The sequence below is a fragment of the Aminobacter sp. MET-1 genome (assembly GCF_026521175.1).
In the GTDB taxonomy this organism is placed as follows: domain Bacteria; phylum Pseudomonadota; class Alphaproteobacteria; order Rhizobiales; family Rhizobiaceae; genus Aminobacter.
This window is the reverse complement of sequence record NZ_JAMSHL010000190.1, coordinates 55,391-110,236: the sequence shown is the minus strand read 5'-3', so window position 1 is coordinate 110,236 and position 54,846 is coordinate 55,391. Positions and strand designations below refer to the sequence as shown.

Sequence of the window (54,846 nt, the reverse complement as noted above, 5' to 3'; positions counted from 1 at the left end):
TGACCCGCAACCGGTTCGCGGCCAGCCCATGCGAGCCAATGAGGCTTTCCGGCGCTCCGGGACCGGCTCGGCGAGGCGCGCCTACTGCACTGCAGCTTGCTCGAGCAGATAGGCGATCGCCATGTTGCGTTCATCCTCGTGGAGTATGTCCATGTCGAAGAGCTTCATGCTGCGCAGCCCTTCGATGACGAGGAAAGCCACGAGCAGCTTGGCCGTATCGGGATTTTCGGCCTTGAGGCGGTCGAGCAGATGGCGTTTGAAGTCCCTGACCGGATTGAGGAAATCGGGGTCTTCGGCGAGGGCGGCAAGGACGCCGGCCGCAGAGTGCTGCTTTTGACTGCACTCCTGGGCCGACAGCTCGACATAGGCAGCCAGGCTGCTATTGGCTTCGTCGTCGGACGATTTGGCGCTGAGCGCTTCCTCGAAGGTCTTGAGGTAATCCTGGACCAGGGCCTGCATCAGCTTGGCTTTGGTGGGGAAATTATAGAGCAGCCCGCCCTTCGACACCCCGGCGCGCTGGGCCACCGCATCGAGCGACAGGTTGCCCGGGCCGACAATGTCGGCAAGTTCGGCGGCGGCAGCGAGAATTTTGTCGCGTGAACTAGGTCTGTGGCCCGACATGATGGCGTCTCCGTGAAACTTCACATTATCGTCGATTGACATTACCGTCCAGACGGTACAGTAAGCGCCCCGCACTTGGGTTTTCATATAAACAGGTTCAATGTGCATCGCGGCCCGCCCGGATGCCGATTGGGGATCTCCTTTGATCAAGCGTCTCATCATCGCTCTCGTATTGCTCGTTCTCGTCTGCGGCGGCATCGTTGGATTCAACGTCTTCCGCGACAACGCGATCCAGCAATTCTTCGCCAACATGCCGGTCGCCTCGGTGACCGTGGCGACCGCCAAGGTCGAGCCCGCACCGTGGACGCCCGGCATCGAAACCATCGGCACGGTCAACGCCTCCCAGGGCGTCGATCTGACGGTCGAACAGGCCGGCATCATCAAGGACATCAAGTTCGCGGCCAACCAGCGCGTCAACCAGGGCGACGTGCTGATCCAGCTCGACGATACAGTTCAGCAGGCGGACCTGGCGGCCGCCAAGACCCAGGCGGCGCTCGACCAGCAGTCGCTCGACCGCGCCATCGAGCTGCAGCGTCGCGGCGTCGGCTCCGAAGTCGCTCTCGATGCTGCAAGGGCAGCCGCCTCGACATCGGCATCACAGGTGCAGAAGCTGCAGGCCGTGGTCGACCAGAAGCAGCTGCGTGCGCCGTTCTCCGGCACCATCGGCATTCCGAAGGTGGATGACGGCCAGTATCTGGCGCCGGGCACGATCGTCGCCACGCTCCAGGATCTCGAAACGATGCGCGCCGATTTTTCCGTTCCCGAGCAGCAGCTTGGCCTGTTGAAGATCGGCCAGCCGGTAGGCTTCGGCATTGCCGCCGACGACATGCCGTTCAAGGGCTCGGTGGTTGGTATCGACCCCAAGGTCGATCCGCAGAGCCGCCTGGTCTCGGTCCGCGCCGAAATCACCAATCCGGAAGGCAATCTGAGCCCCGGCCAGTTCGTGCGCGTCCGCGTCGAGCTGCCCGAGGAAGACGGCGTGCTGGCCGTGCCGCAGACCGCGCTGACCACCAGCCTCTATGGCGACTACGTCTATGTCGTTCGTCCGGCCGAGGCCAAGGCGGCCGCAGGCACTGCAGCTTCCGCCGCCGCATCTGCCGCACCCGCCCAGCCGGCGGCGGCTGAGCCGGCTCTTGCCGTCAGGCAGGTGTTCGTCAAGGTCGGCCGCCGCTCCGAAGGCCGCGTCGAGATCACCGAAGGCGTGTCGGCGGGCGACGAACTGGTCATTGCCGGACAGAACAGGCTGACCAACGGCACGCCGGTGAAGATCGACAACACCGTTTCGCCGACAGCCTCGGCCAATGCGAAGGCAACCGCGAAATGAGTTTTTCCGACATCTTCATTCGCCGCCCCGTCCTGTCGACGGTGGTCGCCTTCATGATCCTGCTCCTGGGCTTCCAGGGACTGTTCAACCTGTCGGTTCGGCAGTACCCCGAGGTCGAGGAGACGGTCATTACCATCTCCACCGTCTATCCCGGCGCCAGTGCCGACCTGATCCAGGGCTTCATCACCGCGCCGATCGCCGCCGCGGTGGCGACGACGGAGAACATCGACTACGTCACCTCGCAGAGCCGCCCGTCGTCGAGCACGGTGACCGTGCAGATGGAACTCGGTTCAAACCCTGATACCGCGCTGACCGAGGTCATGTCCAAGGTCCAGCAGGTGCGCGGTCAGCTGCCGAGCGACGCCAAGGACCCGACCATCGTCAAGGGCACGGGTATGCAGTTCGCCATCATGTATCTGGCGATGCAGAACCCGAACATGAGCTCGGAAGAGCTGACCGAATACATCGAGCGCGTCATCCGTCCGCGCATGTCGACCATCGAAGGCGTTGCCGAAGTCCAGGTCCTGGGCGCTGCCAACTATTCGATGCGCGTCTGGATCGACCCCGTGAAGCTCGCCGCGCGCGGCCTCACCGCCGCCGAAGTGCTGCAGGCCATCAACGCCTCCAACTTCCTGTCGGCGCCGGGCAAGACCAAGAACGAATACGTCGCTTACTCGATCACCATGAAGTCGACGCTGCAGACACCGGAGTCTTTCGCCGAACTGCCGCTCAAGTCCGCGAACGGCAACGTCGTCCGGCTGCGCGATGTCGCGCATGTCGAGTTGGCCGCCGAAAGCACCGACACCGTCGTCAATTTCAACGGCGAGCCGGGCACCTTCATCGGCATCTTCCCGACACCTTCGGCCAACCCGCTGAACACGGCAGCAGCCGTCATCGCCGAGCTGCCGGCCATCAGCGCCAGCCTGCCCGAAGGCATGACCATCACCATGGTCTATGATTCGACCGAGACCATCAGCGCCTCGATCGAAGAGGTGTTCAAGACCATCGCCGAAGCCGTCGCCATCGTCATCGTCGTCATCCTGTTGTTCCTCGGCTCGTTCCGTTCGGTGCTGATGCCGGTGGTGACCATTCCGCTGTCGCTGATCGGTGTCTGCTTCATCCTTCTGATGATGGGATATTCGATCAACCTCTTGTCCCTGCTGGCCATGGTGCTGGCGATCGGACTGGTCGTCGACGACGCCATCGTGGTGGTCGAAAATATCCACCGCCACATGGAAGAGGGCATGACGCCGATGCAGGCGGCGTTCAAGGGCATGCGCGAGATCTTCGCGCCGGTGGTCGCCATGACCATCACGCTCGCCGCCGTCTTCGCCCCGCTCGCCTTCACCGGCGGTCTCACCGGTTCGCTGTTCCGCGAATTCGCGGTGACGCTGGCAGGTGCCGTCGTCATCTCCGGCTTTATCGCGGTGACCATCACCCCGATGATGTCGGCGCGTCTGCTGAAGGCCGGCAACCACAGCCGTTTCGCGCAGTTCGTCGACCGCACCTTCGAACGGGTCGCCAACCGTTATGAGCGGTTGGTGGCCGGCTCGCTCAAGTACCGGCCGGTGACGCTGCTGATCGTCATCGCACTGGTTTCGGTGACGGGCTTCATGTTCTTCAAGACGTCGAGCGAACTGGCGCCTGAAGAAGATTCGGGCGCGCTGTTCTCGCTGATCACCGCACCCCGCTATGCGACGACGGAGTACACCAGCCTCTACGCCGACCAGATCCGCGACCTGACCAAGGACCTGCCGGAGCTCAAGGCCAACTTCTCCATCGTTGGCATGGGCGGCGAGACCAATTCGGGCTTCTCGGTCTGGGCGTTCAAGGACTGGGCCGATCGCGACCGGTCGCAGGCCGAGTTGCAGGCCGATATCCAGGGTCGGCTGTCAAAGGTCAGCGGCGTGCAGGCGCTGGTCTTCGCACCACCGTCGCTTCCGGGCGCCGGCGGCGGCTTGCCGATCTCGATGGTCATCCAGTCGACCGGCGATCCGAGCCAGGTCTATGAGGTGGCCGAGCAGATCAAGGAAAAGGCGCAGGCCTCGGGACGCTTCATCGTCGTGCAGAACTCGCTGTCCTTTGACGCGCCGCAGGTCACCGTGACCATCGACCGCGATCGTGCCGCAGCGCTCAACCTGTCCGTCAGCGATGTCGGATCGACGCTGAGCCTCCTGGTCGGCGGCGGCGCGATCGCCGAGTTCGACCGCGATTCCAACAGCTACGACATCATCATGCAGGTGCCGGAGGAGTACCGGAACAATCCGGAGAAGCTCGGCGAGTTCTTCGTTCGCAGCGTCAACGGGCAAATGGTGCCGCTGTCGGCCGTCGTGACGATCAAGACCAACTCGTCGCCGGCTTCTATCGAGCAGTTCAACCAGCTCAATTCGGCGACGATCTCGGCACTGCCGGTGCCCGGTGTGACCACCGGCGACGGCCTGAAGACGATCGAGGACATAGCGCGGCCGTTGCTGCCGGGTGGCTTCTTCGTCGACTACTCCGGCCAGTCGCGCCTGGAAAGCGAGCAGGGCAGCACGATCCTGATCGCCTTCGCACTTGCCATCGTCGTGATCTACCTGGTGCTGGCGGCACAGTTCGAAAGCTTCCGCGACCCGTTCATCATCATGATGTCGGTGCCGCTTTCGATCTTCGGCGCCATCGTACCGCTCAACCTCGGCCTCGGTACGCTCAACATCTACACCCAGGTCGGCCTGATCACGCTGATAGGACTGATCACCAAGCACGGCATCCTGCTGGTCGAATTCGCCAACCAGCAGCGCGAGGAGCATGGCTTGTCGCGCAGCGAGGCGATCATCGCCTCGGCCAAGGTTCGCCTGCGGCCGATCCTGATGACCACGGCCGCGATGGCGCTCGGCGTCGTGCCGCTGATCGTTGCCTCGGGTGCGGGTGCTGCCGCACGCTACTCGATGGGCCTGGTGATCTTCTCGGGCGTGATCGTCGGCACGGTGTTCACGCTGTTCGTGGTGCCGATGTTCTACACCTTCATCTCGCGCAAGGACCTGGCAGCACATGCCGAGTTGCCTGATGCCAAGCAGATGGCCGAAACGGCTCATCACTGAACTGGTGGATGAGACATGCGAAAGGCCCCGGAGCGATCCGGGGCCTTTTCTTATGAGCCCTACGCCGTAGCCGACTTCGTCGAGCAGCAGCGCACGAGCGATGGCTCCGAGACCTTCACCGACTGGGAGCTTCGTATCATCGGTCCCGACGGCGGGTCATGATGGACAAGCAGCGGACGGGCAGTTGGGCCGGTTTCTCGGCACCATGTTGGATCGTCGCGTCGAAGAACAGGCTATCCCCTGGAGACATTCGATAAATACTGGCCCCGTGACGGTACGAGATCTCGCCTTGCAGCAGGTAGAGGAAGACGGTGCCTTGATGGCCGGCCGCCGGAAAGACGTCTGTCTCACAGGTGAGGGAGATCAGATGGGGCTCGACGAGCAGTCCATTGGCGTTGACGTCTGTATGGCCGAGGGGCTTGCACTGCTGTCTGGCAGCCTTGCTGTTCGGAACAGCGTCGCTACCGGCTTTGACGAAGACGGCGGTACATTCAGTTTCGAATCGGCTCACCAGCCAGGTAATGGGCACAGCCAAGCCGCGCGATATCGCCTGCAACGTCGTCAGTGAGGGCGAAATGCCCCCGTTCTCGATCTTGGAGAGCATTCCCACCGACAGGTTCGTGGCCGCCGCCAGGTCGCTCACCTTCATACCGTGCCTGGTTCGGAAGGCGCGAACCTCACGACCGATTGCCGTATGCAACAGTGGTTCCCTGGCTCGCTTCACTTTGGGATCTGGATCGATGGTGCTGGGGATTGCGTGAGGCGGGTGATCCGTCATGTGAACGGACCACCCGAGGCCCGGGATCAATATCCTCCGCGCCGTGCCGGCATCACTATCGTCTTGGTTAGAACGTAGTGAAGGATCGCTGCCACCAGACAGGCAGGAACGGACGCACTGATCCAGACGAATGGACCATGCGCGGCAAGCGACTGGGGATCGAACAACGCGTAGTAGACGAGGCCTCCGCCCACCAGAGCCAGGAACGAAGCCGGATTGATGCCGCGCCAGAAGGCGTAGTCGGAATCGGCACCGTCGTTGAAGACGTCGCACTGCTTGATCCGGCCTCGCCGCAGGACCAGATAGTCCATCGCCGTCACGCCGGAGAGTGGCGCAAAGCCAAGGGCTGTCCAGGCGAGGAAAATGAAAAAGTTGTCGTAGAACTCGCCCGGGAAGAAGGTGATGACGATCGCCGGCACAAACAGCGCACCGGTCAGCAGTCCCCATGGCAGGGCTTCGAAATAGCGTCCGCCAGCCTGCCGCATGGCGAGGCACATGCCGTAGAAGATGCTGGCGATGGCGGTGATGTTTGCCAGTCCGACGAACAGCAGCGCGGTCACTCCGACAAAGGCTCCGCCGAGCGGGATCATCCAGGCGGTCGGGTCAGATGACCCGAGGCTGAGCGCGGCAAACAACCCGACAGTTTCGCCGAGAACAGTAGCAGCAAAGACGCCGATCAGATTGGGCCAAAGTGCTGCGCGGGGTGTACGCGTGAAGCGCGTGATGTTGCCCAGAACCGGCCACCAGCCAAAACCGGCAGCCAGATTGAACTCGACCGCGATCATGAAGTTGAGCCTGTGGTCGTCAAACGGTGCAAGAGGAGCGGCACTGCTGATGTCGCTCCAGCTCTTGTGGCTGAAGATGAGAAACAGGATGCCGAAGCACAAGATGAGCTTGCCAGGGCCGACAAAGCGGTTGAGCCATTTGACGGCAGTCGGGCCTTTCCACAGCAATAGCCACGAGATTGCGATCGCGAGGATCGCGAACAGCGTGACCCCGAGGTCGTTTTCGCCGATATGCGTGCCGCCGACCTGGTTCATGGCGCCGCTGATCGCGCGCCCGAACATGATCGACAGGATTGCCGACCAGCCGACGCCGAATGCCAGGAAAAGCCCGACCGGGATCAGGATGCCGATAGGCCCGAAGACGCTGCGCATCAGTGTGAATTGTTCGATCCCGAACTTTCCGGTCGATATGCAGACGCTGACGGCCATGATCGACACGCCGATGACGTTGCCGATGATGATGGCGTAGATGCCGTCGCGGGCACCTACAAGCAGGGCTGTGGTGCCGCCAAACAAGAATGCCCAAGTGGCGATGGCGAGGCCGATACTGATCCAGGAATGATCGAGGAAGCCGATCTCGCGTTCTTCTTTCAGCACTGGTAGCGTGCCGAAGGCGGAGCTTGCGCCGGTGAAATTGGGTTGGGACGCCATCAGTTACCCCCGATCCACATGGCGATCGCGACGACGAGGATAAAGGAAGTGACGGCGAACCACATGCCGATTTCGCGGCCCGATATGTCGGTTCGCGCCGGATCCTCATAGTTCGGATCGGCAATGATGTTCAGTCGCCTGTTCAATTCCCGACGTATTTCATTGTCGGGGCTCGTTGCAGCTATAGTCATTTCATCCTCCTCCAAAGATTAAATGAACACCGATCGGGGCGTTGATTGTCCTTCAACGCCCCGGGGTTGGCATCGTCCTGTTTTCCTGGCAGTCCGGAATCATCGCGGCTTCCCCCGCGGGCAAAAGTTTCGCCCGACGCATTGGTTCTGTTGAGGACCGGGAAGCTCGCAAGGGGTTCTCCTGTCTGATCGACCCCAGGTTCCATCGGATTGTCGGATGTGCGGCGCGCTCGTTGTCTTGTCGCATAGGGTCGCTGCCCATCACGCCATAACGTTGCGGCAGTTTGAATTCCGTGTCAAACAATTTTCCTGACACAATTGTAAAAATAGTAGCGAGTTCGCACGTATCAAGACGAAAGGCATATGCCCTTGAACGCTCTAATGCGGGCAGGATACTTTAAAAAATCTGAAAATAAATACATATATAACAATTAGTTAAAGGAAGATTGTGCGTGTTTTCGCCGCTGCGGATGAGGCGATTGGCGGCCGCGTGTAGCAGGTGTGATTTTCGAACGGAGTTGCAAAGTGGTTGAAAACTGATGTTGACAGTGATATCAAAGCTACGTAGCGTCAAGCTCGAAAGTGCAGTCGAGTACCAGTGCCCTCGACACCTGAAGCGGCAGTCTGGCCTTACTTCAGGTGCTGAACCGACGCAGTCGCGTCGCGCTTCTCCGGCAGTGCTCAAGTCAGGAAATCATCCATGGAATCTGCCGCTCTCATCCATCTCAAAGATCGCGTGAAATCAGTCAAACGGGCCACGACCCGCCTCTACCGCAATCCAGGCGTCCGGGCAGAGTCGTTGCTGGAGGCGGCGCTGGAATGCTTCGCCGATGAAGATTACGGGAGAGTAACGATCCCGCTAATCGCTAAGAAGATGGGTGTTGCTCACTCGCTCATCTATTATTACTTCAAGAACAAGGAATCGCTGTACCAGTCTTCCGTGCTTCACGTGCTTCACGCGCTTGACCGAATGATGACCCGCTATAGCGAGCTCGTCGCGCAACATGAAAGTCCGGCCGAACGGCTGAGCGCCTGTCTGGACCTCAATGTCGAGATGTCGGAGACGCTGCGTAGCCTCGCGCGCATCATGTTCGTCAATGCCTGTGGCCCCAAGGACTCCGGTCCCAAGTTCATCGACAGCTTCGTCGAGGATTACTACGAGTCTGAGAAGAGGCTTTTCGCCGATTGCATCCACACAGGCGTCGAGGCGGGCATTTTTTCCTGCCCGGATCCTGATGAGATGGCGGCGTTCATTTCGCGCAACATCGACGGTATCTACTTCGGCTGCTTCATGCCGCATGGAACTCCGATCCCGGCTGCGATGCGTTACCTCAAGGGGGTGATCTGGGGGTTGCTTGATTATGCCGGCGACCCGTCCGCCAAAAGCCCCTCCACAAGCAAGAGCGGGAGATAGCCATGTGCCAGGTATGCGGCTGCGGGCCTGAGAACATTCGCATTGACGGCAAGAGCGGCGGGGGTGACCACGAGCACCTGCATGCCCATCACCATGATGATGACGATCATCATCATCACCATGATGGGCACCATCACCACGACCACGATGACGGACATCATCACCACCACCACGGCGACGCCCACGGTCACGTTCATGGCGACGGCGACATGCATGAGCACCGGCATTCCGTTGCTGGGGCGGGTCCTGGTGATCTGCATTTCGGCAAGGATGCCGCCAAGACCCATGTTCCGGGCATGAGCCAGAAGCGGCTGGTGCAGATCGAGCAGGATATCCTGGCCAAGAACGGCATGTTTGCCGACGACGTCCGCGACGAACTCAGCGCGCATGGCGTGCTTGCGCTCAACCTGATCGCCAGCCCCGGGGCGGGCAAGACCACTTTGCTGGTCGAGACCTTGCAGCGGTTGAAGGGCACCTTCCCGACCTGGGTGATCGAAGGCGATCAGGAGACGACCAATGATGCCGATCGCATTCGTGCGACGGACACCCAGGCGGTGCAGATCAATACCGGCAAGGGCTGCCACCTCGATGCCGACATGATCCAGCGTGCGCTCGCTTCGCTTTCGCTACGGCAGGGCGGCGTTCTGTTCATCGAAAATGTCGGTAATCTTGCCTGCCCGGCCGGCTTCGACCTTGGCGAAGCCCACAAGGTGGTCATTCTGTCTGTCACCGAAGGCGATGACAAACCGGTCAAATATCCCGAGGCGTTCGCCGCGGCCGACCTTCTGGTCATCTCGAAGTCGGACCTGGCACCCTACTGCGATTTCGACATCGAGGCCTGTGTTGCCCGTGCCCGCGAGGTGAACCCGGCGATCGAAAGCATCGTCGTTTCGGCGCGTGATGGCACCGGGATGACGGAATGGCTGGAGTGGATCGTCCGCGCCCGTCAGCAGCAGCTGCAGGACCTCGCACGAGACCTGCAGGCACGGGTGGACTCCATCTGCAACACGCTGCACGCATGAGGTTGTGTCATGCATGAGCTCACCATCGCCTCAAGCCTGATCGACCTTGCCAGCGATCACGCCGCGCGCAACGGCCGGGCCCGGGTCATCGGAATGCATGTGCGCCTCGGAGTCATGTGCGGCATCGCCCGCTCGCTCTATTTCTGCTTCGGCCCGGCGACGCGCGGCACGCTTTGTGAAGGTGCCAAGCTGCACATCGAGGAAGTGCCGCTGACCATATTCTGCGAGCACTGCGCCGAGGTGCGGTCGCCGCTCTCGCTTTCCAATCTTCGTTGCCCCGACTGCGGGAGGCCTTCACGCAAGGTGCTGTCCGGGCGCGAGATGGAGCTTATCCACATCGAGCTTGAGGAAGAAGCGCAGCACCCTGCGGCCCAGGCTCGGCAAGCACTTCAGTAGTTATCTGTTGGGAGGAACAGCATGCTTGATCGAAAAACAGAGACAGCAAAGTGGCAATTCACGCCACATCAACATCGCGGCCCCGCCGAGCAGTTCGGCGAGAATGACCACATCTACTCGCCGAAGCTGCACAATGGTTCGTTCAAATCCAGGGGGCTCGCCACCTTTATGGGCGCGCCCTATTGCCCGCCGGATCGCCACAAGATCCGCGAGATGGGTGCCAAGATATGCTTCCTGGCCGTGCCGTGGGACCAGGGCCAGATCGTGCGCGCCGGCGCCTCGCAAGGCGCCGCGGGGCTGCGCGACGCGACGACGCAGTATTTTCCCTACATGTTCGAATACGACGTCGACCTGCTGAGCTTTTTCCGTGTCGTCGACTGCGGCGACGTGCCGACCGTGCCGGGCAACAACATCAAGTCGCAGGAATATACCGCCGACTACGTCACCGAGTGCCTCGAAGGCGGCGCCAAGGTGATCCTGTTCGGCGGCGATCACTCCCTGCCGATCCCCGGCGCCAAGGCGCTGTCGCGTTTCACCGGCAGCGGCAAGATGGGCTATCTGCATGTCGATTGCCATCTCGACGCCGGACCCGACTGGGCCGGCAACCTGATCACCAACTGCTCCGGCGCGCCGCGCGCGCTCGACCTGCCCAATTGCAACGCCAGGAACATGGCGCATATGGGGTCGCGCAACAGCCTCAATCCCAAGGACTGGTGGGACTTCTACGTCGACAACGAGATCCGCGTTGTGACCATGCCCGAGATGATCGAGCGCGGGCTGGAAGTGTGCGCCAACGAGATCTTCGAACGGGTGAAGAAGGACACCGACTCGCTGTACTTCACCTGGGACACGGACTCGATCGACATCAGTTGCATGCCCGCCAACTCCGCGCCGGAATGCTACGGCCTGAAAGGGCGCGAAGTGATCCAGCTTGCGCGCATCGCTGGCCGCCACGGCTGCGACATTCTCGATATCGTCGAGCTCTGCCCGGACTTCGATCCGAGCCAGATCAGCGCCAAGATGACGGTCAACATGATCTACCACTATCTCGGCTCGCGTGCCCAGACCCTGCGCCAGCAGGGCAAGCAACCGTAAGAATTCTCAGGGAGGAGATTAAGTCATGAACCCAGCAAAATCCTATGCCCATCTGTTCTCGCCGCTTGGCGGCGACGCCGGCGACAACTACCGGGCGCCCGGCCTGATCACGTTCCTGCGTTCGGCTCACGTGCCGCTGAATGCCGAAGCGCTGAAGGCCTGCGGTGCGAAATACGCCTTCGTCGGCGTGCCGTTCGACGAGGGTAACATCGGCAAGCCCGGCTCGGAGGATGCTCCGCGCGAGTTCCGCCTCATCACGCAGGAGTATTTTTCCTACTGGTTCGAATACAATGTCGACCTGCATGGCAAGGCTGTCGATTGCGGCGACGTTTCGATGCCGAAGGTCAGCCCCGAGGTGGCCCATGAGCGCATCTATCGTGCGGTCCGCGAAGTGCTGAAGTCCGGGCTCATCCCGATCATCTGCGGCGGCGACCGCTCGATTTCGATCACTGCGGCGCGGGCGCTGTCCGACCATATCGGCCCGCAAAAGAAGATGGGCTACATGCATTTCGGCGCGCAGCTCGACATGGCCGACAGCTGGGCCGGCGAGCGCAATCTCGCCCCGTGCGCCATGGCGCGCATCACCGAACTGCCCAATCTCGACATCAGGAATGTCGCGCATCTGGGCGCCCGCAACGCCATGAACCCGAAGGACCATATCGACCTCTCGAAGGAGAGAGGCCTTCAGTACGACTCGATGTTCGACCTGTTCGACGCGGGCATCTACCCGCTGGTCGAGCGTTCGATCGACCGGGTCTGGAGCGGCACCGACGCGCAGTACCTCGGCTTCAATTTCAACGTCATGGATTCGTCGACGGCACCCGGCGTCACTTCGACGGAACCGGGCGGCCTCGAGTCGCGTGAGATGATGCGGATTGTCGACATGATCGCCAAGCGTGGCGGTGTCAGCGTCATCGATCTCACCGAGCTATGCCCGATCTTCGACATCAGCGGCACGGCGGCCCGCCTGGCGGCGTGCGTGATCATGCGCCTGATGGCTTCGCTGGCAGCACAGGATGGCGACGTCATCGACGACAAGCTGCGCCGCACCGATCTGGTCGCCGCCGAATAGACAGCCACTTGGACAAGGCCGGCTGCCGCCGGCCACAGGAGTTGATGGTGAACACGACAACGAACACAACAAAGATCACGCGGTTCGCTGCGGCGGTTGCCGTTGCATATGCCGCGTCGACGATGCCGAGCTACGCGCATTTTCTGCCCGAGGCCGGCGGCCTCGGGGCTGGACTATCTCACCCGCTCTCCGGGCTTGATCATATCCTGGCCATGGCTGGGGTAGGCATCTGGGCCGGGCAGAATGCCGACAACGAGCCGTATTTTCGCTGGCTGCCGCTCGGCTTCGTCATCGGAATGATCGCGGGCGCGGTCTTTGGCATGACCGGGCTGTCGCTTCCCTTTGTCGAACTGGGCATCGCCGGATCGGTGGTGTTGCTGGGCGCGATCGTGGCGCTGGGCAGCCGGGTGCCGTTCGGTGCGGCCTTTGCGATGACGGTTGCCTTCGGCGGCCTGCACGGTTTCGCCCACGGCCAGGAATTGCCGATTGCCAGCAATGCCTTCCTCTATGGGCTGGGGTTTGTCGCTTCGACAGTTGTCCTGCATGCGCTGGGCTTCTCGCTTGCCAGCTTCGTCGCCCGCTTGTCCTGGCGTAGCGCGCTCAAGGTGGGCGGTGGCGGCATCGCCGCCGCAGGCGTCGTCCTGGCAGCCGGTCTGGCCGGCTGATCGGTCGAGCCTATCGATCGGCGGAGCCGGCGCCCAGCCGCCTCCGCCCGGCCTGAGCGTTGGAGGGCGCTCAGGCACATCGCTTCGGCCATACGGCTGAAACCTCCGCATCCTGATCTGTCGCATGCCCTGCAAATGGGAAGCGACGAACGATTGAACTCCCTGGCGCGCGATGCCGCGCCGGTACGAAACCTGTTTGCCAAAATGACCGGAGGAACAAGATGACCTTGAGCTGGCGTTTTACCGCCCTTGGCGATCGTCACCGAGCACTCGGCTCCAATCTCGAGGATTGGAGCGGCATGGGAACAGCCTGGACCTACGACGCCGATCCGTTCGACCAGCACGTCGCGATCCGCACCAGGGCCGGCCTGATGGACGTTTCAGGATTGCGGAAGATGCACCTGATCGGGCCGCACGCGATTGCGATCCTCGAGTACATCACGACCCGCAGTGTGGCCAAGATCCAGCCGGGCCGTTCGGTCTATGCCGCTATCCTCAACGAGCGCGGCCACCTGACCGACGATTGCGTGCTGTATCGCAACGGACCCAACGCCTGGATGCTGGTCAGCGGAACCGGCACGGCGCATGAGGAGATCATCAAGCAGGCCGCCGGGCGCAATTGTGCCGTGCTGTTCGACGACGACCTTCACGATCTATCGCTGCAGGGACCTCTGGCAGTCGATTTCTTGGCCAAACACGTGCCCGGAATCCGCGACCTCAATTATTTCAACCACATCCACACCACGCTGTTCGGCGCTCCGGTGACGATCTCGCGCACGGGCTACACCGGCGAGCGCGGCTACGAGATTTTCGTGCGCGGCCAGGATGCGCGGCTTGTCTGGGATACGATCCTTTCCGAAGGCAAGGATATGGGTATCATCCCGTGCTGCTTCAGCACGCTCGACCTGCTGCGGGTCGAGAGCTACCTGCTGTTTTATCCCTACGACAATTCCCAGATGTACCCGATTGCAGGAGAGCCGGTTGGAGACAGCCTGTGGGAACTCGGCCTCGATTTCACGGTATCGCCTGGCAAGACCGGCTTCCGGGGGGCGGAAGAGCATTATCGCCAGAAGGGCAAGGAGCGGTTCAAGATCTTCGGCATGCTGATCGAGGGCGACCAGATGGCCGATCTCGGCGACGAGGTCTGGGCCGACGGCAAGAAGGTCGGCGTCATCACCTGCCCGTCCTATTCGAAGCTGACCAAGCGATCGATGGCGATCGCCCGTCTCGATGTGCCCTATGCCAAGCAAGGCGTAAAGCTGGAAGTCCGCGGCAAGTCGCTGCGGGCTAACGCGATCGCTCACACGCTGACCTTCGACGATCCGGAAAAGAAAAAACGGACCGCAAAGGGGTAATATCCGAAGATGGTAGCGGGGGATCGATGTGAGCCTGGTGTTGGCAACGCTGGCAACCTCAGGCGGATCCCCCTCGCGAACGCTTCACCAGACGTTGCGGATTGATTGCAGATCCATGTGAGGCTTGGGCTGTGAGGCAAGCAGGACCATCAGTCGAAGGGGCTGGAGCCGTGTGCTCAGGCGACCCGACGGGCAGTGCCGGTTTGGATTGACGGTCCTGACACGTAACGCTGCCCAAGCGCGTTGCCTTTCTTCGGCCGGCAGGATATTTCTATGACACCGGAAACAGTGGCGTTTCCCAAATCTCCCCAAGCAGAATCTGTCCGGCTCACGCTGATGACCGGAGTACTTTGTTTCGGCCTGCTCAATTGGTGGCATAGATCGCATGGCAAATGTCGACTGGCGTATTGGCGTCTTGTTCTCCAGCAGCGGGGTAACTGCTGCGGCCGAGATGGCGGAAGCGAATGCGACACGCCTGGCAACAGAAGAGATCAACGCAGCCGGCGGCGTTCGGGGGCGACCGATCAAGCCTGTTTTTTATGACCCGGAATGTTCTGCCAAGAAATATCAGGAACTCGCCGTTCGTCTTCTCGCCGAGGATGGCATCAAGATCATTTTCGGATGCTATATGTCGTCGGCGCGAAAGGCTGTCCTCCCGGAAATAGAATCCTACCGAGGACTGCTGTTCTACCCAACTTTCTACGAGGGGTTCGAGTACTCGACACGTTGTTTCTACACGGGTTCCTCATCGAACCAGAATGCGGTCCAGCTCGCGCGGTATCTGATAGAGAATTACGGCAAGCGGTTCCTCCTGGTCGGCTCGAACTACGTGTTCCCCTACGAGTACAACCGTGTCGTCATGGATCTTGTGACGAGGGCCAACGGGACCATTCTCGACGAGATCTATGTCCCTGTCGAAGCCGTCCGCAAGGATTTCGACCGGGTCATCAAGCAGATCAAGAAGCTGAAGCCGGACATCGTGGTGTCGACGGTGGTGGGCACCGGCGCGGTCATGCTTTACGAGGCCTACAAAGAGGCCGGCTTTGACGTCGAGACCATGCCGATCGCGAGCCTGACGACAACCGAAGCCGAAGTTGCCGAGATGGCGCCCGAGGTTGCTGCGGGGCATCTGACTTCGGCGTCGTTCTTCGAAACTCTGGACACGCCACAGGCGCGGCGGTTTGTTTCCGCCTACAAAAAACGCTTCGGCCCCAATGCTCCTGTCACGGCAGGCGCCGAGGCCGCCTATTTTCAGGTTCATCTCTACGCCAATGCTCTGGAATTGGCCGGTACGGATGAGCCTGAGGCTTTGGCCAAACACTTGGCCGGGCTGGAATTCGATGCGCCGCAAGGCCGCATACGGATTGACCCCGATAATCACCACACAGAACTCTGGTCACGGATCGGGCGTGTCAATTCGGAGGGCAAGTTCGACGTCATCTGGCAATCCGAAACGAGAGTCAGGCCGGATCCTTACTTCGTCACCGCGTCATTCGATGATTGGATGAGCAAACCACATCAGCTGCAACGCAAAGCATAGTGGATCGTTCGGTGCCAGCCAGGATACTCCAGGACCTGAAAGGCTTGCGCGTTCAAGTCATCCATCCGCCGGACTCGGAGGGATTGGCATTGATCGAGCATCTTCGCCGCATTGGCTGCAGCTGTGAGACGACCTGGCCTCTGCCTGATGCCATAAGCCCCTCGGCGGTGGTGGTCCTGGTTTCGATCGAGCAGGAGAACCGGGAAAAGATCCTGCGCCTGTTTCGACCGGTGCAGCCGTCCGACCCCGCCTTGCTGGCGGTGGTCACCTACGAAGACCCAAGCACACTTCAGGTGGTCCTGGAATGCGGTGCGCTGGCAGTCATCGAGCGGCCGATCCGCCCGTTCGGCTTACTGACCAACCTGACGATCGCACGCGCGCTTTGGCTGGAGCGACAGAATGCGGGCAAGAGAATCCGCAAGCTCGAACGAAAGCTGGCCGGAAACAATCGGATCTTGCGGGCCAAGAGTATTCTGATGGAAACACAAGGGCTTAGCGAGCATGATGCCTACGAAAACATTCGTCGGCAGGCGATGGCAAAGCGCGTTCCGATGGACGATCTGGCGAGTGCGATCATCAATGCACATGAGCTCTTGACCTTCAAAGAGATGCGTGACTAGAATGAAAAATAATTGACGCCGGGTGAAGCCTGAGCGTCGATCCGGTGCGAGACAAGGTCGTCAGCACTGACAGGCTGTGTAGCCCGCAAGACTCCTGAACGGAGTTGGCGGGTTTTTTTGTTTTCGGCTGTTCCCGACAGGGCCGTTGGCAGCCGTTGGTTCAGTTTACAGCTATTCCCGACGCTCATTGGTCAGCGCGTGCGAACGCGTGCGCGGCATTGCTTTGGCCAAAGTCGGATACCTGTTTCGGCGTCATGCGTGCCGGATCGTCAGTCAAGCGTTCGTTCGTCTGAAAAGGGATGTCTGTAGTAATAGTAAATAACAAGAAAATAAAACCAAATTCTTATCGCGTGTGTTCCGCAACTATTTCGGAGAAGTGAATGGTATGATTTGGAGTTAAGCTTTCTAAATATCAGGAGGAGCGAAAAAATACTGAATAAGTTTTGATTATTACATCGTTCTAATACACGTTCTGCACGGCCGCGAATGGGGCGGCTTCCTAAAAATAAATCGCACATAGATGCGAACAGGAGGAACAATGAAGAACCAAGATCGACGTACGTTTCTTAAAGCATCGGGTCTTGCGGCTGTCGGACTGGCAGCTCCGGCGATCCTGCGTCTCGGGGGCAAGGCCTGGGCGGCAAATGAGATTCCCGTCGGCATCATGTATTCGCTGACGGGCACCACGGCGATCGTCGAGAAATCGATGAACCAATGCGCCCAGATGGCGATTGCCGAAATCAACGCCAAGGGTGGCGTTCTTGGCCGCCAGCTGCGTGCCATCATCGAAGACCCGGCATCCGAGCCGCGCATATACAGCGAAAAGGCGCGCAAGCTCACGATCGAAGACCAGGTTCCCGTGATCTTCGGCTGCTACACCACAGCCAGCCGCAAGGCTGTCCTGCCGGTCGTGGAGCGGCGCAAGGGCCTGCTGGTCTGGCCGACCTGGTACGAGGGCGAGGAGTGCTCCAAAAACGTGCTCTACGCCGGCTCGGCAGTGCCCAACCAGCAGCTGGAAAATTCCCTGCCGTGGCTGAAAAAGAGCCTCGGCAAGAACAAGGTCTTCATCGTTGGCTCCGACTATGCCTTTCCCCGCGGGATGGCAAAGACCTCGAAGACGATCTGCCAAAGGATCGGCATGGAGGTTGTCGGCGACGAATACCTCCCGCTCGGGCATACCGAATGGGCGTCCATGGTCTCGAAGATCGGTTCGAGCGGCGCAGACGTCATCTTCTCCAACGTCGTGGGCGACTCCATCGTTGCCTTCTACCGGGAGCTGCGCAACCAGGGCTACGACTTCGACAAGCTGCCTTTGTGTTCTTCGACGACAACCGAAGTCGAGATCAAGGCGATGGGTCCTGAATACGCGCTGGGAAGCTATGTTTCGCTGCCCTATTTCCAGACCGTCGACACACCGCAGAACAAGGTTTTCGTCGAGGCATTCAAGGCCTACGCCGGAGCCGACGCTGTAACCCACGCGGCGATGGAGGCGGTGTATATCGGCGTCAACATGTGGGCAATGGCGGCAGAAAAGGCCGGTGATCTCGCGCCGGAGGCCATTGTTGCCAGTGTTGGCGGCCTGTCCTTCGACGCGCCGCAGGGCAAGGTCACGGTCGATCCCGACAACCTGCACAGCTACCTGACGCCGCGCATCGGCAAGACCCGTGCGGACGGCCTGCTCGACGTAGTCGATCAGTATGCCGAGCCGCTTGTGCCGCTGCCGTACTCGAGTGTCGGCGAGACGGCCGAGAAGCGGGTCTGCGCGACAAGCGGGGCGACCCTCTAGTCCTCGATCAGCCAGCTTTGCCGGCGCGGATGCTCGCGCCGGCACGATCCCTCGACAGACGCGGATGAAAGCGGCATGGAAACATTTGTCATCGGCCTGAGTATCGCATCGATACTTTTCATGGTCGCCCTTGGCCTGGCGATAATCTACGGCACCATGAACGTCATCAACCTGGCCCATGGCGAGATGGTGATGATCGGGGCCTACACCACGGTCCTGGCGACCAAGCACCTTGGCTTCAACATCTATCTCTGCCTGCCGCTGGCGTTCCTGGTGACAGCGACCTTCGGGCTGATCATCGAGCGAACAGTCGTTCGCAGGCTCTACGGGCGGCTGCTCGACACCTTGCTGGCAACCTGGGGCATTGCGCTCATACTGCAGCAACTCATCCGAATTCACTTTGGGCTCGGGCTCTTCGGCATCGAGATCGATGGCCTCGGCTCGGACCTTCAGAACGTCCCTGTTCCAGCCGAACTGCAGCAGGCCATACGTGTCTTCGGCGCCAACATACCGGTCTACCGAGCCTTCGTGTTCGTGGCCGCCCTGGCGTTGGGCGCTATCAGTTGGCTGCTGATCTTCAGGACGCGATTTGGCAGCCAGCTTCGGGCCGTTTCGGTTGCCAGGAATACTGCGGCGGCCTGCGGTATCAACGACAAGCGCGTCAATATGCTGGCGTTCGCCTATGGCTCCGGACTTGCGGGCATTGCGGGCGTGCTGGTGTCGGGTTTCAAGACCGTGTCACCCGACATGGGAACGCCTTATGTCGTCGATGCCTTTCTCGTTGTCGTCGCCGGCGGCGTTGGCCATCTGCTCGGCACCTTCGCCTCGGCAGGCATTCTCGGCGAAGTCCAGAGCTTCGTCGCCACCTGGGCAAACGACGTCTACGGGCGAACGGTCCTGTTCACCGTCGTGATCCTCATTCTCCTCTTCAAGCCTCAGGGCCTCTTCGTCACCAAGAGCCGCTGAGCTTGGCTGCAACATGGACGAGCGCATGACATACCGCACCGCTTCCATAATCGCATACATAGTGTTCTTCGCCGTTGTGCTTGCGCTTCCGCTCGTGCTCAACAGCTTCTGGACCAACCGTGTCGCGACTTACCTTGTCTATTCGATCTGTGCGATCGGCATCAGCATGTCGTGGGGCTATGCCGGCATCCTGAGCCTCGGCCAGGGACTTTTTTTCGGCATGGGCGCTTACATGCTGGCGATGTCGCTGACCCTGGCCGTACCGGAAAACAATCCGGTACCGCAACTCATGCTTCTCAACATGGAGCCGGATGCTGTCCGCGATCTATGTTGCGTCACCACCGGATCGTTCCTGTGGATTCCATTTCGATCCATCACGGTCGGCATGATTGCTGCGATCGTCGTGCCGTGCGTACTGGCTGCCGCGATCGGCTATGTCATGTTCAAGCGACGGACGACCGGCGTCTATGTCAGCATCATCACGCTGGCCTTCGCCTTGATCGGCCAGTTGCTGATCATCAACAACCAGCCGCTCACCGGCGGCTTCAACGGCCTCGCCAACCTTGCGCTGCTGGAAATTGGCGGCTTTGAATTCGACCCCTACGGCCCAAGCGCGTACTACACCGTCGCGCTCACGCTCCTCGCGGTGATCCTCCTGGCCCGCTACATGCTGTCGGGGCGGATAGGCCAGGTCCTCAAGGCCATTCGCGAGGACGAAGCGCGCGCCCGCTACCTCGGCTACGACGTCGAGAATTACAAGCTCTTCATCTTCTGCGTTTCGGCCGGTGTCGCCGGCCTGGCGGGAATGCTGTTCACCCTGACCTCCGAATTCGCCACGCCGTCGCTGATGGCGACGTCATTGAGCATCTCGATGGTGATCTGGGCTGCGACAGGTGGCCGTGCATCCCTGCTCGGCGCCTGTATCGGCGCTCTGATCGTCAATTTCGTCGGCTCCCTTGCCAGCGAAAGCGCCACCTTCCAGCCGGTCTGGCCGATCATTTTGGGTCTGCTTTTTGTCTTCGTCGTTCTGTTCATGCCGAACGGGATTGCCGGGATATTCAAGGCTTTGGTCGAACGCTCCGGCAAGGCCGAGCGCTTTGCCGAGGCCGAACTGTCCGCAAGGGAGGCATGATTGATGAATGCCCTTCACAGGCCATCTCGAACTGCGGCACTGGCATCAGCTGCCCCCATCCTGCGGACGCAGAATCTGACGGTGAGGTTCGACGAATTTCCCGCCGTTCGCGACGTCGATCTGTCGATCGCCGATGGCGAACTCAGGGTGATCATCGGCGCCAATGGTGCCGGGAAGTCGACCTTGCTCGACCTCCTTTGCGGCAAGACGCTGCCGTCCGAGGGCGAGATCTGGCTGCATGACCGCAACATCACCGGCATCGGCGAGGCTGCCATTGCAAGGAGCGGCGTCGGCCGCAAGTTCCAGACGCCAACGGTTTTCAAGGACATGACCGTGCTGGAAAACCTGCAGGTTGCCAGCAACCGCAGGGTCCGTGTTTTCCAGAACCTGTTCGAACGGGTGAAGCCCAGGCCAAGCGACAGGGAGGTCGCCGTCGCAGAAAGGACCGGGTTGCTCGGTTCGATGAAGCGCAAGGCATCGGAACTGTCGCACGGTCAACTGCAATGGCTCGAACTGGCAATGGTCCTGAGCCAGGACCCCAAGATCATTCTCCTCGACGAGCCCGCCGCAGGGATGACCTCGGCCGAAACCGACAAGACGGCCGAGTTGCTGCTCGACCTTGCGGGCCAACACACGGTGCTGGTGATCGAACACGACATGGCATTCGTCCGCCGCATCTGCCGGACCATTACCGTGATGCACCAGGGATCAGTACTTGCCGAGGGAACCGCGGAGGAGATCGAACGCAACCCCGCGGTCATCGAGGCCTATCTTGGATCGGCGACGCTCAGCCATGCTTAAATTCAAAGACCTCAACGTGTTCTACGGAACCAGCCACATCATCCACGATCTCAATCTTGAAATCCGCAAGGGCGAGGTTTTCTGCATCATGGGGCGCAACGGTGTGGGCAAGACGACCCTGTTGCGCAGCCTGCTCGGCATCACCGTGCAGACCAAGGGCGCGATCGAATTCGAAGGTACCGAGATCAGCCGGGACCTTACCTATGAACGTGCGCGGCGCGGCATCGGTTATGTGCCCCAGGGGCGTGAAATCGTGCCAGGGCTCAGCGTGCTCGACAATATCCTGCTTGGCTGCAACGCGCGGGCGGATCGCCAGATGTCGGTCCCTCCCTTGGTCTGGACCCTGTTTCCCTTCTTGAAAGATCATCTGAACCGACGTGGCACCAACCTTTCCGGCGGCCAGCAGCAGCAACTGGCGATTGCCCGGGCACTCGCCACGGATCCAAGCATTCTTGTCCTTGATGAACCGACTGAGGGCATCCAGCCAAACATAGTCGAGCATATCGAAAAAGCGATCATGTCGCTCAACCGGGATCATGGGCTGACCATCATCCTCGTCGAGCAGAAGATACGCTTTGCGCGTACCGCTGCGCATCGATTTGCCATCCTCGAAAAGGGACAAATCGCGGCAGCCGGCGAAACTGCCGACCTCAGCAACGAGCTGATCCACAAGCATATGAGCCTGTAGAGCCGAAGTGGCTTTGGTGGTCGGGATATCCGATGGCACCGACGAGTGGTCTAGCGCAGAAAGGATTTTGAGATGCTGCGAGTTGAAAGCGTTGTAGGCAGCCGAAGCGATCCGGGCTTGCACGAGGCCATCCACCATCTCGAACATCACCATGCGGTCGAGTTCGTGACGGTTGCGGCCGGCGATCTCGACCGGCGGCGGCTGATGGCGCGGACGGACAAGGGCGAGGAGGTGGCGATCACCTTGCCGCGCGACCAGAAGCTGCACGATGGTGCCGTGCTTGTGCTCGACGACCATCGCGCGGTGATAGTCAGGGCCGGCGAGCAGCGCTGGCTGAGGATCACGCCGCACTCGGCCAGCGATGCGCTGGAACTCGGCTATCACGCCGGCAATCTCCACTGGCGGGTGCGTTTCGACGGTGAGGATCTTCTGGTGGCGCAGGACGGGCCCGCCTCGGCCTATGCCGCGCGCATCGAGCCGTTGATTTCCGGCGGTCGGGTCAAGCTGAGCGAGGAGGCCGAATGAGCCTTTCCGCAACGAACCTGCTCGTCGCCCTGCAGCATGCCGACGGGCAATTCCCATCAGGCGGCTTTGCCTTTTCGCAAGGGCTCGAGGCATCGTCATCGCTGGCCGACCGGTTGGGCGTGTTCGAATTCGCCGATTTCGTCGACACCCAGATCCGCCACCGCTGGGCCGATGCGGACCGTGTCGCGCTGGTGCGGGCGTATCGGCTTGCCGGCGATCTCGACGCGCTTGCCGAACTGGACCGCGAGGTCGAGGCCTCGACCTTCGTGGAGGGGCTGCGGTCGGGCTCGCGCCGCAACGGCACGGCCCTCCTGACCACCCATGGGCGCCTGGGAACCAAGGGGGCGACTGCCTATCGCGGAATGGTCCGTTATGGCAGCGCCTGCGGCCACCTCGCCGTCGTCCAGGGCCTTGTGTGGCAGGCGCTTGGCCTCGACGAGGCGACGGCCGTTGCGATCGGCGGCTACCAGATGGTCGCCTCGCTGGCGACGGCTGCGGTGCGGCTCGGCCTGATCGGGGCCATCGACGCGCAGGCTTCGATGGCCCGGGCACTACCCGCGATCGAAGCCGCGGCCTGCAGGCCGGTCGCGGATGGCGAGGCGCTGCGTTCGTTCACGCCGCTTTGCGAGATCGCAGTCGCCATGCACGGCACGTCCGGCCAGCGCCTGTTTTCCAATTGATGAGGAGCGCACGCCATGTTGCTTACCCCGACCGAACTTGAACGCCTGACCATCTACACGGCGGCCGAACTTGCGCGCAAACGCCGGGCCAAAGGCTTGTCGCTCAACTACCCCGAAGCCGTCGCGATCATCTCCGACGAGATTCTCGAAGGCGCCAGGGAAGGGCGCTCGGTCGCCGAGATGATGTCGTTCGGCTCCGCCATCTTGACCCAGGCCGACGTCATGCCAGGGGTGGCGGCGATGTTGCCGATGTTGCAGATCGAGGCGACGTTCCGCGACGGCACCAAGCTGGTCACCGTGCATGAGCCGCTGCGGCCGGCAGCCGGTGCCGTTGCCGACGATCTCGAACCCGGCGCGATCATCACCGAAGACGGCGAGATCGAGCTGAATGCCGGCCGCCGCAAGCTGACGCTGAAGGTGGTCAACACCGGCGACCGTCCGGTGCAGATCGGCAGCCACTACCACTTCTTCGAGGTCAACAAGGCGCTCGACTTCGACCGCGCGGCTGCCTTCGGCATGCGGCTCGACATTGCCGCGGGCACGGCGGTGCGTTTCGAGCCGGGGCAGGAGAAGGACGTGCCGCTCACCACTTTCGGCGGGCAGCAACAGCTCTCCGGCCTCAACGGGCTGTCGAACGGCTCGGCCGACGATGCGGCGGTCAAGGCCGCTGCCCTTGATAACGCCCGCGCCCGCGGCTTCCGCGGCGCCTGAGGGGAGGAACGACCATGGCAACACTGTCACGCCGCGACTATGCGGCAATGTATGGCCCGACCACCGGCGACGGCTTTCGCCTCGGCGACACCTCGCTCGTCGCCGTCGTCGAGAAGGATTTCGCCGTCTATGGCGACGAATGCCTGCATGGCGGCGGCAAGACCTTGCGCGACGGAGCCGGCCTTGCCGCCGGCGTCACCAGTGCCGAGGGCGCGCTCGACTTCCTGTTGTGCAATGTCACCGTGATCGATGCCGTGGTCGGCATCGTCAAGGGCGATCTCGGGATCAGGGACGGCAAGATCGTCGGCATCGGCAAGGCCGGCAATCCGGCGATCATGGACGGTGTCGATCCGCGCCTGATCGTCTCCGCGGCAACCACGGTGCGCGACTGCGAGGGCCTGATCGCCACCGCCGGCGCGCTCGACGTGCATGTCCATTTCGACAGCGCGCAATTGTGCGAGCATGCCATTGCCTCGGGCATCACCACCATGCTCGGCGGTTCGCTCGGGCCGATCACCGTCGGCATCGATTGCGGCGGCCCGTTCAATGTCGGCAAGATGCTTCAGGCGGCGGAAGAATGGCCGATCAATTTCGGCTTTCTCGGCCGCGGCAATTCGCACAAGCCGGCCTCGCTGGTCGAGCAGATCGAGACCGGTTGCCTTGGCCTCAAGCTGCACGAGGACTGGGGCACCATGCCGGCCTCGATCGACACCTGCCTGACGGTGGCCGACCAGCTCGATTTCCCGGTCCAGATCCATACCGACACGCTGAACGAATCCGGCTTCCTCGAGGACACGCTCGCCGCCATCAACGGTCGCACCATCCACATGTACCACACCGAAGGTGCCGGCGGCGGCCACGCCCCGGACATCATCAGCGTCGCCGGCGTGCCGTGGTGCCTGCCGTCCTCGACCAACCCGACCAATCCCTACACCGTCAACACCTTCGACGAACACCTCGACATGACGATGGTCTGCCATCACCTCAACCCGGCCATTCCCGAGGATGTCGCCTTTGCCGAAAGCCGCATCCGCGCCCAGACCATCGCCGCCGAGGATATCCTGCACGATATCGGCGCGATCTCAATGCTCGGCTCCGACAGCCAGGGCATGGGCCGCATCAACGAGGTGATCTGCCGCACCTGGCAACTCGCCGACAAGATGAAGAAGCAGCGCGGCCGCCTGCCAGAGGAGGCGACGCGCTTCGGCGACAACGAACGCATCAAGCGCTACGTCGCCAAATACACCATCAATGCAGCCCGCACCTTCGGCATCGCCGCGCATGTCGGTTCGCTCGAAGACGGCAAGATGGCCGACATCGTGATCTGGCGGCCGGCTTTCTTCGGCATCAAGCCAGAGCTCGTCATCAAGGGCGGCTTCATCGCCTGGGGTGCCATGGGCGACAGCGCCGCGTCGCTGATGACCTGCGAGCCGCTGTTGCTGCGCCCGCAATGGGGCGCCTTCGGACGCGCCAAGCAGGCGCTCTCGGCCTGCTTCGTAAATCCGCTCGCCATCGACCGGGGCCTTGCCGCGACGCTCGATCTGAAGAAGGCGCTGCTGCCCTCGCGCGGCAATCGCGGCCTCACGAAGAAGGACATGCTGCACAACGATGCCTGCCCCAACATCCGCGTCGATCCGCAGACCTTCGATGTCTTTGTCGATGGCGAATTGGCCACCTGCGAGCCGGCGCATGAGCTGCCGCTGACCCAACGCTACATGCTGAGGTGATATCATGGACGTCAGGACTTCTTCCTTTGCACCGTCGGCCTCGCGCGTCGGGGCTGCCCGCATCGGCATCGGCGGACCCGTCGGTTCCGGCAAGACGGCACTGATCGAACGGCTGATCCCGGCCTTTGCCGAGCGCGGCGTGTCGCTGGCGATCGTCACCAACGATCTGGTGACGGCCGAGGATGCCGAACGCATTCGGCGCTCCGGCCTGATCGATCCGGCGCGTGTCGCAGCCGTCGAGGCGGGCGCCTGTCCGCACACCGTCATCCGCGAGGATCCGACGCTCAACATCGCCGCCGCCGACGATCTGGAAGTGCTGTTTCCCGATGTCGAGCTGATCCTCATCGAGAGCGGCGGCGACAATCTCGCCTCGACCTTCTCGCTCGATCTTGTCGACTGGTGGATGTTCGTCATCGACGTTGCCGGCGGCGACGACATTCCGCGCAAGAAGGGCCCCGGCGTCCTCAAATGCGACCTGCTGGTGGTCAACAAGACCGATCTCGCCCCCCATGTCGGCGTCGATCTCGCGTCGATGGCAGCGCAAGCCGCCACCGCGCGGGCTGGCCGGCCGATGGCGCTCACCAATTGCCGCAGCAATGACGGGGTCGACGCGATTGCCGACCGCATCGTCTCGGACGTGTTGTTCAGATGACGAGCCATTGGCCCCAACCGCGTACCGCTCACGTCCTGGTACAGCCGCGCCAGGCCGAGGCACGCTGTGGCCGTTTCGAGCTCGCCTTCTCCCGTCATGGGCCGCGCACCCATCTGGGCCGCCAGTTCGTGTGCTACCCGTTCCACATGACACGGCCGTTCGCGCTCGATAGGGCCATTCCGTCGCTGCTGACGGTCTATCAGCAATCCTCCTCGGGGGGCCTCTATCGCGACGACAGGCTGACGAGCCGCTACGAGCTCGGCGCCGGTGCGGCAGCCCATGTCACCACCCAGGCGGCAACCGTGGTGCATGATTGCCACGGCCAGCCGGCGCACCAGGAGACCGAGATTGTCCTGGAAGAGCACGCGTTCCTGGCCTTGACGCCCGATCCGCTGGTGCTGTTTCCCGGCGCATCCAGTTCAAGCACAGTGCGGGCCAGGCTCGCACCCGGCGCCGTACTGCTACTGTCCGATGCCTTTACCTGCCACGATCCGGAGGGGCGCTTGCGTTGCTTCGACCGGCTTGGCTCCGATGTCTCGATCCGCGACGCCGCGGGCCGGCTGCTCGTGCGGGACAATCTCGAAGTCAGCGGCGCGCATCTCGCAGGGCCGGCTTCGCCCATCGGCGGCTGGAAGGTCGTGTCCAACTTCATGCTGCTGGGCGATCCCACCCGGCTTCCGACGGCCGAAGCGCTTGTGGCGCTGAACGACATGGCCTCGGCGATCTTAGGGGTGAGCACACTTGCCAATGGGGCGGGCTTTGGCCTGCGCTGCCTGGCGGCCGATGCGATCGCCGCCCGCAGCATGGGCGAAAGCCTTTTCGAGCTCGCCGTGGCCGCGGCCTTCGGCATCCGGCCCGTGCCACGACGCAAATGACAATCGCACTCACATCGCAACCGTGAAGGAAAGCCGATCATGAACAGCAAGTCTCTCGCCAGGTCCGCCGCGCTGGCCGCCTTCGCCCTGGCGCCCAGCCTCGCCAACGCCCATACCGGCCTCGGCCATGTCGAGGGCTTTACCCATGGCTTTGTCCATCCGCTGGGCGGGCTCGACCACGTCCTTGCCATGGTCATGGTCGGCCTGTTTGCGTCGCAACTGGCCGGCCGGGCCCGCTGGCTGGTGCCGGCGAGTTTCGTATCGGTGATGGTGCTGGGCGGCGCACTTGGCCTGGCCGGCATTGCCGTGCCTTTCGTCGAGCTCGGCATCGGCCTGTCCATCGTCGTTCTCGGCGGCGTTGTCGCCTTCAACCTGCGCGCCGGAGTGGCGGCCGCCATGGCGCTGGTCGGCTTCTTTGCGGTCTTCCACGGCTATGCCCACGGCGCCGAGATGCCGGAGAGCGTCAGCGGCCTGGCCTATGGCCTGGGCTTTGTGCTGGCGACCGCGATGCTGCATGCGGCGGGCCTTGGCTTCGGCTTGCTGCTCGATGGCAGGAGCGGGGCGAGGGGGGCGCTTTTTGTTCGTTCGCTCGGCGCAGTGGCAGCCGTCGCCGGTGTCGGCGTGGTGACCGGTCTCGTCTGAGACCGATGAAGCCATCTGCTGCTCCGCGAGCGCAGCAGCATGCATATGCCCAACAGCATGAGGTGCCTGGATGAGTACTTCAGCCCCTTTACATCAGACCCGCTCCGTGGGGTTCCTTCGGGGCGGGGCTGTCGCCGGCAGGAAAGTCGTGTCGGTTCCGCTGCAGCAGGACCCGCACGCCGTTCGCGCGCCTGGGGAGAACGGGCTGCAGGCGGCGATCGGCCGGGAGGTGCGGGCCTGTCGCAAACGCCATGGCATGACGGCCAGCGAGCTTGCGGGCGCCGCAAACATCTCGGTCGGCATGATGTCGAAGATCGAGAACGGCGTCATCTCGGCGTCGCTGACCACATTGCAGGCGCTGTCCCAGGCGCTCGGCGTGCCGATGACCGCGCTGCTCAGGAGCTTCGAGGAAGAGCGCAGCGCGGTGTTCGTCAAGGCGGGCGCAGGCGTCGGGGTCGAGCGGCGCGGCACCCGGGCGGGCCATCAATACAACCTCCTCGGCTATATCGGATCCGGTTCCAGCACGGTGTCGGTCGAGCCCTACCTCATCACCCTGGCCAGCGACACCGACACCTTCCCGCTGTTCCAGCACCCGGGGATGGAGTTTCTCTACCTGCTCGAAGGCGAGATCACCTACCGGCACGGCACGAACCTCTACCATATGACCCCCGGCGACAGCCTGTTCTTCGAAGCCGACACCCCGCACGGCCCGGAGCGACTGGCCCGGCTGCCGATCCGCTTCCTGTCGATCATCGCCTACCCGCAGGGCGGAGAGGATTGACGAGGGATGCCTGGCGCCAAGGTGGCGGCCATCCGTTCAGCGGCATTGCCAGCGAGGACTCTTAGGTCCTGGGACAGTGCGCGCATCTGGATGTCTCCTATCCTGATCACCGCGCCGGAATGCGGAATTGGCAAGAAAAATTCTGAAACTAGGTAACAAAATCATATAGTTATTTAAATAGCTCAAGGGCGCGAAGAGCCAGAATTAGGCCGCATTCTGATGGCCGAGATCGTGTTGGATGGCCATCGGAACGCTGTCCGTGGCCGAGCCAGGCGATAGGCATCATCCGGGCCGAGAGGGCTCCCCGGAATTCTTGCCTATCTTAGATTGTCTTCGCCAGAAATCCATGAATGGTCTCAATGGCTTGCGAATGCAGTGGCTGGGGCGCCAGGATTCGAACCTGGGAATGTCGGTACCAAAAACCGATGCCTTACCGCTTGGCGACGCCCCAACAGGCCGCGGGCCGACAAGTATCTAGCCGCAGGCGAGTCAATCGACCGCCGCCTTATATTCAGTGCGCGGCAAAAGCACAATCGCGCCTTTGCCGCTTTTCCTCCGCCAAAGTGCCGACTATTCGCCCCACACGGCAAGCTCGTTGCCTGCGGGATCGACGAAGTGGAAGCGCCGGCCGCCGGGGAACGAGAAGATCGGCTTGACGACGGTGCCGCCGGCGTCCTCGACCGCGGCGAGCGTTTGTTCCAGCGCCTCGGAATAGAGGATCGGCAGCGGCTTGGCCGATACTTCGGCCTGGAAGCCGCCGTCGAGGCCTTCGGCAAAGGCTGAATAGCCCGGGCCGTAGTCGGTGAAGGTCCAGCCGAAGGCTGCGCTGTAGAAGGATTTGACATGGTCGAGCGTGCCGCCGACCGCTGCCATTTCGATGTAGTCGAGTTTGCCCGTCTTTCGCATTGTCGTCTCCAGGAATTGTTCTCGATATGTTCTATATGAGGTAGATGGCTGCCGCAAGCTTCCCCGTCGGTCGCTCCATTAATCGATTGTAGGACATCAGGTGGCGGAACTGCGCCTTGCCTTTCGCAGCGCAGCATCATATCGCTGCCGCGAGAAGCGGGCGGCGGCCACCGCCCTGTTCCACACTCAGTCGGCGAGGAGAAGGCATGACCAAGTGGGTTTACAGGTTTGGCGACGGTGCGGCGGAGGGGCGTTCGAGCGATCGCGACCTGCTCGGCGGCAAGGGGGCGAATCTCGCCGAGATGTGCAGTCTCGGCCTGCCGGTTCCGCCCGGCTTCACCATCACCACCGCCGCCTGCAACTGGTTTTATGCCAATGGCCGCAGCTATCCCGAGACGCTTGAGGCAGATGTCCGCACGGCTCTCGACCATGTCGGTGCGATCACCGGCCGCCGCTTCGGCGATCCCGAAAGGCTGCTGCTCGTCTCGGTGCGCTCGGGCGCCCGCGCCTCGATGCCGGGCATGATGGACACCGTGCTGAACCTTGGCCTCAACGACGTCACCGTCGAGGCGCTGGCCGCCGATGCCGGCGACGCGCGCTTTGCCTATGACAGCTACCGCCGCTTCATCACCATGTATTCCGACGTCGTCCTCGGCCTCGAACACGAGGTCTTCGAGGAACTGCTCGAAGAAGAAAAGGCGCGTCTCGGCTACGAACTCGACACCGAGTTCACGGCGGTGCAGTGGCAGAATGTCATAAAGCTCTACAAGGCCAAGGTCGAGGAAGAGCTCGGCCGCTCCTTCCCGCAGGACCCGCACGAGCAGCTGTGGGGAGCCATCGGCGCGGTGTTCCAGAGCTGGATGAACCACCGCGCCATCACCTATCGCCGCCTGCACGACATTCCCGAGAACTGGGGCACGGCGGTCAACGTCCAGGCCATGGTGTTCGGCAACATGGGCGACACCTCGGCGACAGGCGTTGCCTTCACGCGCAACCCGTCGACCGGCGAGAAGATGCTCTATGGCGAGTTCCTGGTGAACGCGCAGGGCGAGGACGTGGTGGCCGGCATCCGCACGCCGCAGAACATCACCGAAGCAGCACGCATCGCCGCCGGTTCCGATAAGCCGTCGCTGCAGAAGCTGATGCCGGAAGCGTTCAACACTTTCGTGGCGATCTCCAATCGCCTCGAACAGCACTACCGCGACATGCAGGACCTCGAGTTCACCATCGAGCGCGGCAAGCTGTGGATGCTGCAGACCCGTTCGGGCAAGCGCACCGCCAAGGCAGCGCTGAAGATCGCCGCCGAGATGGCCGGCGAGGGTCTGATCACGAAAGAAGAGGCGATCGGCCGGATCGATCCATCGTCGCTGGACCAGTTGCTGCATCCGACGATCGACCCCAAGGCGCAGCGCGAGGTCGTCGCCGTCGGCTTGCCGGCGTCGCCAGGGGCCGCCACCGGCGAGATCGTGTTCTCGTCCGACGAGGCCGAGGAACTGAAGTCGGCCGGGCGCAAGGTCATCCTCGTGCGCATCGAGACCAGCCCCGAGGACATCCATGGCATGCATGCCTCCGAAGGTATCCTGACGACGCGCGGCGGCATGACCAGCCACGCGGCTGTGGTTGCCCGCGGCATGGGCAAGCCTTGCGTCTCCGGCGCCGGTTCGCTGCGCGTCGACTATCGCGCCGGCACGCTGATGGCGATGGGCCACACCTTCCGCAAGGGCGACATCATCACCATCGACGGCTCCAGCGGCCAGGTGCTGAAGGGCTCGGTGCCGATGCTGCAACCGGAGCTTTCCGGCGACTTTGCCGCGATCATGGAGTGGGCCGATGCGGCGCGGCGCATGAAGGTGCGCACCAATGCCGAAACGCCGGCGGATGCGCGCATGGCGCGCTCCTTCGGCGCCGAGGGCATCGGCCTGTGCCGCACCGAGCACATGTTCTTCGACGGCGACCGCATCGTCGCCATGCGCGAGATGATCCTCGCCGACAGCGAGAAGGACAGGCGCACGGCCCTTGCCAAACTGTTGCCGATGCAGCGCTCGGACTTCATCGAGCTGTTCGAGATCATGGCCGGACTGCCGGTGACGATTCGCCTGCTCGATCCGCCGTTGCACGAATTCCTGCCCAAGACCGAGGAAGAAATCGCCGAAGTCGCTGAAGCGATGAACGTCTCGGCCGACAAGCTGCGCCAGCGCACCGAGGCGCTGCACGAGTTCAACCCGATGCTCGGCCATCGCGGCTGCCGTCTCGCCGTCTCCTATCCCGAGATCGCCGAGATGCAGGCCCGCGCCATCTTCGAGGCGGCGGTCGAGGCCGGCAAGAAGACCGGCAGCCCTGTGGTGCCGGAGATCATGGTGCCGCTGGTCGGCCTGATGAAGGAACTCGACTACGTCAAGGCGCGAATCGACCAGGTTGCCAAGAGCGTCATGCAGGAATCGGGCGTCAACATCGACTACCTCGTCGGCACGATGATCGAGCTGCCGCGAGCGGCGATCCGCGCTCATGTGATTGCCGAGGCGGCCGAGTTCTTTTCCTTCGGCACCAACGACCTGACGCAGACCACCTTCGGCATTTCGCGCGACGATGCGGCCTCGTTCCTCGAGACCTACCGCCAGAAGGGCATCATCGAGCAGGATCCTTTCGTCTCGCTGGACATCGAGGGCGTCGGCGAACTGGTCAAGATCGCAGCCGAGAAGGGCAGGGCGACAAGGCCCGAGATCAAGCTCGGCATCTGCGGCGAGCATGGCGGCGATCCCGCCTCGATCCGCTTCTGCGAAAGCGTCGGGCTGGACTATGTCTCGTGCTCGCCGTTCCGCGTGCCGATCGCACGATTGGCGGCCGCGCAGGCAGCGGTGAAGGCGCAAAGGTAGCAGTCGCTGCTATCAACTGGTTGATTCTTCTTGGTTATACCCAATCCGCGTATTGGGCATAACCAACTGCATCAGGTGATTTCGCCAAGCAGGCGGTTGATTTCGGGCCGTTGCTTGAGCGATGCCGTGATGGCCTCGCGCCACTTCATTCCGCTATTCAGGGCGATCTCGTAAGCGATTGCCAGTTCCTGCGGGCGATCTTCGACCAGGACGCGTACCAGCGTTTCGGCTTGAGCCAGGTCTTTTGCAACTTTGGCCAAGCCCGGTCCCGTTCGCCGTTGGGCGACGATCAGTTTGTGCACGGCATAGCGCTCGGGTTTCGGGACCTGAACCAGAACTCCACTTCGATAAAGCGCCACAGCCGGTATCGGCTCCGCGATCAGGAAGTTCAGGAATGGGAGCGTCTGAGCGTAGACGTTCAATGGTTCGAGCCGGACGATCTCACTTTTGCTCTGCATGCGGGGCGCAAGGAAATCGACCATCGCTCCGCCGCCTTTCAAGCGCCACCGCGTAGACCTTCCTTTCGGGTCAGGTCCGGGCGCGGGTTCAAGCGACAGGGATTTGAACGTTTCGGCCAGAGATGGATCAACCGGATCGTCGATTGCCAGTTTGAGATTTTCGAACGCTGCGATGTCGACATCCTGGGTGACGGCTAGCGTACCGGAAAAGGCAAATCCCAGTTCAGCGCCGTAGAGCCGGAACGCATGTGTTCCAACCAGCGTTCCACCCAGCCGAAACACGCCAACTCTCGCCATGGCGTTCAGGATGCTTCCGGTCTGGCGATCAACCGTAGCAAGCCCGGCAGCGCGCAGTTGCGCCACTAGAAGCGCGCAATGCCGTTCAAAGCGCTTGTCGTCTTCGATATCTTCCCGCATTCGAGCGATGCGCTGGCGGAGGTCTTCGCTGTCCGGGCCAATGTAGCGATCGATCGGCTTGTCACCAATTCTTTGCCGTGCGTACCAGTATTTGCCTTGCGGAAGCTCCTTGAGGAACGGAGACCCGGCGATGGTCTTCACGTCGCGCATTCGGTGCGCTTCAAGGAGATCTTGGTAAGCCGTATGAACAGAAAGCGGTAAGCGCATGAGGATACCCTACGGCGATACTTCACATAGGGTATATTAAATACCCCACATCAGCAACTCGCGTAGGGTATCAGGGGTCGGAAAGCCGCCCGGCGACGCCACGCGGACATAGGCGTGCGCTGAGCCGGTCTCTTCAGGCTGCGGCGCGGAACGCCTCGACCACGCCGACATAGGCTTCGGCGAGCTTTGCCAGCGGGCTGGTGCTGCGCGATGCCGATTCGACTTTCAGCTTGCCGCCGCTGACAGGTAGCGAAAGCAGCAGGAACTGGCGGCGCGCGCCGTCGCCGATCGAGGCGGCCGCGACATGCTTGTCTTCGCCGTCGTCGTCGATGCGCATCTTGAACAGCAGGATGCCGCCAACAGCTTCGAGCGCGTCGTCCACGAGTTGCGTGAATTCCTCTTCCGTCACCCCGGTGGCGGCGATTTCCAGGCCTTTGGCAGGTGTTTGTTCTATCGTCGCGTCGTCCGCGTTGCCGGGCGAGAGCTCTTCCGGCGACAGCACGACAGTTTCCGGTTCGTCGGTGAAAACCTCCGCCATCGGCTCCTCCACCTCGGTCGCTGTCGTCTCCGGCGATTGCTCGGCTTCGAATACCTCGGCGAATATCGCGGGTTCGATCATGCCGGGCGTTTCTTCCGCCGACAGTTCGAGAGGTTCCGTCGCTTCCATGACCGGTTCGCTGGCTTCCGCCCGGGAATCAGCTTCGACCTCTGCGTCTTCGACGGGGGCAACCGTCCCGTCGCCGGCCAATTGCACACTGACATCCGCATCGGCCTGCTCAGGCGCAACAGTCTGTTCAGATTGCGTGTCGGTCTGCGGCAGGACTTCGTCCTCCGCGCGCGGCTGCGTATCCATGTGATCCCTCACATTACTCTACCCACCACACCAGCCGGTAATAAAGGTTAACCGGGACCGTGGCCGCAATGTGGCCGCCGACATTTTGCCGGCTCGGCTTGGCGGTGGTCAGGCTGGACAATCGCGCCATTGCGACCAGAATGGTTGCATATGATCTGGGAGGATCCGCATGCTTGGACTGATGCAGGAATGGCCGCTGCTGTGCCACAAGATCATTGACCATGCCGCACGGCAGCATCCGCACCGGGAGATCGTGTCGCGGTCGATCGAGGGGCCCATCGTCCGTACCAACTATGCCGAGTTGCGCACGCGGTCCCTGAAGGTTGCCCAGCGGCTGGAGCGCGACGGCTACCGCCTTGGCGACCGCATCGCGACGCTGGCCTGGAACTCCGCGCGGCACATGGAGGCGTGGTACGGCATCATGGGCATGGGCGCGGTCTACCACACGCTCAACCCACGCCTTTTTCCCGAACAACTCGTCTGGATCATGAACCATGCGCAGGACCAGGCGCTGTTCGTCGACCTGACCTTCGTGCCGCTGGTCGAAAAGATCGCGCCACAGGTGCCTTCGCTCAAGCGCGTCATCGTCCTGACCGACGCCGCCCACCTGCCGCAGACGACGCTGCCCAATGTCACCGCCTATGAGGAGTGGCTGGCCGAGGCCGATGGCGACTACGTCTGGAAGGCGCTCGACGAGCATGCCGCAGCCGGCATGTGCTACACCTCTGGCACGACGGGCGATCCCAAGGGCGTCGTCTACAGCCACCGCTCCAACGTGCTCCACGCCATGATCGCGGTGATGCCGGATGCGATGGGCATTTCGGTGCGCGACGTGGTCATGCCTGTCGTGCCGATGTTCCATGCCAACGCCTGGGGCCTTGCCCAGAGCACGCCGATGGTCGGCGCGAAATTCGTCATGCCCGGCGGCAAGATGGACGGCGCTTCGATCTACGAAATGCTCGACACCGAACGCGTCACCTTCACCGCGGCCGTGCCGACGGTGTGGCTGATGCTGCTGCAGCATCTCGAAGAGACCGGCAAGAAACTGCCGCATCTCAACAAGGTGGTGATCGGCGGCTCGGCCTGCCCTCGCACGGTCACCGAAAAATTCGAGCGCAACTACGGCGTCGAGGTCATCCACGCCTGGGGCATGACCGAGATGTCGCCGCTCGGCACCTTGTGCACGATCAAGCCGGAATATGACGACCTCGAAGGCAACGACAGGCTGAACCTTCAGCAGAAGCAGGGCTACACGCCTTTCGGCGTCGAGATGAAGATCACCGACGACGACAACAATGAGTTGCCTTGGGACGGCAGGACGTTCGGCAGGCTCAAGGTGCGTGGACCGGCGGTCTCCGGCTCGTATTTCGGCGGCGCCAGCGCCGAGCAGTTCGATGCCGACGACTGGTTCGACACCGGCGACGTCGCCCATATCGACATCAACGGCTACATGCAGATCACCGATCGCTCCAAGGATGTGATCAAGTCGGGCGGCGAGTGGATTTCCTCGATCGAGCTGGAAAATCTCGCCGTCGGGCATCCAGACGTCCAGGAGGCGGCGGTGATCGGTGTCAAGCATTCGCGCTGGGACGAGCGGCCGCTGATGGTTGTCGTGCGCAAGCCGGGCAGGGAGCCTGACAAGGCCGACATATTGGCTTTCCTCAACGGCAAGGTCGCCAAATGGTGGATGCCGGACGATGTCGCCTTCGTCGAGGAGATCCCGCACACGGCAACCGGCAAGATCCAGAAGATGGCGCTGCGCGAGAGGTTCAAGGACTATCGGCTGCCATCCGATACCGCAGGGTAAGCAGGTTCATGTGCGGGACGGCGGCAAGCGTCGCCTTTCCGCTTCAACCGCCGCAGGAAACCCTCTAGTTTGCAGCAGCAACTTTCGCCGTGGGGACGGCGGCGCTGCGACACTGCAGGTGGGTACGGGGTTCCATGGTCGAGTTCCAGTCGAGATATCATGAGCAGCGTACCACGCGCTCGGCCGGGCTTTCGCGCGGCATGGCGTCCTTCGCCGCGGTGCTGCTGATCACCGCCGTGCTTGGCCATCGCCGCGGCCTGGTCGAAACCACGGCGTTCTTCTGGGTGCTTGGCATCGTTGCCCTGCTCGCCGCCTTCGCGTTGCTGCTGTCAGGTTTTGCCTTTTCGCGGCTGTGGAAATTTGGCGATCGCGGCGGCCACGACCTGACCGCCGGTGCCTTGCTGGGGCTCGCCGTTCTCACGCCTTTTGGCTTCGTCGCCTATCAGATCGCCACCTTGCCGATGCTGCGCGACATCTCGACAGATGCCGAGGTTCCGCCGGCGTTGACGGCGGCGGTGTCGTTGCGAACGCCGTTGATGAACAGTCTGGAATTGCCCTCGGCAGGCGAGCGCGCCTTGCAGGCCCAGGCCTATCCGCTGGTCGCCGGACGCCGTTACGACCTGTCGCTCGACCGGGTTCTGGAGAGCGTGACGGCGGTTCTGGGACGACAGGGCTGGGAGGTCGTCGTGCCGCCGCCGGCTGCCGAGCAGGCCAGCGGCGAGGTCGACATCGAAGCAGTGGCGCGGACTTTCATTCTGGCCCTGCCATCGGACGTGGCGATTCGGCTGGTCGATGACGGCGATTCGACCTTCGTCGACATGCGCTCCGCCTCGCGCTACGGTCGCCACGACCTCGGCGACAATGCCGCGCGGATCACGGCATTCCTGACCGAGCTCGACCAGGAGATTGCCGCCCAGGCTGGCACGGCAACAACCGCAAAGCCCGAACAATAATCCTATCTTGCCGGCGAATAGACGCTGTCGATCGCCGGCGCTTCGTTGCTGACGGCCTCGCCGCGCCCGACCAGATCTTCGAGATGGGCGAGAACCGAGAGCCCGGCGGCGCCGTAGAGCCGGGGATCGGTGTCGCGATAGATCGCGCGCACGATATCGGGGATCAAGCGGTCCCCGGCGCCAAGCCGTTCGAGGATGGCCTGCTCGCGCATCCTGCGGTGCGCCTGCAGCCCAAGCACGAATGACGGTGGCGACACCACCGGACCGCCATGGCCGGGCAGGTAGATGCGGTCTTCACGCGCGATCAGCTTGTCGAGCGAGGCCATGTAGTCCGACATCGCGCCATCGGGCGGGGCGACGATCGAGGTCGACCAGGCCATGACATGGTCGGCCGAAAACAGGACGCCGGTGCCTTCGAGTGCAAAGGCGGCGTGATTTGCGGCATGGCCGGGCGTCAGCACCGTGCGCATGCGCCAGCCATCGCCATCGACAAGCTGGCCGTCTGCCACGACGAGGTCGGGAACGAAGTCGGTATCGCTGCTGGCATCGAGCGGAGCGACCTCGCCGATCCGCAGCGGCCGTGCCGACCGGTGCGGCCCTTCGGCTACCGTGACCGCGCCGGTCAGGGCCTTGAGGCGCGCGGCGAGCGGCGAGTGGTCGCGATGTGTGTGGCTGACGAATATATGGCTGACAGGCCGCCCGGCGATGGCGCGGATCAGCGCCTCCAGATGGGCGTCGTCGGCTGGGCCGGGATCGAGGACTGCCAAGGTGTCATGGCCGATGATGTAGCTGTTGGTGCCGTGGAAGGTGAAGGCGCCAGGATTGTTGGCGGTTATCCGTGCGACGCCCTCGGCGACCGGGACCGGCTGGCCGTAGGCGGGATCGAAGCGTGTGTCGAGGTCGAGGGACATGGCCGGCCGATATCTGTGAGTTCGAGGAGCCAGTGGCAAATTCGTTTGCCGCTTAGCACGGAAGACAATATAGGGAAAACCACGACTGACGTGTCTAGGAGTCCGTCGGGCTTTGCAGTCTTCCGGACGATGACGCCATCCGACACAATCGTGGCAGTCCAAACAAGAAGGCGAACCGATGAGCCGATTCGTTCCCGTTGACCGAGACACTGCGTACCTGTTGCCGCCGTCGGTGGATGAATGGTTGCCCAGTGATCACCTGGCGCGCTTCGTGGTCGAAGTCATCGAGCAGCTCGATCTGAGCGAACTGACGCGCCAATACGCGGGCCGAGGCTCGGCCGCACACCACCCGGCGGTGCTGCTGGGCCTGCTGATCTACGGCTACGCCAACGGCGTGCACTCCAGCCGCAAGATCGAGCGCGCGAGCTACGACTCGGTGGCGTTTCGCTACGTGGCGGCCAACACCCATCCAGACCACGACACGCTGGCCACATTCCGCCGCCGCTTCCTGAAGGAGGTGGAGGCGCTGTTCGTGCAGGTGCTGGTGCTGGCGCGCGAGATGAAGCTGCTCAAGCTCGGGCACATCGCGCTGGATGGCACCAAGATCGGCGCCAACGCCAGCAAGCACAAGGCCCTGTCCTGGGCGCACGCCAACAAGATCGAGGCGCAGTTGCGGCGGGAAGTGCAGACCCTGCTGGCGCTGGCGGAGAAAAGCGACCGCGCGGCGATCCCCGATGGCATGGATGTGCCGGCAGAGATTGCCCGGCGCGAAGACCGCTTGAGCGCCATTGCGCAGGCCAAGGCCAAGATCGAGCAGCGCGCGGGCGAGCGCCATCAGGGCGAGCAGCAGGAGTACGAGGCCAAGAGCGCCAAGCGCAAAGCCCAGCGCGATGCCGGCAAGAAGCCCCGCGGCAAGGACCCCGAGGCGCCGCAGGCCGGCCCCAAGGACGCCGACCAGGTCAACCTCACGGATGAAGAGTCGCGAATCATGCCCGTCTCGGGAGGGGGCTTCGAGCAAAGCTACAACGCGCAAGCCGGCGTGGACACCGACACGATGATGGTGATCACCGCGCACGTCACGCAGGCTTGCAACGACAAGCGAGAAGTCGTGCCCACGCTGGAGCAGATCCGATCGCTGCCTGCGGTGCTGGGCGAGGTGAAGTCGCTGATCACGGACAACGGCTTCTTCAGTCAGGCCAACGTGATCGCCTGCAACGACGCCGGAGTCGAACCGCTGCTGGCGCTCAAGAGAGAGTCGCATCACACGCCGCTCGCGCAGCGCTTTGCACCCGATGCACCGCAGCCCCAGTCGACGGACCCGGTGGTGCAGATGGCACACCGACTGGGCACGCAAGCAGGGAGGACGTTGTACGGCCGGCGCAAGCAGACGGTAGAGCCGGTGTTCGGCATCATCAAGAGGGTGATGGGCTGGCGCCAGATGAGCATGCGCGGGCTGGCCAAGGCCCAGGGCGAATGGAGCTTGGTGACCATGGCCTGGAACATCAAGCGCATGCACGTCTTGCGAGCAGCTTGAGGGAAAAAGTGCGCCTCGATCACCCCAAAACCGAGTCCCTGGACGGCTCGATGCGCTCTCACGGGGGCTCGCCATCCATCGAGAGCACTCACTCAGCGCAATGCCGTCCAAAAAAACGCCTCGCACCGATTATTTGAATTCGCTTGGGCTCAAGTCCGACGGACTCCTAGCATCGATCCAGGTGCGAGCGCAGCCCGTCACGGTCCCATCATTGTCGGTGATGGCGGCTAGCAGGGCCGGCAGCTGGTGGCGACGATTGGCGCCGTCGAGAAAATAGACGCTGTGGTGATAGCGCAGAGCCGGGCCGAAGCGGCTGATGCCGCGATTGCCGAGATAGCGGTGCGCCGGCGTGTCGGTGATTGGCCGGCCGAGCGCAAACAGGCGTTGGCCGGCGGGACGCGAGTGCGAGGTCGCATGAGAGGCGGGTGACGTTGGCATCGGTGCGGACCCGAGAAATGATCGGGCCTCGTCGGCGATTTTCGACCAATCGTCGGAGGTGACGTGAGCCCGCAACACGTCGAGCAGATCGCCAAAGGTGCCCTCGGAATGATCGGACCATTTGCCGGCAACGCGTTGTCCGGATGGCTTGAGGCGGATGGCAAGCGAACGGCCGGGATCGCCATGGATATTGCCGATCATCCAGTAATTGCCGACACGCCGGCCATTGGGGAGATAGTGGCGGCAGAACGCCTCGGCATTGTTGCCGAGTGCGCGCGCGAGATCCTGTGCGGTTGCCATTATGCGGCCTCCTGCTTGTCGGGTTGATGTTCGCGCAAGACGCTGCCGAGAACAACCAGATCGTCCATCGGGATGAAGAGACGCGTCTTCCACGAGATGATTTCGGTGAAGCAACCGAGTGCCTTGTAGCGGGCAAGGTCGTTGGCCTGGACGCCTGATATTTCGATGCGTGGCCGACCCATGACATAGGCCTTCTGTAGAGCGATACCTCCCGGAAGCTTGATCCGGGAGGTCTGGGTCTTGAGGGCCTGAAGCAGGGTTTCCGGCGTCCAGTTGATTGTCCCGATGATGCCGAGTGAATCATAGACATGCATGAGCTGGTGATCGTGGACGAGACGGCCGATGACCGTTTCGCCGTTGGAAGCGGTCAGCCGATAGACCAGGCAATCGATATTGGGCAGTGCGTTCCAGATTGGCAGAAGCAGGCCGCAAACGAGTGTAAAGCGGCGTGAGGAAAACTCGGGGATCGTCGCAAGCTCGCGATTCCAGGCTTTTTCGAACACGTCCGGTTCGGTGATGATCCAGCCTTCGTCGGTAATCTCCTTGGACGTGAGGCGCTGCTGCGACATTGGGCGGTAGAGACGCAGGCAACGATGCACCTTGCCTTGCTCGTCGGTGTAGGACGTGGTGTCGTGCGCGACGGCTGCACGCCCGGTCTTGGGCTCTATGAGCTGGACGGCGCTGTTATAGCCGGAGACGATCTGGTGTGCCTGGTCGAGCGACAGCGGGCTGTTACGCGTGGTCTCATTGATGGTCAGCGCATAGCTTTGCGCCCCGGTTTTCGGGTGCGTGTAGATGACCTTGCGCTCGATGATGTCGAAGTTTTCGGCAACGAGCGTTTCGAGGCCGATATTGTAGGTGCCGGCGCGTTTGGCGCTTTCGACCGTGTCTTCCAACAGACCCATGAACACGTCGAACAAGCGGTTTTGCATGTCGATGCGCAGGGCAAGGCAGCGATTGAGAAACTGAGAGATCGGCGGCAGTTCCTCTTTGAGCGTCCCGTCGCCGTCGATGATGTTGAGGCCGGTCATGGCGATGAAATCGTCAAGCGAGCAGTCTTCGACATTGCCGCGATAGATCTGCTGGAAGAATTTGAGCAGGGCGGCGCGCGCATAGTCGCTTTCGAGATTGTCTTCGGCGCGGAATATGCCTTGTCCGCCGGTCTGGCGTTGGCCCTTGGTGATCGCGCCAAGGGTGTCGAGACGCCGCGCTATGGTGGACAGGAAGCGCTTTTCGCCCTTGATGTTGGAGGCGACGGGACGGAACAAGGGCGGCTGCGCCTGATTGGTGCGGTTGGTGCGGCCGAGACCCTGGACGCCGTTATCGGCGCGCCATCCTGCTTCGAGCAGGTAATGGACCCGCAGACGCTGATTCTTGACGTTGCGATCGGCGTGGTAGGAGCGGCCGGTGCCGCCGGCGTCGGAAAAGATGAGGATGCGCTTATCGTCGTCCATGAAGGCGTGGGTTTCGGCAAAGCCGGATGATGCAGGCCGGCGCTGCAGGGCGAAGCGGTCGGTGTCGCACTTGACGACACGGCGGCTGCGGCCAGTGATCTCGGCGACATTCTCGATGCCGAAATGCCAGAGCACCTGGTCGAGCGCACCATTGACCGGGGGGAGGGCGGCAAGATGTTCGATCAGGGCGTCGCGGCGTTCGACCGCTTCCTGACATTCGATCGTGTTGCCGTTTTCGTCCTGGGCGATACGTGAGCGCAGATTGCCGTTCTCGTCGGTGTAGGGCTCATAAAGCGCGGTCGGAAACGAATGCATCAGGTAGTCCAGGACATATTCGCGCGGCGTGATGTCGATGGTCAGGTCATCCCACTGGCTGGCGGGGATTTCGGCGAGACGGCGGCTCATGAGTGCTTCGCCGGTGGAGACGAGCTGGATGACGGCGGCGTGGCCGTCCTCGATGTCCTTGTTGATCGCGTCGAGCAGCGTTGGCGCTTTCATCGCGGTGATGAGGTGGTTGAAGAAACGCTGCTTGGTGCTTTCGAAGGCGCTGCGCGCTGCGGATTTGGCGTGGCGATTGAGGGTGCCTTCATCGGGATCGGTGATGCCGGCTGCTTCGAGCGCCCGTTCCAGGTTGTTGTGAATGACTTGATAGGCGTCGGCATATTTGTCGTAGATTTCGCGCTGCTCGTTGGTGATTTCATGCTCGAGCATTTCGTATTCGACGCCGACGAATGACAGCGAGCGGGCGATATAGAGGCCGAGTGACTTGAGGTCGCGCGAGATGATCTCCATGGCTGCGATGCCGCCGGCTTCCATGGAGGAGACGAATTCGATGCGTGATTTGAACGGGAATTCGCCGGTGGACCACAGACCGAGACGCACGGCGTAGGCGAGGTTGGTGACAGTGGTCGCGCCGGTCGCGGAGGCGTAGACGATGCGGGCGTGCGGAACGGCGTTCTGCAGGCGAAGGCCGGCGAGACCTTGTTCTGAGGGTTTGGTGTCGCCGCGACTGCCGGTCGAGCCGGCGGCATTTGCCATGGCGTGAGCTTCGTCGAAGGCGATGACGCCGTCGAAGTCGTCGTCTTCAGCCTCAAGCCAATCGAGAATCTGGTCGAGACGGCTGGATTTCATCTTGTCGCCATCCTGTTTTTCCGCGGTGCGCAAGGTGGCATAGGTGACAAACAGAATTGCCGGTTTGGCGCTGATCGGGGAGCCTTGCCGAAAGCGGGCAAGGGGTACGATGTCCGACGCTGCGCCGCCGAGTGCGGTCCAATCACGCACGGCGTCTTCGATCAGTTTATCGCTACGCGAGATCCAGATATGCCGGCGACGGCCGGCGAGGAAATTGTCCATGATGATGCCGGCGATCTGGCGGCCTTTGCCGCATCCGGCGCCATCGCCGAGAAACCAGCCGCGGCGGATGGTGAAGGCTTTGTCGTCATCGTCGCTGGCGCGGATGATCGAGCCTTGGTCGTCACGGGAGAATTTGCCAGGCAGGAAGGTCGCGTGCGCGTCGCCGGCATAGATGACGCTTTCGAGTTGCGGTCCGGAGAGAAGACCCTCGGTAAGCACGCGCGATGGCAGTGTCGGCCGATGCGATGGTACTGGCGCGGCGACAGACGCCATGGCGGCTGACTGGACGAGGTCCGTCGGATGAGCTTGTGCGTCGGTGATGTCGATGGTCTGGACGCTATAGGGCTCATAGATTGCGGTTGTCGTGGTTGCGGCCGCTGTCGAGATCTGGCGCGCGGTGTAGTCGATGCGGACAGTTTCGGCCTTGTCGAGCGGATGACGCGCAGCTTCGACCTTGGCGGCGCGTGCCTTGCGCCGGGCTTCGTCGCGGAGGCTGTGGGCAGTCGTGGATGGCCGGGAAGGAGATAGGGAAACGGCGGCCGGCGCGATTGCGGAGCGTGGCGGGCAATCGGCGATGACGCGCTCGAGGAGATCACGGCAGCTGCTGGCCGGATCTGTGTAGTTGATCGTCTCGGACGTGATGTCGTCGACCTTGTCGATGATGGACAGGCGTGTCTCGGCCGTGGTGCCATGGCGCGCATAGAGAGCGCCGGAAATCGGCGTGGTGAGACGCAAATGCGCCTGTCCGACGATTGACTGATAGAAGGGCCGGCCAAGGTCGGTGTTCGGGGCAAAGCCTGAGCCGGTGATGGCAACGAGGCGACCGCCGGGCTGAAGGCGGGCCAGTGCCGAGCGAATGTGGTTTGCTGTCGCCGACTGATAGCGGCCGACGACGTTTGCCGCGACCGAGAAGGGCGGGTTCATGATCACGACGCTCGGGCGGATCGACAAATCGAGCCGATCATGGATGGTCGCGGCATCGTGGTGGGTGACGGTCTGGCCGAACAGCGAAGCGGCGAGGACGGCGCGATCGTGGTCGAGTTCGTTGATGGCGAGGCGTGCGCCGGCGATGCTGGCGAAGACGGCAAGCAGGCCGGTGCCGGCGGACGGTTCGAGCACCAGGTCACTGGTCTCGATAAAGGCGGCATAACCGGCGATGTAAGCGAGAGGCAGTGGCGTCGAGAATTGCTGCAGGCGATTCTGATCCTCGGAGCGCCGCGTGTGGCTGGGCATGAGCGCGAACAGGCGCTCGTGCAGAGCGAGTTCGGCAAAGCGGCATTGGGTCTGCTTGCGGATACGGCGGCCGAATTTGCGCAGGAACAGGACGGTGGCGCATTCGAGCGCGTCATAGGCGTCCTTCCAGACCCATGCGCCGGTAGCGTCGCTTGCGCCGTAGGCGGCTTCCATGGCTATGCGCATCATGGTCGTCGTGATCTGAGTGCCTTTTTCGAGTTCGACGAGCAGCAGTTCAGCTGCGGCAAGTATGGGAGGAGCGGCGACGGTGGCGCGGGGGAGCGCGGTTGAAGGCTGCATGGGGGGTCTCCAGTGAAGGGATGGGGCTTTCGCCTTCTTGCGAAAGCCAATGTTTTCCGGCCGGTCCTCTGTCTCTGAGCGGCGGCCGGGGGGTGCTGCGGTTGCAGAAATGAAAACCGCGCGAAGCGTGGCTTCGCGCGGCGTTCCGGGCAGGAGGTGGGGGGAGGGCCGGTTACTCGGTCTGGATACGGTTCCAGGAAGCGCGGCTGTTATGGTGTGCGATCGCTTTACGCACGGTCACGATGAGCTCCGCATTCCTGAAAGAAAGGCCGTGACAATGGGCGGTCCAGATGCCCTGGGCTTGATGCAGGAACATGGTCAGGCGGACATTGTCCTGCTCGTCGACAAGTTCGATGCGGCAGGTGTTGTTTTGCAAAGCGGTGTAGCGGCCGCGTTTGCCGGACTGGCGGGAGAGGGCGATCGCAGCGATGGCTTCGTCGTCTGCGATGGACTCGGTCCGGACATGATTGCGATGGGTCGTCATGTGCGTTCCGCTCCTTTAATTTCGTCGTCGCTCAATTGGTGGACACGGCGATGATAGGCGCTGTTCCAGGCATTGAGAATCTGCATCACTTCGTCATGCGAGCGGCCCGGGAGCAAGTCGTTGACGACGATGCTTTGGGCCGGAGCTTTGCGCCAGCCGGTGCCGGCATAGGCGGCTTCGGCGCTGGAGACGGCGTCGGCCTCGATGGAGGCGAGAGCATCCGCGAGAGACATGGTGGATCCTTTCATCAAAAGGGGAAGTCCCAGATTTCGTCTGGTTGGAGAGGCAAGGGCCGACGTTGGGAGAATGGGCTGTCGCCGACGCGTATGACGACGAATGAATCGTCGCCGTGATTATCGAAGTCACGTGTCTCAAGCCTGCCGGCGATCTTGTGGGCTAGCCTTTCATGAACGTAGGTCATGGGCAGGAGTTTTGCCTTGTGACCAGTGAGCCCGTCGGTGCTTGGGCAGTAGATCGGGATGATGCGGGCGATCTGATACATTTTGCCGGCTCCTTTGATCAGGGTTCTCGCAGAGGCATGCCGATGACATGGCCGGTGCGGTTCATTTCCTCATGCCAGAAATTGGCCTGGCGCTTGGCTTCGGCCTCGGTATCGAAGAGGGCCGTGGCGGTGACAGCGCCTGACATGGATTCGACGTAGACCATCCATTGCGCGCAGAAGCGGTCGGGCGGAGCGATGTGGACCATGACCAGCCTCTTCAGGTCGACAGAATGGAGTAGGCTTCCGGATCCTCGTAGCGGAGGACGATCTCGCCATTCTGCAGGCCGCCCCACATGGGGCCGTTCATGCCGCTTATTTTCGGCTGGTCGCGAAGTTCAGGGCGAACGCGGTCATTCTTGTTGTAGCCGGTGATGCTGCGACCGTGTTTGGCGACAAGTCGATCGATATCTGTGTCGGTCGAGACATCAAGATCGCCGTCGACGGCGATGACGAATTGAAAGAGCATGATGGTTCTCCGTGGTAACAGCTCTCAGCCGCTGATCATGATGATGTCGAAATCGGGGGACGGCTCGTTGATCCGCAGCCGTAGTCGAAGAAGTTCGATGGCGGTGCGTTGTCGATCGATCTTGCGACGCAAGGCGTCGATTTCGGGCCTGCGGGCCTCAAAGACGGCGTCCACGCAAGTCTGGTAGTGGCGCTCGTCCGCCGGCGTCCAGGTGGTTGCGTGGCGGCCGTACTGGCGGACCTTTGGCCGATCATTGATGGTGAGGCGTTCGGCCTGCTTGAGGATCTGGCGATCGATGATGCGCAGATGCTCGCAGTTCTGACGGCAGGCTGTTTCCATGTGGCGGAGCCGTATGCGATCGGGGAGGAAGGTGCGCATGATGGGCTCCTACTCGTGATCGATGATGGGGCCGACATGCGACGGCGGCATGTTGTGGATTTCGGCGCCGGCGCGACGGTATGCGTCGAAAACAGCGTAGAGCGGCGCGTAGGAGTGAGCGCGCCATGGATGTGGGTCGGCGTCGCGGCCGACAGCGATCATGGGTCCGCGTGAGGCGATCGCGAAGATGACCGACGGATCGACGTCAGAGGCGTCGCAGACGGGCAGGCCTGAGGCGATGGATTGGCGCTTGACCGCGTCCGGCTGATAGCCGGAGAGGGTGCCGTTGTCATAATTGAGGCAAAAGCCGCCACGGTTGATGAACATGTGTCCGCCTTCGGACGAGAGGGCTTTTGAGATCCAGGGGGTTGGGTCGAACATGATGGAACTCCGGAAAGAGAGAGGAAGCGCTGTCACGCGCGTTGGCGGACGGTGTCGCTATTAGGTGCGAGGTGGCGTTGAGCTGCTTCAGCCACGCCTTTGGCCGTCGATCGCCATTGGCCGAACCAATCGACCAGGTCGGCGCCCGGGACCACGTCATCGCAGTCGAATTGCGGCCATGCCTCGATGGCGGCGTTGAGGGTGGCGAGCAACTGATGCGTGGAGAGGACGATACCGTCCTCGCCGGCGAATTCGTCAGGGACGGTTTCGGCGGCGTTGCCATAGGCGGCGTCAGCACCTCGCCAGACGCCGGTGATGTAGGTGGAGCCGCTCGACTCGTAATCCTTCTTCTGGTGTTGCCAGTCATCGTCGGCGATGGCCTGACGGCAGGCATGTGCGACGTCACGAGCGACGTAAGTGGTGTGGCGAAAGATCGGTAGGCGATAGGTCGCCTCGACGGTGAAAATGGCCATGATTGTCTCCGGAAAAAGAAAGGGCCGCGATCAACGCGGCCCTGCGGGATGAGGGGAGGGAAGTGGAGGGCGACTATTCGGCCGCTTCCTTCAGGAAGGCGGGAATGTCGCTGTCATCATCGTCGGTCTCGATTTCGTCGTCGCCGATGTCTTCAGCGATGTCGCTGCTGATGTCGTCGTCGAATTCCTCGTCGTTCTCGCCAGTATCGATGTCGATGTCAGCGTCATCGTCGTCATCATCGGTATTGCCGTTGTCGTCCTGGTAGCCGTAGGTGCGAGATTTCTTTTGCTCGAAAAATTCGCCGGTGTAGGCCATGCCTTCCGGCAACCAGGTCGAGGTGCGGGCTGCGGTTTCCTCGTTGAGGCCAGCGGTCTTTTGCGGATCGTCGCTGAAGGCGCTGTCCATTGCCTCGGCGATCTGGGCTTTCTTGTCCTTAGAATGGTCGTCGGCCCAATTTGGTGAGATCTGCTCGGAAGCAACCTTAAGCGCATAGCCCTTCTTGACGCGATTCCAGTAGTGCTCGGCAGTCGGCCGCCAGCACGAAGCGACGTCGACATCCATGCGCTTGCCTATGATTTCGAGAACAGGGTTGGCGTGCGGATCTGTGGAGAGGGATTGATTGACGCCCTGGGCGACGCAGAAGGCGAACAGATCCTGTTTTTCGCGTGGTGAGAGAGCCGACATGGCGTTGAAATCATGCGGCTGATCAAGATTGAGCCACTCGAGGCTCAGCTTGTCCTTGAGCCCCTGCAGCATGGATTCGGCGATTGTGCCGGTGAGCTTCTCCTTCGATCGGTAGACCTCGGCAGCCTTAATCGAGACGTTGAGCGGCTGGCTGGAGTAGGTCGAATAGCCGAACATGCCGACCGCCATTGAGTAGAGCATGGCATCGAAGGCGGTGTTGAAGTCGGCGGAGAGGTGGGCGCGCAGGATCTGGTGGCGAACTGCGCGAATGTCCTCGATGACGGAGATTGTTTCGCCGGCATCGTGGCGGGCGGCATCGGCCGGGTCGCTGGTTGGGGAAGCTGTGGACCTTGAGCTTGTTGGCTCCGGCTTTGTCTTGTCATCCGGGTGGACCAGGCCGGATTCGATTCGAAAGCCGCCAGCAGAGTCCATGGAGACGATAACGCCTGCGAGCGCCATTTGCTCGGCAGAGTAGGCTGTGGTCTCCTGGGCCTCGATTTCGGCTTCGCGATTTTTCAGTTTGGAGAGTTCCTGGTCGAGATCCTCGGTCCAGTTGTCATTGTCGATCTCGTCCATTGCTTCGAGACGGGCCTCAATCGCTTCCTGTTCGGCTGCGAGCTCGGCTGGCAGGAAGGTCTCTGGATAGACACGGCCGTATTCGCGGAACGTATCATAGGCAATGGAGAGCATGACTTCCGCCCATTTCCATTCGGTCTTGAGTTCCTCGGCCTTGGCCTGCAGCTTCTCCATGGCGAGCCGTTCGGCAAGGGCGGGATCGTCGATCATGACGCTGTCGTCGTTGGAGAACAGATCGCGCGTGATGGCGCCGCCGGCGGCTTCATAGGCTTCGAGGCCGATAAAGCGGACTATCGGTGAGGATCCATTGATCTTTGTCTTGGTGAGTGCGCTTTTGATCGACCAGACTGATCCATAAGCGCCCTCGCGCTCGAAAACCTCCTCCTGGCGGGCGTGATCGTCGGTCAGCGTGTAGGCCTTGACCGTGTCGAGATCGATCTCGTCGGCGCGGAAGGACTCAAGGATTTTCGGCGAGAGGCGGGCAAGCCGCATTCGACCTTCGACAAAACGCGTGGTGACGCCGAAGCGGTTGGCGACGGTCTCAAGCGAATGGCCATTCTTGAGCAGCCGGTCGAAGGCGACGAATTCGTCGATCGGGTGCATTTTCAGCCGATGGAAATTCTCGACAAGCGACGTTTCCTCGGCCTGTTCCTTGGTCTCCACAACGCAAGGGGTGCTATAATCGCCGTCGGGAAAGACGATGTTGAGGGCGCGTAGCCGCCTGCCGCCGGCATGGACTTCGAAGCCGCGGCCGACCTTGTGAACGAGCAGATTCTGCTTGAGACCGTTTTCGCGGATGCTGGCAACGAGATCGGAGACGTCGTTTTCAGTCTGGCGCACATTGAGCGTGCTGAGCTTCAGTTTTTTAAGCGGGATATAGACGACTTCGGTGACGTTCATCGTATGGCTCCATGGGTGCCGGGCGGGAGAACCTCTCTCCTCTTGTGGAGCCCGGCATTCCGGGCTCCCGTGCCTCTCGCTTTGGGCTGGAAAGCTTGCGCGGCGTTTCAGATGTGGGATTTGCCCTGGAAGTACGCTGGGCGGGCCGCGATCTCGCGGGCGATGAATTCGTCGGCGAAGAGGGGCGCGATGTGAGTGATGCGTTTTGCGAGATTTCGCCGGCGGGCGGCGGCTTTGCGTTCATCGCTCCAGCGCTTGATCGGTGCGGGCGGCGGAAAGTCGATGCAGATGGCATAGCCGGCGCCTGGTCGCCAAAGTGCCGATACTGAGCTGGGGCAAGGCCTACCGGCCGGCACATCGGCTCTGGCAAGCTCGCGAAGACCAGGGGGAGGGATGTGCGGCAGGCTCCAGCGAAGGGAGTATGTCCATAGGGGTGCGTTCATCGCCGTTCTCCTGAGTGGCGGATGGAAGGTCATCGATTATGAGGGGGCCGATCGTGTCGCCGATCGGCGGCGTGGATTATTGCGGGATACGGCGCTGTTTCAGGTAGGCTTTGAGCTCATCCTGGTTGTCGCGGACCCATTCGAGCGTCTTGAGGACGCATTCGAGGCGGAGCTTGTGTTCGGCCATGATGCTTTCACGGCCGCGGGCGCGCATGGTATCGCGGCCATGTTGCTCGAGGAGTTCACGCACCTCGTCAATCTGGGCATAGATGGAACGTTCTGCCATGGACGAGCCTAGAGACGGTTGACGAGCCGCAGTTTGCGCTGTCGCAAGGCGTCGGCGAGTTTGATGAGGACCTGGCGCATGAAAGCGCGGCTGAAGCGGCCGAATGAGACAACGAGGGGATCATAATCGATCGGCTCGACGTGAAACGACGACGACAGTCTGTCGGTATTTCCTTCGTCGAGCAGGATCCAGCACGGCTGATCGCCCTTGAGCTTCAGCCGCCGGCGTTCTGTTTCGGGAACCTTGATGGCAAGTCGGTCGGAAGTAGGCAGCTGTCGAGTCAACGGGAACAGGACGACGTCGCCATGTTTGGAATTCAGGGGGACCACGATGCACGCGGGTCGTGGCTTGCGGCCGGCAACTTCGCCTTTGTCGTGTTGCCTGGCCCAGAGGAAGTAGTAGGAGATGACAAGGCCGGTTTCTGGCTCAACCATCCTTGCCATCCTCGCGGTCGTATTGATCCGCCAGCGCGATGAGCCCGTCGGCGACATCGTCTGGAATGGTGTCGAGTGTAAAGGCCTGACGATGATCGTCGGTCTGTTGACGGCGTAAGGCGTTATAGTCGTCGATGCTCATGAGAACGAACCTCGGTTTGCGGTGATGGGTGATAAAAACAGGGCTGCGCCGGGCGGCGTCAGTGACGTCGCCAATGTGCTTGTTGAGGTCTGCGGTGGTGAAGTGGCGCATTGAAGCCTCCGAACGGTCCTGAATATCCATTATATCCATATTTTTGGCCATTTGAAGGACTTTCATGCCGCGGCGCCGCGTGCATCGAGTGCGTTGTCGTCCCGCCTTGTAAGATCGGCCAAGGCGATAAAACGCTTCTGATCGGCCGGCGCGCGTTTGACGCGAAAGTCTCCGTCGACGAACGCCAGAACCGAACGAGACGGCAAGGAACCTGCCGGCGAGAGCGCGATGCAATCGCCGGTGCTGTGTTGTGGTGAGCAGGCCTCCTACTCGCCTTTGCCGGCGAGCAGCCTGGCCCAACTGTCGCGCAGGAATTTCGGGATCTCGAAATCCGGATCGACGAATGCCATGTCGATCACCTTGATCGGCACGGGCAGGGGAGTAGATGGCGCAATACCAGGTGGAGGTGGCTCGCACAGCGCGTTGAGCAAGGCCGCGAGTTCCGAGCGGTCACTGATCGTCACCTTGATGGTGTCGGCCGGTGGCAGATGCTCGCTGACGCGATATTTCTCGGCGTCGCCTTTCATGTCGAACCAGCGCCTCTTGACGTTGTAAACGATCATGACGTGACCTCCTTGATGTTGCGTCTTGCGACTTCGGCTTTCAACGCGATCTCCCATTCGGGAATGATCTCGACGCGAGGGCCGCGTGTTCTGGTCGCTCGTCGTTGGCGGATGCGTTTGTTCTTGTAGGCGGTGGCCCAACGCTGAGCGGTCTGGTCCTGTGCTTCATTGCGCGCATTTTTGGCGGTCTGCCATACGGTGTAGAGTAAGGCGTACTGCACGCGCTCCGGCATGGCGAGGATAGCCGCCTCGAGATCGCCGAAGGAGGGGACGGCGAGCACCTCACGGCCGCCGCCATGCTGCATCAGGATGTAAAGGCCACCTGAACAGCCTGAAAGCTTGGCGAGTTTGATGGCATGGCTGCCGTAGTCGACGGCGTTGCCGGTACCGCGACGAAATATGCGGCTGTCACGTGAAGCGGCGTCGAAATCGCCGAGAGGGGCGGCAATGATCTCGAAACCGTCGAAGGCTTCGCAACGGCCGCGGTCGCTCTGTTCGTAACCGTGGCCAAATCGGATGAAGGCTGCGTGCATGGTGGTAGGTCCTTCTTATGAAGGTTGACGGGGGAAAGCGGCTGTCAGTCGGTGGTGGTCACCGCGCCGTTGGGTGTGAGAGCGCCGATCTCGATCGCGTTGCGGATCGTGTTCTTGATGGCCTGGGCTTCGACAGTTTGGTGCCAGTCATGCCAAAGCTGCTGTCGGCGCTTGTACTCGGCGCTGTCCTTCCACTCGTCGTAGGAGGCAAAACCGAGTTCGTGGCCCTGATCGGCGCCTATGAAAGGAGGCTGATCGGCGAGAGAGGGCGACGTATCGGGTTGAGGGAGACAGCGAACATCAAAGACGCCATCTGTGCCGTGAGCGTTGTCGTCTTGACCGTCGTCATGGACGGCGAACCAATAGGTGCGTTCGCCTTGGTCGATGTCGTCGTCCGTATAGACGTGATAGATATCGACGCCCTTGTGCTCCATGAACAGCTTCGCGGAGCGGAATTCGAAAACGTGCGGCATTTCTGGTCTCCTGAAACAGAAAACCCGGCGTATGAGGCCGGGCCGGGCTGGGGGATGTCTGATGAAAGGTGGCTAGCTGCGGGCCTCGCGGTTGATCAGCGCGATTTCGCGCTTGAATGCGCTGATGGGCCGCTCGCCGATATCGAGCTTGGTGCCGCCGGGAAGGGGCAGGTAGCCGATATAGCCGCGCATGTTGTAGCAGAGCTCCCCGACGCGCACTCCGTTAAGGAGGACGTCGTAGCGCATCTTTGTCTCGAGCATTGATCGCCGGCGCGGCGCCTCGATCAACGTGATCTTGTGAAGAGTGGTCATGTTGCAAATTCCTTGTCTGTGGGGTTAGGCGGCGAGAGCGGCGGCTGCATCCGTCGAGATGCTGCCGGGCTGTAGCTGGTGGAGGTATTGGACTGCCTTCTCGGCATGTGACGCGGCCGTAAAAATGGCTCGCCTGTCGTTTTTGAGAATCTTGATCCAACTACCGATGTACGCGGCGTGATCCTCTCGGGGATGGTCTTCGACGCCGAGATCCGCGCAAATGAGGCAAGCGCCAATTTCGGCCACGCATTCTTCGAGCGCGTATCCTGCGTCGCCCCAGACCTTGCGACCGAGATCGCGATCGCAGCGGGAAGGCAGCTTGGTCCAGTGCACAGTTTCGTGCGCGAGGACGGAGACGTAGGACGCGGCGGATTCGAATGCGTCGAAGACCGGCATGGCGATGAAGTCGCCAGATGGCATGTAGAAGGCGCTGTTGCCGCCGAAACGCACGTCAGCACGCGTATTGGCAAAGAACTCGTCGGCGTTGACGATGCGTTGTTTGGGATCGGCCGGGACAACAGGAGCGGGATGGAAGCGGTCGGGCAGATTGTCGATCTGGTCGCAATTGAAGACGCAATAGCCCTTGAGGAAGGGAATGCGTTGCTCGATCTCTTCGCCGGTCTCGGTTTCCGCCGTCTTTTCGATCGCGCCGGCATAGACGACAAGCGTCGACTTAGAGCCTTTGCGGACCTGGCCGCCGAGTTCCTGCGCCTGGCGATAGGTCATCCAGAAAGGCGAGCAAAAGCCCTCCGATGTCGCGGCCATCCAGAGCAGAACTGTATTGATGCCGCGATATGGTACGCCGTTGTGGCGTAGCGGACGTGTCGTGGTGCCATTGGCGCCCCATGGTTGGTGCCATGGCCGGACTCCGGCCTCGAGTTGGTCGACGATGGTGTCGGTGATGCGCTGATAGACGTCGCTGCGCATCGAGGTCGAATTTGATTTCGAAGTGGACATGGAGTCGGCTCCTCTGGGGAGGACCGGGGGAAAGCCACTCTCTCCCGCGACGGCCCGTCACTGCGGGCCGGCCGGACTTTTACTCTTGAGGGAGGAGGGGTGCGCCGGCGTCAGATGGTGGGCTCTGGCGGCAGTGCTGAGGCGATAAGGCGCTCTACAGGCAGGGTTGGAACCTTGCGATGGAAGACGGCGTCGGGATCTGGACGGCTATTGAGCCAGTCCTGGACCTGCTCGGCCGCAAGGCGCATGGCGACCTGCAGCGGCAATTGTCGCAATCCGGTGTCGACCAGGTCGGAATTGGCATCGACGAGATCGAGAATGAAGGTGAAGGGAGCCGTGCGTATGTCGGGTTCCTGTTCGTCGGAGATCGTTCCGTCGATCTGTGAAACGATACGGCGGGCAAGGGCCTCGTCGGCAACAAGCCACTGCGCGAGGGTCACGAAACCATTTTGTTCGTGATCCGCGGCGGTGAGTTGGATCTTCATCGCACGGCTCCTTTCTGTCAGAGCGCAAAGGCGCGCACCAGGGACTGGTTGGCGCGGTGATAGGCCAGTGCGATCGCACATACCTCGATGGCGAGTTCCGGTGAGCAGAATTTGGACGCTTTGACTCGCTGCTGGAAATTGTCGATCAGCTCTTCATTGGGTGTGGCGACATGAAAGCGAGCGACGAGCCAGGAAATCTGCTGGATCGGAATGATCGGATCAGCTTTGAATTCCTCGACTTTGAGGGTGCCGCCGCGGATAGAGGCGCGTCGGGCCGCTTCAATGGCGTGTTCCTGCTCGGTGAAGAGGGCGATCGGCAGCTTGTGGTTGATGGCGAAGGCGTCAGGGACAAAGACGTTTTCCTCGTTGGGTGAGACATAGAGCAGCCGATCGTCATTGATGGTGCGTTCGGTGTAGAACTCGCGGGCGCAATAGCGCAATAGAGGGTCATGGTCGGAACCTTTCATCGTCTGGCGCCGGCCGGGGAAAGCCTCTCTCTCCCGCCAGGGCCGGTCACTCTGACCCGGCCCAACTCTTCCTCTGGCGGTTCCAAAGAGCGTGATCGATGAGGAAAACTTGTAGTGAAGGGCTACCATTGATTAAGCGTTCGAGTCATAAAGCGGGCGAGCATGACCGAATGTGAGAATGAAGAGGAAGGTTGCTTGATGCCGCGACATGTGGGCGCCGTTG

General features: G+C 61.9%; 62 protein-coding genes and 1 tRNA gene (2 of these 63 only partly in view). 31 read left to right on the top strand and 32 right to left on the bottom strand.

Annotated features, from left to right (window positions below; all coding sequences use genetic code 11):
• Nucleotides 1-3 carry the 3' end of a chromosome segregation protein SMC gene (gene smc, locus NDO48_RS30180; RefSeq protein ID WP_267322169.1) on the top strand. It extends 3,456 nt beyond the left edge of the window, so the window shows 3 of its 3,459 coding nt (coding positions 3,457-3,459); its start codon lies beyond the left edge, outside the window; the stop codon is at nt 1-3.
• 78 nt (nt 4-81) lie between these two features.
• Here smc and NDO48_RS30175 read toward each other — a convergent pair whose 3' ends face one another.
• Entirely contained in the window at nt 82-621 is a 540-nt protein-coding gene (locus tag NDO48_RS30175; protein ID WP_263007851.1) for a TetR/AcrR family transcriptional regulator, read from the bottom strand.
• Between the two features lie 142 nt (nt 622-763).
• Here NDO48_RS30175 and NDO48_RS30170 point away from each other — a divergent pair, with 142 nt between their 5' ends.
• From NDO48_RS30170 to NDO48_RS30160, 3 genes are read left to right on the top strand one after another with little or no spacing between them, the layout of a single operon-like run.
• On the top strand, nt 764-1,945 hold the full coding sequence (locus tag NDO48_RS30170; RefSeq protein WP_263007842.1) for an efflux RND transporter periplasmic adaptor subunit: 1,182 nt from the start codon (nt 764-766) through the stop codon (nt 1,943-1,945).
• Complete coding sequence (locus NDO48_RS30165) at nt 1,942-5,025, top strand: efflux RND transporter permease subunit (protein ID WP_263007841.1); 3,084 nt, start codon at nt 1,942-1,944, stop codon at nt 5,023-5,025. Before NDO48_RS30170 ends, NDO48_RS30165 begins: the two co-directional genes overlap by 4 nt.
• A gap of 15 nt (nt 5,026-5,040) precedes the next feature.
• A complete protein-coding gene (locus tag NDO48_RS30160; RefSeq protein ID WP_263007840.1) occupies nt 5,041-5,187 on the top strand; it encodes a hypothetical protein in 147 nt (48 codons plus the stop codon).
• Here the strand turns inward: NDO48_RS30160 and NDO48_RS30155 are convergent.
• Genes NDO48_RS30155 through NDO48_RS30145 form a run of 3 tightly spaced genes read right to left on the bottom strand, consistent with a single transcriptional unit; the run spans nt 5,162 to nt 7,430 of the window.
• Entirely contained in the window at nt 5,162-5,803 is a 642-nt protein-coding gene (locus NDO48_RS30155; RefSeq protein ID WP_267322170.1) for a helix-turn-helix domain-containing protein, read from the bottom strand. The genes NDO48_RS30160 and NDO48_RS30155 overlap by 26 nt on opposite strands.
• A gap of 26 nt (nt 5,804-5,829) precedes the next feature.
• Nucleotides 5,830-7,239, bottom strand: a complete 1,410-nt coding sequence (locus NDO48_RS30150; protein WP_267322171.1) for a purine-cytosine permease family protein — start codon at nt 7,237-7,239, stop codon at nt 5,830-5,832.
• Nucleotides 7,239-7,430: a hypothetical protein gene (locus tag NDO48_RS30145; protein WP_254348555.1), complete on the bottom strand. Its 192-nt coding sequence runs from the start codon at nt 7,428-7,430 to the stop codon at nt 7,239-7,241. The genes NDO48_RS30150 and NDO48_RS30145 overlap by 1 nt, the downstream gene beginning before the upstream one ends.
• Before the next feature lie 700 nt (nt 7,431-8,130).
• Between NDO48_RS30145 and NDO48_RS30140 the strand changes: the two genes are divergently transcribed.
• Nucleotides 8,131-8,844 (top strand): TetR/AcrR family transcriptional regulator, encoded by a 714-nt coding sequence (locus tag NDO48_RS30140; RefSeq protein ID WP_267322172.1) that lies wholly within the window; start codon nt 8,131-8,133, stop codon nt 8,842-8,844.
• Here the strand turns inward: NDO48_RS30140 and NDO48_RS30515 are convergent.
• Entirely contained in the window at nt 8,790-9,065 is a 276-nt protein-coding gene (locus tag NDO48_RS30515; protein ID WP_263007835.1) for a hypothetical protein, read from the bottom strand. The two genes, NDO48_RS30140 and NDO48_RS30515, sit on opposite strands and share 55 nt — an antisense overlap.
• On the opposite strand from NDO48_RS30515, the gene hypB reads away from it, so the two are divergent.
• The 21 genes from hypB to NDO48_RS30035 all read left to right on the top strand — a co-directional run bounded on the left by hypB (nt 9,054) and on the right by NDO48_RS30035 (nt 28,575).
• Entirely contained in the window at nt 9,054-9,866 is an 813-nt protein-coding gene (hypB, locus tag NDO48_RS30135) for a hydrogenase nickel incorporation protein HypB (protein ID WP_263007834.1), read from the top strand. The genes NDO48_RS30515 and hypB overlap by 12 nt on opposite strands.
• Before the next feature lie 9 nt (nt 9,867-9,875).
• A complete protein-coding gene (locus tag NDO48_RS30130) occupies nt 9,876-10,262 on the top strand; it encodes a hydrogenase maturation nickel metallochaperone HypA (protein ID WP_254300334.1) in 387 nt (128 codons plus the stop codon).
• Nucleotides 10,263-10,283: 21 nt separating this feature from the next.
• A complete protein-coding gene (locus NDO48_RS30125; protein ID WP_267322173.1) occupies nt 10,284-11,357 on the top strand; it encodes an agmatinase family protein in 1,074 nt (357 codons plus the stop codon).
• A gap of 25 nt (nt 11,358-11,382) precedes the next feature.
• The gene (locus NDO48_RS30120) at nt 11,383-12,429 is read left to right on the top strand and encodes an arginase family protein (RefSeq protein WP_254300332.1); all 1,047 of its coding nucleotides are present in this window, start codon (nt 11,383-11,385) and stop codon (nt 12,427-12,429) included.
• Nucleotides 12,430-12,476: 47 nt separating this feature from the next.
• Nucleotides 12,477-13,094, top strand: coding sequence for a HupE/UreJ family protein (locus NDO48_RS30115; protein ID WP_267322174.1), 618 nt, complete (start codon nt 12,477-12,479; stop codon nt 13,092-13,094).
• 221 nt (nt 13,095-13,315) lie between these two features.
• Complete coding sequence (locus tag NDO48_RS30110) at nt 13,316-14,449, top strand: aminomethyltransferase family protein (protein WP_263007830.1); 1,134 nt, start codon at nt 13,316-13,318, stop codon at nt 14,447-14,449.
• A gap of 385 nt (nt 14,450-14,834) precedes the next feature.
• The gene (locus NDO48_RS30105) at nt 14,835-15,989 is read left to right on the top strand and encodes a transporter substrate-binding domain-containing protein (RefSeq protein WP_263007829.1); all 1,155 of its coding nucleotides are present in this window, start codon (nt 14,835-14,837) and stop codon (nt 15,987-15,989) included.
• 11 nt (nt 15,990-16,000) lie between these two features.
• The gene (locus tag NDO48_RS30100; protein WP_263007833.1) at nt 16,001-16,609 is read left to right on the top strand and encodes an ANTAR domain-containing response regulator; all 609 of its coding nucleotides are present in this window, start codon (nt 16,001-16,003) and stop codon (nt 16,607-16,609) included.
• A gap of 538 nt (nt 16,610-17,147) precedes the next feature.
• Complete coding sequence (locus tag NDO48_RS30095) at nt 17,148-18,395, top strand: transporter substrate-binding domain-containing protein (RefSeq protein ID WP_263007828.1); 1,248 nt, start codon at nt 17,148-17,150, stop codon at nt 18,393-18,395.
• Between the two features lie 75 nt (nt 18,396-18,470).
• The gene (gene urtB, locus NDO48_RS30090; protein ID WP_263007827.1) at nt 18,471-19,361 is read left to right on the top strand and encodes an urea ABC transporter permease subunit UrtB; all 891 of its coding nucleotides are present in this window, start codon (nt 18,471-18,473) and stop codon (nt 19,359-19,361) included.
• 25 nt (nt 19,362-19,386) lie between these two features.
• Nucleotides 19,387-20,493 (top strand): urea ABC transporter permease subunit UrtC, encoded by a 1,107-nt coding sequence (urtC, locus tag NDO48_RS30085; protein WP_263007826.1) that lies wholly within the window; start codon nt 19,387-19,389, stop codon nt 20,491-20,493.
• A 3-nt stretch (nt 20,494-20,496) separates the two neighbouring features.
• Complete coding sequence (gene urtD / locus NDO48_RS30080; RefSeq protein WP_263007825.1) at nt 20,497-21,294, top strand: urea ABC transporter ATP-binding protein UrtD; 798 nt, start codon at nt 20,497-20,499, stop codon at nt 21,292-21,294.
• Complete coding sequence (gene urtE, locus NDO48_RS30075; RefSeq protein WP_263007832.1) at nt 21,287-21,982, top strand: urea ABC transporter ATP-binding subunit UrtE; 696 nt, start codon at nt 21,287-21,289, stop codon at nt 21,980-21,982. The genes urtD and urtE overlap by 8 nt, the downstream gene beginning before the upstream one ends.
• 72 nt (nt 21,983-22,054) lie before the next feature.
• A complete protein-coding gene (gene ureE, locus NDO48_RS30070) occupies nt 22,055-22,507 on the top strand; it encodes an urease accessory protein UreE (RefSeq protein ID WP_263007824.1) in 453 nt (150 codons plus the stop codon).
• The gene (locus NDO48_RS30065) at nt 22,504-23,187 is read left to right on the top strand and encodes an urease accessory protein UreF (protein WP_263007823.1); all 684 of its coding nucleotides are present in this window, start codon (nt 22,504-22,506) and stop codon (nt 23,185-23,187) included. The genes ureE and NDO48_RS30065 overlap by 4 nt, the downstream gene beginning before the upstream one ends.
• A gap of 15 nt (nt 23,188-23,202) precedes the next feature.
• The gene (locus NDO48_RS30060) at nt 23,203-23,898 is read left to right on the top strand and encodes an urease subunit beta (protein WP_263007822.1); all 696 of its coding nucleotides are present in this window, start codon (nt 23,203-23,205) and stop codon (nt 23,896-23,898) included.
• 14 nt (nt 23,899-23,912) lie between these two features.
• Complete coding sequence (ureC, locus tag NDO48_RS30055; protein WP_267322175.1) at nt 23,913-25,625, top strand: urease subunit alpha; 1,713 nt, start codon at nt 23,913-23,915, stop codon at nt 25,623-25,625.
• 4 nt (nt 25,626-25,629) lie between these two features.
• Nucleotides 25,630-26,277 carry an urease accessory protein UreG gene (gene ureG / locus NDO48_RS30050; protein ID WP_263007817.1) on the top strand — a complete coding sequence of 216 codons (648 nt, stop codon included), beginning with the start codon at nt 25,630-25,632 and terminating at the stop codon, nt 26,275-26,277.
• Nucleotides 26,274-27,152: an urease accessory protein UreD gene (locus NDO48_RS30045; RefSeq protein WP_263007816.1), complete on the top strand. Its 879-nt coding sequence runs from the start codon at nt 26,274-26,276 to the stop codon at nt 27,150-27,152. Before ureG ends, NDO48_RS30045 begins: the two co-directional genes overlap by 4 nt.
• A gap of 39 nt (nt 27,153-27,191) precedes the next feature.
• Nucleotides 27,192-27,794 carry a HupE/UreJ family protein gene (locus NDO48_RS30040; RefSeq protein WP_263007815.1) on the top strand — a complete coding sequence of 201 codons (603 nt, stop codon included), beginning with the start codon at nt 27,192-27,194 and terminating at the stop codon, nt 27,792-27,794.
• Nucleotides 27,795-27,942: 148 nt separating this feature from the next.
• Nucleotides 27,943-28,575 carry an XRE family transcriptional regulator gene (locus tag NDO48_RS30035; RefSeq protein ID WP_318762264.1) on the top strand — a complete coding sequence of 211 codons (633 nt, stop codon included), beginning with the start codon at nt 27,943-27,945 and terminating at the stop codon, nt 28,573-28,575.
• Nucleotides 28,576-28,951: 376 nt separating this feature from the next.
• Here the strand turns inward: NDO48_RS30035 and NDO48_RS30030 are convergent.
• Nucleotides 28,952-29,026 (bottom strand) — tRNA-Gln (locus tag NDO48_RS30030).
• A 119-nt stretch (nt 29,027-29,145) separates the two neighbouring features.
• Nucleotides 29,146-29,481 (bottom strand): VOC family protein, encoded by a 336-nt coding sequence (locus tag NDO48_RS30025; protein WP_263007814.1) that lies wholly within the window; start codon nt 29,479-29,481, stop codon nt 29,146-29,148.
• A gap of 206 nt (nt 29,482-29,687) precedes the next feature.
• On the opposite strand from NDO48_RS30025, the gene ppdK reads away from it, so the two are divergent.
• Complete coding sequence (gene ppdK / locus NDO48_RS30020; RefSeq protein WP_263007813.1) at nt 29,688-32,354, top strand: pyruvate, phosphate dikinase; 2,667 nt, start codon at nt 29,688-29,690, stop codon at nt 32,352-32,354.
• 71 nt (nt 32,355-32,425) lie between these two features.
• Here the strand turns inward: ppdK and NDO48_RS30015 are convergent, their stop codons facing one another.
• Together NDO48_RS30015 and NDO48_RS30010 are read right to left on the bottom strand one after the other, a co-directional pair.
• Nucleotides 32,426-33,379, bottom strand: a complete 954-nt coding sequence (locus NDO48_RS30015; RefSeq protein WP_263007812.1) for a GSU2403 family nucleotidyltransferase fold protein — start codon at nt 33,377-33,379, stop codon at nt 32,426-32,428.
• Between the two features lie 190 nt (nt 33,380-33,569).
• Nucleotides 33,570-34,289 (bottom strand): hypothetical protein, encoded by a 720-nt coding sequence (locus NDO48_RS30010; RefSeq protein WP_263007811.1) that lies wholly within the window; start codon nt 34,287-34,289, stop codon nt 33,570-33,572.
• 169 nt (nt 34,290-34,458) lie between these two features.
• Between NDO48_RS30010 and NDO48_RS30005 the strand changes: the two genes are divergently transcribed.
• A complete protein-coding gene (locus tag NDO48_RS30005) occupies nt 34,459-36,096 on the top strand; it encodes a fatty-acid--CoA ligase (RefSeq protein WP_267322045.1) in 1,638 nt (545 codons plus the stop codon).
• 134 nt (nt 36,097-36,230) lie between these two features.
• Nucleotides 36,231-37,049: a DUF1499 domain-containing protein gene (locus NDO48_RS30000; protein ID WP_263007809.1), complete on the top strand. Its 819-nt coding sequence runs from the start codon at nt 36,231-36,233 to the stop codon at nt 37,047-37,049.
• A gap of 2 nt (nt 37,050-37,051) precedes the next feature.
• Here the strand turns inward: NDO48_RS30000 and NDO48_RS29995 are convergent, their stop codons facing one another.
• Nucleotides 37,052-37,960 (bottom strand): MBL fold metallo-hydrolase, encoded by a 909-nt coding sequence (locus NDO48_RS29995; protein ID WP_263007808.1) that lies wholly within the window; start codon nt 37,958-37,960, stop codon nt 37,052-37,054.
• 178 nt (nt 37,961-38,138) lie between these two features.
• Between NDO48_RS29995 and NDO48_RS29990 the strand changes: the two genes are divergently transcribed.
• Entirely contained in the window at nt 38,139-39,494 is a 1,356-nt protein-coding gene (locus NDO48_RS29990; RefSeq protein ID WP_267322046.1) for an IS1182 family transposase, read from the top strand.
• A gap of 129 nt (nt 39,495-39,623) precedes the next feature.
• Here the strand turns inward: NDO48_RS29990 and NDO48_RS29985 are convergent, their stop codons facing one another.
• From NDO48_RS29985 to NDO48_RS29880, 22 genes are all read right to left on the bottom strand, one after another.
• Nucleotides 39,624-40,232 carry a DUF7146 domain-containing protein gene (locus NDO48_RS29985; protein ID WP_267322047.1) on the bottom strand — a complete coding sequence of 203 codons (609 nt, stop codon included), beginning with the start codon at nt 40,230-40,232 and terminating at the stop codon, nt 39,624-39,626.
• Nucleotides 40,232-44,572 carry a strawberry notch-like NTP hydrolase domain-containing protein gene (locus tag NDO48_RS29980; RefSeq protein WP_267322048.1) on the bottom strand — a complete coding sequence of 1,447 codons (4,341 nt, stop codon included), beginning with the start codon at nt 44,570-44,572 and terminating at the stop codon, nt 40,232-40,234. Before NDO48_RS29980 ends, NDO48_RS29985 begins: the two co-directional genes overlap by 1 nt.
• A 172-nt stretch (nt 44,573-44,744) precedes the next feature.
• The gene (locus NDO48_RS29975) at nt 44,745-45,056 is read right to left on the bottom strand and encodes a hypothetical protein (protein WP_267322049.1); all 312 of its coding nucleotides are present in this window, start codon (nt 45,054-45,056) and stop codon (nt 44,745-44,747) included.
• Nucleotides 45,053-45,289 carry a hypothetical protein gene (locus NDO48_RS29970; protein WP_267322050.1) on the bottom strand — a complete coding sequence of 79 codons (237 nt, stop codon included), beginning with the start codon at nt 45,287-45,289 and terminating at the stop codon, nt 45,053-45,055. Before NDO48_RS29970 ends, NDO48_RS29975 begins: the two co-directional genes overlap by 4 nt.
• Before the next feature lie 14 nt (nt 45,290-45,303).
• Nucleotides 45,304-45,558: a hypothetical protein gene (locus tag NDO48_RS29965; RefSeq protein WP_267322051.1), complete on the bottom strand. Its 255-nt coding sequence runs from the start codon at nt 45,556-45,558 to the stop codon at nt 45,304-45,306.
• A 17-nt stretch (nt 45,559-45,575) separates the two neighbouring features.
• Nucleotides 45,576-45,764 carry a hypothetical protein gene (locus tag NDO48_RS29960; protein WP_267322052.1) on the bottom strand — a complete coding sequence of 63 codons (189 nt, stop codon included), beginning with the start codon at nt 45,762-45,764 and terminating at the stop codon, nt 45,576-45,578.
• Between the two features lie 11 nt (nt 45,765-45,775).
• Nucleotides 45,776-46,024 carry a hypothetical protein gene (locus tag NDO48_RS29955; RefSeq protein ID WP_267322053.1) on the bottom strand — a complete coding sequence of 83 codons (249 nt, stop codon included), beginning with the start codon at nt 46,022-46,024 and terminating at the stop codon, nt 45,776-45,778.
• Nucleotides 46,025-46,048: 24 nt separating this feature from the next.
• Nucleotides 46,049-46,402, bottom strand: coding sequence for a hypothetical protein (locus tag NDO48_RS29950; protein WP_267322054.1), 354 nt, complete (start codon nt 46,400-46,402; stop codon nt 46,049-46,051).
• Between the two features lie 9 nt (nt 46,403-46,411).
• Nucleotides 46,412-46,783 (bottom strand): hypothetical protein, encoded by a 372-nt coding sequence (locus NDO48_RS29945; protein ID WP_267322055.1) that lies wholly within the window; start codon nt 46,781-46,783, stop codon nt 46,412-46,414.
• A gap of 32 nt (nt 46,784-46,815) precedes the next feature.
• The gene (locus NDO48_RS29940; protein WP_267322056.1) at nt 46,816-47,256 is read right to left on the bottom strand and encodes a hypothetical protein; all 441 of its coding nucleotides are present in this window, start codon (nt 47,254-47,256) and stop codon (nt 46,816-46,818) included.
• Nucleotides 47,257-47,329: 73 nt separating this feature from the next.
• Nucleotides 47,330-49,417, bottom strand: a complete 2,088-nt coding sequence (locus NDO48_RS29935; protein WP_267322057.1) for a ParB/RepB/Spo0J family partition protein — start codon at nt 49,415-49,417, stop codon at nt 47,330-47,332.
• 107 nt (nt 49,418-49,524) lie between these two features.
• Entirely contained in the window at nt 49,525-49,860 is a 336-nt protein-coding gene (locus NDO48_RS29930) for a hypothetical protein (RefSeq protein ID WP_267322058.1), read from the bottom strand.
• 76 nt (nt 49,861-49,936) lie between these two features.
• Nucleotides 49,937-50,146 (bottom strand): hypothetical protein, encoded by a 210-nt coding sequence (locus tag NDO48_RS29925; protein ID WP_267322059.1) that lies wholly within the window; start codon nt 50,144-50,146, stop codon nt 49,937-49,939.
• A gap of 8 nt (nt 50,147-50,154) precedes the next feature.
• On the bottom strand, nt 50,155-50,580 hold the full coding sequence (locus NDO48_RS29920; protein ID WP_267322060.1) for a hypothetical protein: 426 nt from the start codon (nt 50,578-50,580) through the stop codon (nt 50,155-50,157).
• Complete coding sequence (locus NDO48_RS29915; RefSeq protein ID WP_267322061.1) at nt 50,573-50,833, bottom strand: type II toxin-antitoxin system Phd/YefM family antitoxin; 261 nt, start codon at nt 50,831-50,833, stop codon at nt 50,573-50,575. The genes NDO48_RS29920 and NDO48_RS29915 overlap by 8 nt, the downstream gene beginning before the upstream one ends.
• 266 nt (nt 50,834-51,099) lie before the next feature.
• The gene (locus tag NDO48_RS29910) at nt 51,100-51,396 is read right to left on the bottom strand and encodes a hypothetical protein (RefSeq protein ID WP_267322062.1); all 297 of its coding nucleotides are present in this window, start codon (nt 51,394-51,396) and stop codon (nt 51,100-51,102) included.
• The gene (locus tag NDO48_RS29905; RefSeq protein ID WP_267322063.1) at nt 51,393-51,929 is read right to left on the bottom strand and encodes a hypothetical protein; all 537 of its coding nucleotides are present in this window, start codon (nt 51,927-51,929) and stop codon (nt 51,393-51,395) included. Before NDO48_RS29905 ends, NDO48_RS29910 begins: the two co-directional genes overlap by 4 nt.
• 44 nt (nt 51,930-51,973) lie before the next feature.
• A complete protein-coding gene (locus tag NDO48_RS29900) occupies nt 51,974-52,402 on the bottom strand; it encodes a hypothetical protein (RefSeq protein WP_267322064.1) in 429 nt (142 codons plus the stop codon).
• Nucleotides 52,403-52,474: 72 nt separating this feature from the next.
• On the bottom strand, nt 52,475-52,714 hold the full coding sequence (locus NDO48_RS29895) for a hypothetical protein (protein ID WP_267322065.1): 240 nt from the start codon (nt 52,712-52,714) through the stop codon (nt 52,475-52,477).
• A 24-nt stretch (nt 52,715-52,738) separates the two neighbouring features.
• Entirely contained in the window at nt 52,739-53,671 is a 933-nt protein-coding gene (locus tag NDO48_RS29890; RefSeq protein WP_267322066.1) for an ArdC family protein, read from the bottom strand.
• A 110-nt stretch (nt 53,672-53,781) separates the two neighbouring features.
• Nucleotides 53,782-54,156 (bottom strand): hypothetical protein, encoded by a 375-nt coding sequence (locus NDO48_RS29885; protein WP_267322067.1) that lies wholly within the window; start codon nt 54,154-54,156, stop codon nt 53,782-53,784.
• A gap of 17 nt (nt 54,157-54,173) precedes the next feature.
• Nucleotides 54,174-54,623, bottom strand: coding sequence for a hypothetical protein (locus NDO48_RS29880; protein WP_267322068.1), 450 nt, complete (start codon nt 54,621-54,623; stop codon nt 54,174-54,176).
• Between the two features lie 162 nt (nt 54,624-54,785).
• On the opposite strand from NDO48_RS29880, the gene NDO48_RS29875 reads away from it, so the two are divergent.
• Nucleotides 54,786-54,846: the 5' portion of a helix-turn-helix domain-containing protein gene (locus NDO48_RS29875; RefSeq protein WP_267322069.1), read on the top strand. 335 nt of this gene lie beyond the right edge of the window; only the first 61 of its 396 coding nucleotides appear in the window; its start codon is at nt 54,786-54,788; its stop codon lies off the right edge, out of view.

Bases quoted from the DNA above. Each gene is read 5' to 3' on its own strand.
- NDO48_RS30110 (WP_263007830.1), top strand. From the start codon at position 13,316: ATGACCTTGAGCTGGCGTTTTACCGCCCTTGGCGATCGTCACCGAGCA.
- NDO48_RS30165 (WP_263007841.1), top strand. From the start codon at position 1,942: ATGAGTTTTTCCGACATCTTCATTCGCCGCCCCGTCCTGTCGACGGTG.
- NDO48_RS29970 (WP_267322050.1), bottom strand. From the start codon at position 45,289: ATGTCTCTCGCGGATGCTCTCGCCTCCATCGAGGCCGACGCCGTCTCC.
- NDO48_RS30120 (WP_254300332.1), top strand. From the start codon at position 11,383: ATGAACCCAGCAAAATCCTATGCCCATCTGTTCTCGCCGCTTGGCGGC.
- NDO48_RS29990 (WP_267322046.1), top strand. From the start codon at position 38,139: ATGAGCCGATTCGTTCCCGTTGACCGAGACACTGCGTACCTGTTGCCG.
- ureE (WP_263007824.1), top strand. From the start codon at position 22,055: ATGCTGCGAGTTGAAAGCGTTGTAGGCAGCCGAAGCGATCCGGGCTTG.
- urtE (WP_263007832.1), top strand. From the start codon at position 21,287: ATGCTTAAATTCAAAGACCTCAACGTGTTCTACGGAACCAGCCACATC.
- NDO48_RS30160 (WP_263007840.1), top strand. From the start codon at position 5,041: ATGCGAAAGGCCCCGGAGCGATCCGGGGCCTTTTCTTATGAGCCCTAC.
- ureG (WP_263007817.1), top strand. From the start codon at position 25,630: ATGGACGTCAGGACTTCTTCCTTTGCACCGTCGGCCTCGCGCGTCGGG.
- NDO48_RS29900 (WP_267322064.1), bottom strand. From the start codon at position 52,402: ATGCCGCACGTTTTCGAATTCCGCTCCGCGAAGCTGTTCATGGAGCAC.
- NDO48_RS30175 (WP_263007851.1), bottom strand. From the start codon at position 621: ATGTCGGGCCACAGACCTAGTTCACGCGACAAAATTCTCGCTGCCGCC.
- NDO48_RS29940 (WP_267322056.1), bottom strand. From the start codon at position 47,256: ATGGCCATTTTCACCGTCGAGGCGACCTATCGCCTACCGATCTTTCGC.
- NDO48_RS29930 (WP_267322058.1), bottom strand. From the start codon at position 49,860: ATGAACGCACCCCTATGGACATACTCCCTTCGCTGGAGCCTGCCGCAC.
- NDO48_RS29920 (WP_267322060.1), bottom strand. From the start codon at position 50,580: ATGGTTGAGCCAGAAACCGGCCTTGTCATCTCCTACTACTTCCTCTGG.
- NDO48_RS30025 (WP_263007814.1), bottom strand. From the start codon at position 29,481: ATGCGAAAGACGGGCAAACTCGACTACATCGAAATGGCAGCGGTCGGC.
- NDO48_RS30015 (WP_263007812.1), bottom strand. From the start codon at position 33,379: ATGCGCGACGTGAAGACCATCGCCGGGTCTCCGTTCCTCAAGGAGCTT.
- NDO48_RS29995 (WP_263007808.1), bottom strand. From the start codon at position 37,960: ATGTCCCTCGACCTCGACACACGCTTCGATCCCGCCTACGGCCAGCCG.
- NDO48_RS30060 (WP_263007822.1), top strand. From the start codon at position 23,203: ATGTTGCTTACCCCGACCGAACTTGAACGCCTGACCATCTACACGGCG.
- NDO48_RS29895 (WP_267322065.1), bottom strand. From the start codon at position 52,714: ATGACCACTCTTCACAAGATCACGTTGATCGAGGCGCCGCGCCGGCGA.
- urtD (WP_263007825.1), top strand. From the start codon at position 20,497: ATGAATGCCCTTCACAGGCCATCTCGAACTGCGGCACTGGCATCAGCT.
- NDO48_RS29890 (WP_267322066.1), bottom strand. From the start codon at position 53,671: ATGTCCACTTCGAAATCAAATTCGACCTCGATGCGCAGCGACGTCTAT.
- NDO48_RS29960 (WP_267322052.1), bottom strand. From the start codon at position 45,764: ATGGTCCACATCGCTCCGCCCGACCGCTTCTGCGCGCAATGGATGGTC.
- NDO48_RS29915 (WP_267322061.1), bottom strand. From the start codon at position 50,833: ATGCGCCACTTCACCACCGCAGACCTCAACAAGCACATTGGCGACGTC.
- NDO48_RS30010 (WP_263007811.1), bottom strand. From the start codon at position 34,289: ATGGATACGCAGCCGCGCGCGGAGGACGAAGTCCTGCCGCAGACCGAC.
- NDO48_RS30095 (WP_263007828.1), top strand. From the start codon at position 17,148: ATGAAGAACCAAGATCGACGTACGTTTCTTAAAGCATCGGGTCTTGCG.
- NDO48_RS29910 (WP_267322062.1), bottom strand. From the start codon at position 51,396: ATGATCGTTTACAACGTCAAGAGGCGCTGGTTCGACATGAAAGGCGAC.
- NDO48_RS29945 (WP_267322055.1), bottom strand. From the start codon at position 46,783: ATGTTCGACCCAACCCCCTGGATCTCAAAAGCCCTCTCGTCCGAAGGC.
- NDO48_RS29975 (WP_267322049.1), bottom strand. From the start codon at position 45,056: ATGACGACCCATCGCAATCATGTCCGGACCGAGTCCATCGCAGACGAC.
- NDO48_RS30045 (WP_263007816.1), top strand. From the start codon at position 26,274: ATGACGAGCCATTGGCCCCAACCGCGTACCGCTCACGTCCTGGTACAG.
- NDO48_RS29985 (WP_267322047.1), bottom strand. From the start codon at position 40,232: ATGGCAACCGCACAGGATCTCGCGCGCGCACTCGGCAACAATGCCGAG.
- NDO48_RS30145 (WP_254348555.1), bottom strand. From the start codon at position 7,430: ATGACTATAGCTGCAACGAGCCCCGACAATGAAATACGTCGGGAATTG.
- NDO48_RS30150 (WP_267322171.1), bottom strand. From the start codon at position 7,239: ATGGCGTCCCAACCCAATTTCACCGGCGCAAGCTCCGCCTTCGGCACG.
- urtB (WP_263007827.1), top strand. From the start codon at position 18,471: ATGGAAACATTTGTCATCGGCCTGAGTATCGCATCGATACTTTTCATG.
- ppdK (WP_263007813.1), top strand. From the start codon at position 29,688: ATGACCAAGTGGGTTTACAGGTTTGGCGACGGTGCGGCGGAGGGGCGT.
- NDO48_RS29980 (WP_267322048.1), bottom strand. From the start codon at position 44,572: ATGCAGCCTTCAACCGCGCTCCCCCGCGCCACCGTCGCCGCTCCTCCC.
- NDO48_RS30000 (WP_263007809.1), top strand. From the start codon at position 36,231: ATGGTCGAGTTCCAGTCGAGATATCATGAGCAGCGTACCACGCGCTCG.
- NDO48_RS30155 (WP_267322170.1), bottom strand. From the start codon at position 5,803: ATGACGGATCACCCGCCTCACGCAATCCCCAGCACCATCGATCCAGAT.
- NDO48_RS29935 (WP_267322057.1), bottom strand. From the start codon at position 49,417: ATGAACGTCACCGAAGTCGTCTATATCCCGCTTAAAAAACTGAAGCTC.
- urtC (WP_263007826.1), top strand. From the start codon at position 19,387: ATGACATACCGCACCGCTTCCATAATCGCATACATAGTGTTCTTCGCC.
- NDO48_RS29955 (WP_267322053.1), bottom strand. From the start codon at position 46,024: ATGCTCTTTCAATTCGTCATCGCCGTCGACGGCGATCTTGATGTCTCG.
- NDO48_RS29925 (WP_267322059.1), bottom strand. From the start codon at position 50,146: ATGGCAGAACGTTCCATCTATGCCCAGATTGACGAGGTGCGTGAACTC.
- hypB (WP_263007834.1), top strand. From the start codon at position 9,054: ATGCATGAGCACCGGCATTCCGTTGCTGGGGCGGGTCCTGGTGATCTG.
- NDO48_RS30040 (WP_263007815.1), top strand. From the start codon at position 27,192: ATGAACAGCAAGTCTCTCGCCAGGTCCGCCGCGCTGGCCGCCTTCGCC.
- NDO48_RS30105 (WP_263007829.1), top strand. From the start codon at position 14,835: ATGGCAAATGTCGACTGGCGTATTGGCGTCTTGTTCTCCAGCAGCGGG.
- NDO48_RS30130 (WP_254300334.1), top strand. From the start codon at position 9,876: ATGCATGAGCTCACCATCGCCTCAAGCCTGATCGACCTTGCCAGCGAT.
- NDO48_RS30140 (WP_267322172.1), top strand. From the start codon at position 8,131: ATGGAATCTGCCGCTCTCATCCATCTCAAAGATCGCGTGAAATCAGTC.
- NDO48_RS29905 (WP_267322063.1), bottom strand. From the start codon at position 51,929: ATGCACGCAGCCTTCATCCGATTTGGCCACGGTTACGAACAGAGCGAC.
- NDO48_RS29880 (WP_267322068.1), bottom strand. From the start codon at position 54,623: ATGAAAGGTTCCGACCATGACCCTCTATTGCGCTATTGCGCCCGCGAG.
- NDO48_RS29885 (WP_267322067.1), bottom strand. From the start codon at position 54,156: ATGAAGATCCAACTCACCGCCGCGGATCACGAACAAAATGGTTTCGTG.
- NDO48_RS30125 (WP_267322173.1), top strand. From the start codon at position 10,284: ATGCTTGATCGAAAAACAGAGACAGCAAAGTGGCAATTCACGCCACAT.
- ureC (WP_267322175.1), top strand. From the start codon at position 23,913: ATGGCAACACTGTCACGCCGCGACTATGCGGCAATGTATGGCCCGACC.
- NDO48_RS29950 (WP_267322054.1), bottom strand. From the start codon at position 46,402: ATGCGCACCTTCCTCCCCGATCGCATACGGCTCCGCCACATGGAAACA.
- NDO48_RS29965 (WP_267322051.1), bottom strand. From the start codon at position 45,558: ATGTATCAGATCGCCCGCATCATCCCGATCTACTGCCCAAGCACCGAC.
- NDO48_RS30005 (WP_267322045.1), top strand. From the start codon at position 34,459: ATGCTTGGACTGATGCAGGAATGGCCGCTGCTGTGCCACAAGATCATT.
- NDO48_RS30065 (WP_263007823.1), top strand. From the start codon at position 22,504: ATGAGCCTTTCCGCAACGAACCTGCTCGTCGCCCTGCAGCATGCCGAC.